This window comes from Amycolatopsis sp. WAC 01416, from assembly GCF_003947485.1.
GTDB lineage: Bacteria > Actinomycetota > Actinomycetes > Mycobacteriales > Pseudonocardiaceae > Amycolatopsis.
Genome location: NZ_QHHX01000001.1, coordinates 619,965 through 677,635 on the forward strand (window position 1 = coordinate 619,965; position 57,671 = coordinate 677,635).

General features: G+C 68.4%; 48 protein-coding genes and 2 tRNA genes (2 of these 50 cut by a window edge). 33 read left to right on the plus strand and 17 right to left on the minus strand.

Annotation, left to right across the window (positions count from 1 at the left end; translation table 11 throughout):
- The 7 genes in view from DL990_RS03060 to DL990_RS03090 are tightly spaced (at most 40 nt apart) and all read left to right on the plus strand, a layout consistent with a single transcriptional unit that may run on beyond the window.
- On the plus strand, positions 1-3,704 hold the 3' portion of the coding sequence (locus DL990_RS03060) for a toxin glutamine deamidase domain-containing protein (RefSeq protein ID WP_125797952.1). It extends 3,448 nt beyond the left edge of the window; 3,704 of the gene's 7,152 nt are visible here — the last part of the coding sequence; the start codon falls outside the window, past its left edge; it ends in the stop codon at positions 3,702-3,704.
- Entirely contained in the window at positions 3,701-4,168 is a 468-nt protein-coding gene (locus tag DL990_RS03065) for a hypothetical protein (protein ID WP_125781499.1), read from the plus strand. Before DL990_RS03060 ends, DL990_RS03065 begins: the two co-directional genes overlap by 4 nt.
- A gap of 37 nt (positions 4,169-4,205) precedes the next feature.
- On the plus strand, positions 4,206-5,675 hold the full coding sequence (locus DL990_RS03070; protein WP_125797818.1) for a TNT domain-containing protein: 1,470 nt from the start codon (positions 4,206-4,208) through the stop codon (positions 5,673-5,675).
- Positions 5,676-7,922, plus strand: coding sequence for an ADP-ribosylglycohydrolase family protein (locus DL990_RS03075; protein ID WP_125797819.1), 2,247 nt, complete (start codon positions 5,676-5,678; stop codon positions 7,920-7,922).
- Positions 7,923-7,927: 5 nt separating this feature from the next.
- Positions 7,928-9,955, plus strand: a complete 2,028-nt coding sequence (locus DL990_RS03080) for a YrhB domain-containing protein (RefSeq protein ID WP_233620369.1) — start codon at positions 7,928-7,930, stop codon at positions 9,953-9,955.
- Between the two features lie 4 nt (positions 9,956-9,959).
- Positions 9,960-11,048: an ADP-ribosylglycohydrolase family protein gene (locus DL990_RS03085; RefSeq protein WP_125781505.1), complete on the plus strand. Its 1,089-nt coding sequence runs from the start codon at positions 9,960-9,962 to the stop codon at positions 11,046-11,048.
- Between the two features lie 40 nt (positions 11,049-11,088).
- Positions 11,089-13,017, plus strand: a complete 1,929-nt coding sequence (locus DL990_RS03090) for a TNT domain-containing protein (RefSeq protein ID WP_125797820.1) — start codon at positions 11,089-11,091, stop codon at positions 13,015-13,017.
- Positions 13,018-13,230: 213 nt separating this feature from the next.
- Here DL990_RS03090 and DL990_RS03095 read toward each other — a convergent pair whose 3' ends face one another.
- The 3 genes from DL990_RS03095 to DL990_RS03105 all read right to left on the minus strand — a co-directional run bounded on the left by DL990_RS03095 (position 13,231) and on the right by DL990_RS03105 (position 16,904).
- On the minus strand, positions 13,231-14,082 hold the full coding sequence (locus DL990_RS03095; RefSeq protein ID WP_125781509.1) for a class I SAM-dependent methyltransferase: 852 nt from the start codon (positions 14,080-14,082) through the stop codon (positions 13,231-13,233).
- 16 nt (positions 14,083-14,098) lie between these two features.
- Positions 14,099-15,406 (minus strand): sensor histidine kinase, encoded by a 1,308-nt coding sequence (locus tag DL990_RS03100; RefSeq protein WP_125781511.1) that lies wholly within the window; start codon positions 15,404-15,406, stop codon positions 14,099-14,101.
- A 79-nt stretch (positions 15,407-15,485) separates the two neighbouring features.
- Positions 15,486-16,904, minus strand: coding sequence for a CCA tRNA nucleotidyltransferase (locus DL990_RS03105; protein WP_125781806.1), 1,419 nt, complete (start codon positions 16,902-16,904; stop codon positions 15,486-15,488).
- 148 nt (positions 16,905-17,052) lie between these two features.
- Between DL990_RS03105 and DL990_RS03110 the strand changes: the two genes are divergently transcribed.
- The 9 genes from DL990_RS03110 to DL990_RS03155 all read left to right on the plus strand — a co-directional run bounded on the left by DL990_RS03110 (position 17,053) and on the right by DL990_RS03155 (position 28,251).
- The gene (locus DL990_RS03110; RefSeq protein WP_125781513.1) at positions 17,053-17,577 is read left to right on the plus strand and encodes an NUDIX hydrolase; all 525 of its coding nucleotides are present in this window, start codon (positions 17,053-17,055) and stop codon (positions 17,575-17,577) included.
- Entirely contained in the window at positions 17,574-19,721 is a 2,148-nt protein-coding gene (locus DL990_RS03115; RefSeq protein WP_125797821.1) for a DUF6049 family protein, read from the plus strand. The genes DL990_RS03110 and DL990_RS03115 overlap by 4 nt, the downstream gene beginning before the upstream one ends.
- A gap of 662 nt (positions 19,722-20,383) precedes the next feature.
- Entirely contained in the window at positions 20,384-22,120 is a 1,737-nt protein-coding gene (gene murJ / locus DL990_RS03125) for a murein biosynthesis integral membrane protein MurJ (RefSeq protein WP_233598685.1), read from the plus strand.
- Between the two features lie 120 nt (positions 22,121-22,240).
- Complete coding sequence (locus tag DL990_RS03130) at positions 22,241-23,800, plus strand: protein kinase family protein (protein ID WP_199746209.1); 1,560 nt, start codon at positions 22,241-22,243, stop codon at positions 23,798-23,800.
- Between the two features lie 31 nt (positions 23,801-23,831).
- Positions 23,832-24,491 carry an RNA polymerase sigma factor SigM gene (sigM, locus tag DL990_RS03135; protein WP_125781523.1) on the plus strand — a complete coding sequence of 220 codons (660 nt, stop codon included), beginning with the start codon at positions 23,832-23,834 and terminating at the stop codon, positions 24,489-24,491.
- Positions 24,488-25,276 carry a hypothetical protein gene (locus DL990_RS03140; protein WP_125797824.1) on the plus strand — a complete coding sequence of 263 codons (789 nt, stop codon included), beginning with the start codon at positions 24,488-24,490 and terminating at the stop codon, positions 25,274-25,276. The genes sigM and DL990_RS03140 overlap by 4 nt, the downstream gene beginning before the upstream one ends.
- 215 nt (positions 25,277-25,491) lie before the next feature.
- Positions 25,492-26,487, plus strand: a complete 996-nt coding sequence (gene trxB, locus DL990_RS03145; RefSeq protein WP_125781527.1) for a thioredoxin-disulfide reductase — start codon at positions 25,492-25,494, stop codon at positions 26,485-26,487.
- A gap of 40 nt (positions 26,488-26,527) precedes the next feature.
- On the plus strand, positions 26,528-26,851 hold the full coding sequence (gene trxA, locus DL990_RS03150) for a thioredoxin (RefSeq protein WP_007032253.1): 324 nt from the start codon (positions 26,528-26,530) through the stop codon (positions 26,849-26,851).
- 251 nt (positions 26,852-27,102) lie between these two features.
- Positions 27,103-28,251, plus strand: coding sequence for an N-acetylmuramoyl-L-alanine amidase (locus DL990_RS03155; RefSeq protein ID WP_125781530.1), 1,149 nt, complete (start codon positions 27,103-27,105; stop codon positions 28,249-28,251).
- A 370-nt stretch (positions 28,252-28,621) separates the two neighbouring features.
- Here DL990_RS03155 and DL990_RS03160 read toward each other — a convergent pair whose 3' ends face one another.
- Positions 28,622-29,266: an N-acetyltransferase gene (locus tag DL990_RS03160; RefSeq protein ID WP_125781532.1), complete on the minus strand. Its 645-nt coding sequence runs from the start codon at positions 29,264-29,266 to the stop codon at positions 28,622-28,624.
- 195 nt (positions 29,267-29,461) lie between these two features.
- On the opposite strand from DL990_RS03160, the gene DL990_RS03165 reads away from it, so the two are divergent.
- Together DL990_RS03165 and DL990_RS03170 are read left to right on the plus strand one after the other, a co-directional pair.
- Positions 29,462-30,781, plus strand: coding sequence for a PLP-dependent aminotransferase family protein (locus DL990_RS03165; protein WP_125790686.1), 1,320 nt, complete (start codon positions 29,462-29,464; stop codon positions 30,779-30,781).
- Positions 30,782-30,816: 35 nt separating this feature from the next.
- A complete protein-coding gene (locus DL990_RS03170; protein WP_125781536.1) occupies positions 30,817-31,767 on the plus strand; it encodes a D-alanine--D-alanine ligase in 951 nt (316 codons plus the stop codon).
- 48 nt (positions 31,768-31,815) lie between these two features.
- On the opposite strand, the gene DL990_RS03175 is transcribed toward DL990_RS03170, so the two are convergent.
- From DL990_RS03175 to rpmH, 9 genes are all read right to left on the minus strand, one after another.
- Positions 31,816-32,235, minus strand: a complete 420-nt coding sequence (locus DL990_RS03175) for a hypothetical protein (RefSeq protein WP_233620370.1) — start codon at positions 32,233-32,235, stop codon at positions 31,816-31,818.
- A gap of 347 nt (positions 32,236-32,582) precedes the next feature.
- Positions 32,583-33,599 carry a ParB/RepB/Spo0J family partition protein gene (locus DL990_RS03180; protein ID WP_125781538.1) on the minus strand — a complete coding sequence of 339 codons (1,017 nt, stop codon included), beginning with the start codon at positions 33,597-33,599 and terminating at the stop codon, positions 32,583-32,585.
- Entirely contained in the window at positions 33,596-34,525 is a 930-nt protein-coding gene (locus DL990_RS03185; RefSeq protein ID WP_125781540.1) for a ParA family protein, read from the minus strand. The genes DL990_RS03180 and DL990_RS03185 overlap by 4 nt, the downstream gene beginning before the upstream one ends.
- 64 nt (positions 34,526-34,589) lie before the next feature.
- On the minus strand, positions 34,590-35,270 hold the full coding sequence (rsmG, locus tag DL990_RS03190; protein WP_125797825.1) for a 16S rRNA (guanine(527)-N(7))-methyltransferase RsmG: 681 nt from the start codon (positions 35,268-35,270) through the stop codon (positions 34,590-34,592).
- A gap of 211 nt (positions 35,271-35,481) precedes the next feature.
- Positions 35,482-36,054: a R3H domain-containing nucleic acid-binding protein gene (locus DL990_RS03195; RefSeq protein ID WP_199746194.1), complete on the minus strand. Its 573-nt coding sequence runs from the start codon at positions 36,052-36,054 to the stop codon at positions 35,482-35,484.
- Between the two features lie 30 nt (positions 36,055-36,084).
- The gene (yidC, locus tag DL990_RS03200) at positions 36,085-37,188 is read right to left on the minus strand and encodes a membrane protein insertase YidC (protein ID WP_125781546.1); all 1,104 of its coding nucleotides are present in this window, start codon (positions 37,186-37,188) and stop codon (positions 36,085-36,087) included.
- A 4-nt stretch (positions 37,189-37,192) separates the two neighbouring features.
- A complete protein-coding gene (gene yidD, locus DL990_RS03205; protein ID WP_034321908.1) occupies positions 37,193-37,498 on the minus strand; it encodes a membrane protein insertion efficiency factor YidD in 306 nt (101 codons plus the stop codon).
- A 4-nt stretch (positions 37,499-37,502) separates the two neighbouring features.
- A complete protein-coding gene (gene rnpA / locus DL990_RS03210; protein ID WP_125797827.1) occupies positions 37,503-37,913 on the minus strand; it encodes a ribonuclease P protein component in 411 nt (136 codons plus the stop codon).
- Positions 37,914-37,936: 23 nt separating this feature from the next.
- Complete coding sequence (gene rpmH / locus DL990_RS03215; RefSeq protein WP_005154511.1) at positions 37,937-38,080, minus strand: 50S ribosomal protein L34; 144 nt, start codon at positions 38,078-38,080, stop codon at positions 37,937-37,939.
- Between the two features lie 603 nt (positions 38,081-38,683).
- On the opposite strand from rpmH, the gene dnaA reads away from it, so the two are divergent.
- From dnaA to DL990_RS03290, 15 genes are all read left to right on the plus strand, one after another.
- On the plus strand, positions 38,684-40,318 hold the full coding sequence (gene dnaA, locus DL990_RS03220) for a chromosomal replication initiator protein DnaA (protein WP_125781550.1): 1,635 nt from the start codon (positions 38,684-38,686) through the stop codon (positions 40,316-40,318).
- Between the two features lie 1,109 nt (positions 40,319-41,427).
- The gene (gene dnaN, locus DL990_RS03225) at positions 41,428-42,561 is read left to right on the plus strand and encodes a DNA polymerase III subunit beta (RefSeq protein WP_125781552.1); all 1,134 of its coding nucleotides are present in this window, start codon (positions 41,428-41,430) and stop codon (positions 42,559-42,561) included.
- 37 nt (positions 42,562-42,598) lie between these two features.
- The gene (gene gnd, locus DL990_RS03230; RefSeq protein ID WP_125781554.1) at positions 42,599-43,489 is read left to right on the plus strand and encodes a phosphogluconate dehydrogenase (NAD(+)-dependent, decarboxylating); all 891 of its coding nucleotides are present in this window, start codon (positions 42,599-42,601) and stop codon (positions 43,487-43,489) included.
- 8 nt (positions 43,490-43,497) lie between these two features.
- Positions 43,498-44,652, plus strand: a complete 1,155-nt coding sequence (gene recF, locus DL990_RS03235; protein WP_125781556.1) for a DNA replication/repair protein RecF — start codon at positions 43,498-43,500, stop codon at positions 44,650-44,652.
- Between the two features lie 175 nt (positions 44,653-44,827).
- Positions 44,828-45,418 carry a DUF721 domain-containing protein gene (locus tag DL990_RS03240; RefSeq protein ID WP_370305635.1) on the plus strand — a complete coding sequence of 197 codons (591 nt, stop codon included), beginning with the start codon at positions 44,828-44,830 and terminating at the stop codon, positions 45,416-45,418.
- Positions 45,419-45,636: 218 nt separating this feature from the next.
- The gene (gyrB, locus tag DL990_RS03245) at positions 45,637-47,604 is read left to right on the plus strand and encodes a DNA topoisomerase (ATP-hydrolyzing) subunit B (protein ID WP_125781558.1); all 1,968 of its coding nucleotides are present in this window, start codon (positions 45,637-45,639) and stop codon (positions 47,602-47,604) included.
- Positions 47,605-47,655: 51 nt separating this feature from the next.
- Entirely contained in the window at positions 47,656-50,181 is a 2,526-nt protein-coding gene (gene gyrA / locus DL990_RS03250) for a DNA gyrase subunit A (RefSeq protein ID WP_125781560.1), read from the plus strand.
- A gap of 36 nt (positions 50,182-50,217) precedes the next feature.
- Entirely contained in the window at positions 50,218-50,904 is a 687-nt protein-coding gene (locus DL990_RS03255; protein WP_125781562.1) for a DUF3566 domain-containing protein, read from the plus strand.
- A gap of 47 nt (positions 50,905-50,951) precedes the next feature.
- Positions 50,952-51,025 (plus strand) — tRNA-Ile (locus DL990_RS03260).
- A gap of 164 nt (positions 51,026-51,189) precedes the next feature.
- Positions 51,190-51,378 (plus strand): DLW-39 family protein, encoded by a 189-nt coding sequence (locus DL990_RS03265; protein ID WP_016330468.1) that lies wholly within the window; start codon positions 51,190-51,192, stop codon positions 51,376-51,378.
- A 37-nt stretch (positions 51,379-51,415) separates the two neighbouring features.
- Positions 51,416-51,488, plus strand: a tRNA-Ala gene (locus DL990_RS03270).
- A 76-nt stretch (positions 51,489-51,564) separates the two neighbouring features.
- A complete protein-coding gene (locus DL990_RS03275) occupies positions 51,565-52,005 on the plus strand; it encodes a hypothetical protein (protein WP_125781564.1) in 441 nt (146 codons plus the stop codon).
- A gap of 66 nt (positions 52,006-52,071) precedes the next feature.
- Entirely contained in the window at positions 52,072-52,473 is a 402-nt protein-coding gene (locus tag DL990_RS03280; RefSeq protein ID WP_125781566.1) for a hypothetical protein, read from the plus strand.
- Between the two features lie 4 nt (positions 52,474-52,477).
- Positions 52,478-53,512: a hypothetical protein gene (locus DL990_RS03285; protein WP_125781568.1), complete on the plus strand. Its 1,035-nt coding sequence runs from the start codon at positions 52,478-52,480 to the stop codon at positions 53,510-53,512.
- Positions 53,513-53,563: 51 nt separating this feature from the next.
- Positions 53,564-54,070 (plus strand): YbaB/EbfC family nucleoid-associated protein, encoded by a 507-nt coding sequence (locus DL990_RS03290; RefSeq protein ID WP_233620371.1) that lies wholly within the window; start codon positions 53,564-53,566, stop codon positions 54,068-54,070.
- Positions 54,071-54,079: 9 nt separating this feature from the next.
- On the opposite strand, the gene DL990_RS03295 is transcribed toward DL990_RS03290, so the two are convergent.
- The 4 genes in view from DL990_RS03295 to DL990_RS03310 are tightly spaced (at most 60 nt apart) and all read right to left on the minus strand, a layout consistent with a single transcriptional unit that may run on beyond the window.
- Positions 54,080-55,054, minus strand: a complete 975-nt coding sequence (locus DL990_RS03295; RefSeq protein ID WP_125781570.1) for an alpha/beta fold hydrolase — start codon at positions 55,052-55,054, stop codon at positions 54,080-54,082.
- 59 nt (positions 55,055-55,113) lie between these two features.
- Positions 55,114-55,785: a response regulator transcription factor gene (locus DL990_RS03300; protein ID WP_125781572.1), complete on the minus strand. Its 672-nt coding sequence runs from the start codon at positions 55,783-55,785 to the stop codon at positions 55,114-55,116.
- The gene (locus tag DL990_RS03305; protein ID WP_125797828.1) at positions 55,776-56,840 is read right to left on the minus strand and encodes a sensor histidine kinase; all 1,065 of its coding nucleotides are present in this window, start codon (positions 56,838-56,840) and stop codon (positions 55,776-55,778) included. Before DL990_RS03305 ends, DL990_RS03300 begins: the two co-directional genes overlap by 10 nt.
- A gap of 60 nt (positions 56,841-56,900) precedes the next feature.
- Positions 56,901-57,671: the 3' portion of an ADP-ribosylglycohydrolase family protein gene (locus DL990_RS03310; protein ID WP_125797829.1), read on the minus strand. It continues 81 nt past the right edge of the window; 771 of the gene's 852 nt are visible here — the last part of the coding sequence; the start codon falls outside the window, past its right edge; the stop codon is at positions 56,901-56,903.

Sequence of the window (57,671 nt, forward strand, 5' to 3'; positions counted from 1 at the left end):
TCGTCGCCGGTGAAGACGGCCACCTGAGCCCGGACGAGGTCCACCAGAAGGTCGCCGAGCGGCGCGAGTACAACAACGCCGTGCAGGAGCGGCTGGCGCAGGAAGCGGCCGAGCAGGAAGCCCAGCTGCGCCGCGACCACCCGGAGCTGTTCCAGGGCCAGGGCCTCGCGGGGCTCGAGACCAAGCTGGCCGACGGCAAGGGCGGCTGGGTCGACGCCACCGACGCCCCGGTCCACGACATCCCCAAGCCGAGGGAGCACGTTCCCGACGGCGGCTGGTCCGAGCTGGCGAAGCCGCTCGACGAGGGTGGGACGCCGGTCATCCACGCGGGTTCGGCCGAGACACCGCACCAGCAGGTGCGGCTGCTCATGGACGAGATTCCGGCGATCGGCGAGGCCAACACCCGCAACTACTACGCGCCCGAATCGTGGAAGGACGGCTACCAGACGAACTCGGCCGAGTCGCTGGTCGCGTTCGAGGACCGGATGAACGGTGGCGACTCGGTCGCCGGGCCGTCGACCGGTGGTTCGCCGTTGCAGCACGTCAGCGACCGGCTCGGCGGGCAGTGGTCGGATCGGAACGGCTTCGCCGACGTCGCCCGTGAGCTGGGTGAACGTCCGGTCGGCGCGCGGACGGCGGTGGCGTTCGAGCACCACGCCGCCGCCGAGCCGAACGCGCCGGAGGGTTCGCCGCGGTCCAAGGACCGGATCGAGACGCGGATCGTCGCCGCGGTGCACACGCCGCACGGCGTGGTCTTCGCCGACCCGATGACCGGACGGCTCGCGACGCTGCCCGACGATCCGACGTCGATCAAGGCGATGCCGATGGGCGGCGGCGATGCCCCGCACACGCCGGAAGCGCCGCACACCGAAAAGGCCCCTGAGGCCGAAACGCCGGTTCAGGAGCAGGCGCCGAAGACCGAAGCCGACATCGCCGACCGGCTCAAGGGCCCGGAAGAAGCACCCAAGCGAATCGACGAGAGCTACCTCGGCGACAAGGACTTCCGTGGCACGCCGGAGGATCACAAGAGCCTCCGTGACCGCTACGACAACGCCGACCACGCCGAGCAAGCCCGCGAAAAGGCGCTCAAGCGGCTCGAAGCCAGCCCGCTGAAAGACCGCGTCTCGCCCGAAGCGGCGGAAGCGATCTACTCGTACTCGCGCGAACACGCGTACGCGATCAACGACGCGAACCGCCGGGGTGAATCGCACCCCGACTTCGAGAACGCCCAGCGCAGCACCCGGGCGATCGTCGGCGCGCTCAACGAGCTGCCGGACTTCCACGGCGAGGCCATCCGCGGCATCGACACCAAGGGCGACATGCAAGCCGCCGCGATCATGGCGGCGCACTACGAACCCGGCCAGACCGTCCCCGAGCCGACGATGACCAGCTCCACCATCAAGACGTCGCCGGACACGAAGTCGAAGTTCGGCGAAGACGTCGAGATCCACATCGTCTCGAAGACGGGCAAGGACGTCTCGTCACTCGCCGAGAACCCGCGCGAGAACGAGGCCATCAACAAGCCGGCCACGCAGCTTTACGTGCACAGCAAGGAGTTCAAGACCCCGCCGCTGGTCGACCGGCCGAAGTGGGTCATCCACGCCGAAGAGGTCGTTCCCGGCGACCCGCGCTACCTCGACCCCGAGACCGCCAAGCAGAAGATGGACGAGCGGCGGGCCCGGCACGCCGCGGAGGCGCCGGAGCTCGCGCGGCTCGCCCAGGCACAGTCGATGGCGCGCCTCGGCGCCTTCGACGAGCCGCAGACCCCGCACCTCACCACGGAGAACCCGGCGCAGCACGGGGTCGCGGACGCGGACAAGGGGCCCGAGTACGGCGACCAGCCCGCTCAGGACCACTCGGCCACCGACGACACGATCGAACTGCCCGCCCCCGACCGGGACTACTCGTCGATGGCGGTCGCGACGAACCCGCCGAGCGAACCGGCGATCCACGCCGGCTCGGCGAGCCCCGCGCAGCAGGCCGCGTACCTCGCGGACCGGCACCCGCGACTGGGCGAAGTCAACCCGCACTTCAACGACCCCGACGCGCTGGCGAACGGCTACCGTTCCAACTGCACCCGCACGCCGGGCGCCTACATGGACCGGCTGAACGGCATCGATTCGACCGCCGATCCGCTGCTGGTGCACGAGATGGACAGCCGAGGCACGCTGGAACACGTCGAGGAACGGTTCGGCGGGCAGTTCTCCGATCGCGCCGACTACGACACCGTCATCCGCGAGATGCGGGGGATGCCGACCGATCACCACGCGGTCGTCGCGGTGAAGTACCTCGACGAGAACGGCGTCGAGCGCGGGCACGTCGCCATGGTGGCCAACACCCGTGACGGCGTCGCGTTCCTCGACCCGCAGTCCGGTGCGCTGATGAACCTGCCGCATCCGCCGCTGAGCATGAAGCTGATGCACGTCGGCGTCCCGGAGGGCCCCGCCGCGCAGCACACCGACGCGCACACCACGCGGACGGAGACCGCGCCGACGCGGCCCGTCGACCCGCGGATCGCGTTCGCCAGGGATGACACGCCCGACGTGCAGCCGTCGCGGATCGGGCCGGACGGCCGTCCGATCGTGACGCCGCCGCACGACGCGGGCTACGGCATGGCGCACGAAGAGCAGCCACCGGGAAACCGGGCCGATGGCGAGCGGTTCCTGAACGATCCCGAGGTCGCGGCCGCGGTGGACGGACTCGACCCGGAGAACAAGCGGGCCGTTCACGAGGACGAAAACGGGGTCAAGCACGACGTCGGGCCGATGCGGGACTTCATCCGCGAACACCTGCCCGCGCATCCGGAACTCGTCCGGCTGATGGAGCATCCGGACAACGCGTACCTGCGGGCTTCGCTGCTCGACAACCCGATGACCATCGGCAGCCTGCTGCTGCACCCGGAAGCCATCCCGATCCTCGAAGACGCCTTGCGCGACGTCGAGGATCGCGGTTTCCAGATGATCGACGACGTCCAGGAGGCGGGCCCCGGCGCGACTCCGCTGACCGACGAGCAGCGGGCAGTCTCCGACGCGGCGGCGCGGATCGCGGCCGAGTCGGACCCGGACCATCGCGTCCACGCGGGTTTCTCTCCGGAACACATCGGCGACGCGGCGAAGATCGACGAGTTCCTCGCCTCCGAGCGAGCGGCCTGGCCGCAGAATCAGGGTGACCTCAACCGGATCGCCGAACGTATCGCGAGCGAGAACGACGGTCAGGCCGGTAGCCGCCAGAGTCCCAAGGACGACGATCGAGCCCGGGCGAAGATCGCCAAGTACGAGGGTGACGCTTCCCTGCTGACGGACCTGGTGGGCGCGAAGATCCAGTTCGACACCCTGGCCGATGTCTACCACGCGCTGGACGCGGTGATCGCCGACCCGGATCTCGAAATCGTCAGCTTCGACGACCGGTTCGCGAAGCCGCAGGACAGCGGGTACCGCGATCTGCAGATGAACGTCCGGCTGCCGAACGGGCACGTCGCCGAACTACGACTGCACCTGACGCATATCGACACCGTCTCGGCCTACGAACACGCCTTGTACGAGGTCCGTCGTGACTTCCCGACGTACAACCTGACACTGGACGAGAACAACAAGAAGAGGTTGTCGCCGGAACAGGCCCTGCTGGACGCCGCCCTGATGGACCGGGTCCGGGAGAAGTTCATGGCAGGTCTGCGCAAGGGCCTGCCGCCTGAGGAGAACACGTGATCCAGACGCCGTCCTTTTACACGTATTTCGGGAAGACCTACCGCATCGAGTCGACGCCTGACGGTGGCTTGACGGGTTACCTCCTCAACCTGCGCTCCGGCGAGTTCGACGAAAAACCTGAGCACGTGCGCGAGGTCATGTGGGCGATGGCGAGTTCGGACATCAGCAAGGTGTCCGAAGAGAAGTTCGTCCAGGAAACCGAGCGCGCCCGCGAGCGGTACCTCAAGGGCAGTGGTCCGGTCTTCGCGCTGTACGAGACCATCGACGGGCTCTACCAGCAGGCCAGGCGCGAAAACCGGCGCGTGGAACCGCAGGAATCGGCGTTGATCCGGTCGCTGCGCAAGCGCACCTTCAAGATGTGGGAGGACGAGCTGGCCCGCCGCGCCGCGGGGGAGCCGCCGACGTTCCGGGCGGAACCACGGTTCCCCGAATACAAACCACCGGAGGAAGGGGACAGCCAGTGATCTCCTTCCACCGGCCGGACCGGGCGCGATGATTCACGTGGAACAACTGACTTCCGAACAACAACGCGGGCTGCTGGTCGAGATCGGCAAGCTCATCCGGGCAGGTGTCACCGACGCGGCGCGGCCGGCGGCCACCGATTTCCGGCAGGCCGGGGAGCACACCGAACTCGAGGGCCACAACGTCGTGCCCGCCCCCGAGCTGAACGACCTCTTCGGCAGGCTTCGCACCGGCATGTACACCACCGGCCGCGGGGCCTGGCTCCAATCGCGGTTCACGCTCAACCCCGACGGCACGTTCGACTTCGACTTCAGCCTCGACGACGAACCGGCGTGGACCAGGACTCCGCCCACTTCGGCGTACCCGGACGAGCTGGCCGCGTTCCCACGCGAGGACGAGCACGTCCCGGACTGGTGGCGGTTGCGCGCGCAGCTGCCGTTGCGCGTCGAGTTCCGGCACGCCCGGATCGTCGACGCGTACACCGAGGGCGAGCCACCGGTGGTGGACAGACCGGAGCTCGACGAATCCGAAGCGCCGCTGGTCGCGCGGTACCTCGAACGTGAACCGGCGATCCTCTCCGGCAGCGGTCTCGGCAAGGACATCTTCGATCCGGAAGCCGACGGCGACGTCCCCGAGAGCTACCACACCGACGGCACCTGGATCTGGCACGCGTCCGTGCCGCACTACCTGCGGAAATACGGGATCCCGCCGGAGCCGGAGCTGGTCGGGCACATTCGCGGCCAGCGGTTCCAGCCGCCGTACGTCGAACACCTCGTGCGGCGGACCGCGGAAGCGGATCTGCTCGGCAAACCGAGGCCGAAACCGGGCCGCTCCGACGTCAAGAAGACCGAAGGCGACATCGCCGCGGAGCTGGAGACGTCGCCGAACCCGGCCCTGACCGACGAAGAGCTCCTGGTCGTGCTGGTCAGCAGGCTCGGCGAGCACGGCGTCTGGCCGGAGGCGTACCGCATCGGCGACCGCGCGGACGGCGCTTGGTGCCTCAACTTCACCGAGAAGGGCTGGGAGGTCGCGGCCTACTCGGGCGACGACCCAGTGTCGCCGAAGTACTTCGACAAGCTCGAAGACGCGGCTCACCAGCTACTCGGCGCCCTCCTGCTGCATCCGGCGAGGATGACCGCCGGGCACGAGACGCCTCTGGAGACTGCGAAGGAACTCGCCGATTGGCCGGTGCAGGCGGCGGCGGGTGAGCCTCCCCTCACCTTGCTCCGTAACAAGCGCGTCAGCCGGATGGTCGCCGGTACGGTCGTACTGCGGTTCGGCGAGGAAACCGGCAATCTGGTTCACCACGGAGGGGTACGGTTCGCCACGACGTCCCTGCCGCTGGAACGGGAGCGTGTCGGTGGGACCTACCGGCTGCGACGCCCGCTCCACGTGATCATCGGTGTCACCGTCCCTTGGGCGAACATGCCCGGCGGGGCGGTGGCCTACGTGCTCCCGAGGACCATCGCCGAGCACGTGTCCGACGGCAGCCTGGAGAGGATCGAGTAGGTGGAATCGGCGGAAGCGGTAGCCAAGGTCGAAGAGTGGCTGCGCGCGGTCCACGGTCCGGACGTGTCCGAACCGGGCGGGGCCGGCCTGCGCGTGAACCACGAGAAGGTCCTGCGCATCCCCGAGGGCTGGTCGGTCCCCTACAACACGATCGCCTTCCTCGACGAGGGTCATGCCGAGAAGGAGATCTTCCCGCCGCCGTCGGTGATCGTCCGCGAACCGGACGGCGAACTGCGTCAGGCGCATCCGCAGCCCGGCGGGCTCAGCGTCCCGGTCGCGTTCCCCGGCCAGGAGGCGTGGCGCGAGGTCGTCGACCCCGAGTACGCCAAGGCCGGACTCGGTGACCTCGGCGTTCCGCTCGCGGTCGTCGCGGGCTGGGTCCAGGTCGGCGCGGACGGCGTCCAGACCGGGCAGGAGCGGGAGAACCCCGAGTACAAGGCCGGTCCGATCCGCCGCGGCTACCCGAAGCCGGAGAACAGGCTCGAAACGCTGCTGTCGTTCGCCAGCGTCGGCTGGCTGACCAGGGAACAGCTGCTCATCGGGCTGCTGCGCTGCGAGGTCTACGTCCCGGTGGACCTGGCGTCGGGCAAAACGGAGCGGTTCTACTTCAACGAAGAACGCGCCGAGCTGCGGGTGTTCAGCTCGACCAGGAACCTCCCGTCCCGCGAACACGGGTATTGGAAGGTCGACATCGCCACGCTCGCCGGGTACGAAAGCCCGCCGAACCTCGTGATCAACGGCGGCCCGGCGACGTTCGAGGACGTCAGCGGCGCCGAACTCGCCGAGACCGCCCAGCGGTTCCCGCGCCGGGGCCCGGGCGTCGACGTCTACGAGCGCTGCCCGGAAGCGGATCCGGAACTGGAGACCTTCGCCGCCGAGACCGCGGCGAAGATGGGCCTGTCCGAACCGGTGAAGCCGCCGCTGGCCGCCGCCGAACGGGCGAGACGCCGCGGGTTCGAACTGAGCGCCGAGGAAGGCCAGAAGACCGTCCTCGGCCAGTCGTGGCTGGCGCGGCTCAAGCAGCCGGAGCCGCCGCGCGCCCGCCCGAACGACCTGCGGGCGAACGGGCTGGCGCCGGGTTACGACAACGAGGGGCAGATCCAGCCGCGTCTGGACACCTTCGGGAAGTACTTCGACCGAGACCGCTCCAGTTCGCGCTACGGCTGGCAGCGCGTCACGGGCGCGTACGTGGGCTTCGCGCTCGGCGAGGCGCTCGGGGCGGCAGTCGACCGGATGCGGCTCGACGAGATCCACAACACCTACGGCCCGGACGGCGTCACCGATCTTCCGGTCGCGTTCGACCTGCCCGGCCGGATCGGGCCGCTCACCCAGCGGCTGCTGTTCTACACCGAGGCCGTCATCCGCAGCCCGCATCGCGAGCAGCCGGAGAACCGCTCCGCCGAACAGGCGCTCGGGACGGTCGCCCGCAACTCGCTGATGCGCTGGCTGCACACCCAGGGCGCGCCGTTGGAAAACGCCGACGGCTGGCTGGTGAAGGTGCCGGAACTGCGCGTCCGCCGCACCCCCGACGACGCCGAACTGAACGCCTACCACGCGCTGGCGACCATTTCCCCGACGGCGATGCCGATGAGCGGGCCGGACGCGCTGGTCGCGGCGCTGCCGGCGGCGATGACCGCGGCAGGACCGGGGACCGCCATGAGCGGCGGCGTCCGCCAGGCGGTGCGCGACCTCGTTTCGGTCACTCATCCGGGTGAGGTCGACGTCGAAGCGGCGACCTACCTGACGTGGCTGTTCGAACCCGCGCTGACCTCGGAGGCGTTCAGCTACCCGGTCTGGAACATCTCCCGCGAGATCTTCAGCGACCAGAACCCGCACCAGCGGGGGCCGGTCTGGACGGATCTGAAGGCGATGGTCGCGGAATCGGTGCCGTTCTTCGGCAAGCACGGTCTGCCCGATCTGCGGATCCCGGAGCTGATCGGCGACGGCAAGGGCACGCTTTCGGTGCTGGGACGCGCGTTCGCGGCGCTGTCCGGCTTCGAGAACTACCCGGAGCAGGCGCTGCTGCGGGCGGTCAACCACTCGGGCCGCAGCGCGATGACCGGCGCCATCGCCGGTGCGCTGCTCGGCGCCCGCACCGGCATCCCCGGTCTGCCGCAGAAGTGGGTCGATCAGCTGGAGCTGCGCTACCTGGTGGAGAACATCGCCACCGACGTGTTCTGGCATTTCGACCGCCATTCGGCGCTGCACGAGGTCGACGGCTGGGCCGAGCGGTATCCCCGCTGGTGAACGAAATGGGGACGATGAACGAAGAGGAAGCCGTCAGCCGGGTCGAGGAATGGCTGGCGGGCCGCGGCGGGGAGGGCACCGGCGCGTTGCGGGTGCGCCGCGACTACGTCGTGCGCGCGACCGACGGCTGGAACGTCACCTACAACACCGTCGGCTGGCTCGACGGCACCGATCCCGGCACGGGCCTCTTTCCCAGCCCGGTCGCGTTCGTGCCGGACGACGGCGGTGAGATCCGGCTCGACCTGGAGCTGATGGCGGTTTCGGCGGCGGGCGGTGACGACAGCGACGCCTTCACCCGGTGGGCCGAGGTCGCCGATCCCGAATTCGACCCGGACGCGGTCCCCGGTCTGCCCGTTCCGAAGGCGGCGATCCTGCGCTGGGAGCAGCACACGCTCTACGGCGAGCCGACCGGCGCGGTCCGCGCGAACCCGGATCACCGGCCGGGGCCGCGGTTCTCCGGCCGCCCGGCACCGGAAAGCCCCGTGGAGACGCTCCTCGGCTATCTGCGCGTCGAGTGGATCACGCCGGAGGAGTTCGTCCACTGGATGCTCGACCTGGACGTACTGGCCCCGGCGAAGGACGGCCACCTGCAGGTCCGCGATTTCGGCGACGCCGGCGTGCGGTTCGTCGTCTACACCTCCGAGGCGCAGGTGCCGTCGGAGTACACGATGTGGCAGCGAGTCCAGCCCCGCGTGCTGCTGCGGCGAGCCAAGGACAACCCCGGCGTCGGACTGCTCGTCAACCCGGGGCGGCCGGAGACGTTCAACGTCTATCCGGAGACGCTGCGGCAGGTCGCCGACCTCGAACTCCCGGCGGGAACCGAGCGCCCCGAGTCGGTCGGGCGCCCCGCCTACTTCAGCGGGGAGTACGACGGCGCCGCCGTCGCGAACCTGCGGAGTCTCGTCGACCAGGCTCGCGACAACGGCTACACCTTGAGCAGCGAAGAGCTCGCCCGCTACACGCGGGCCGCGACGCTGTCGTTCGAGCGCTCCCGGGCGAAGCACGACGGCCGTCCGCTGCCGGAACTGCCCGAAGACCTCTTCGCCAACGGCCTGGTGACGCACTTCTACGACAACGGCGAACCTCGCCCGACCGCCTGGATGTTCGGGAAGTTCTACAACCCGACGCTTCCCGTGGGCAGCTTCGCGTACCCCCGGCTTCTCGGCGCGTACGTCGGCTTCGCGCTCGGAGACGCGCTCGGCTCGGGCGCGGACCCCGCCGACGGCCTGCCACTCGGTGGGCTGACCCGGCAGCTGCTGTTCCACACCGAATCGGTGATCCGCGGCCTGGACCCGACTCCGGACAAGCCCGAGATCCCGGCGTCGCTGCCCGCGGGTGGACGGCCGGACGGCTGGGTCGCCAAAGCCACCGAAGGCGCGGGCCCGCCCCCCGCAGAGTTCTCGGCGATGCTGGCGACCGCGCTCGCCGCGACGGTGACCGGCGGCGTGCAGGGTCCCGCCGACAATGCGTTCTACGCGATGAAGGTGGTCCGTGAGCTGGTCGGTTCCGCGGCGGGCCACGAAGTCGTCCACGGCGCCGAACTGCTGGTCAACCTGTTCCGCGCCCAGCTCGCGGCCCGCGACGGCCAACCGGCGGTCGCGAACTTCCTCGAAGGCTTCGACGAGTACGGCGGCGAGGTCGGCGACCTGGTCAAGACCGTGCTCGACCTCCGGAACGACATCGACGGCGATGACGTCGAGCAGTTCGACAGCATCGGAGACGGCCGGACGCCGCTTTCGGCGCTCGGCAAGGCGTTGTTCGCCGCCGCCAAACGGGGCCACGACCCCGAGACGGCGCTCGCGCTGGCCGCTCGCGGCGGCACGGTGACCGGCGCGCTGACCGGGGCGATGGTGGGCGCCAGGCTCACCGTGCCCGGTCTGCCGGAGGCCTGGCTCGCCGCGTATCCCGGCCTCGGCGTCGTCGACGCCATGGCGGGCGACGCCTATTACTACTTCAACCGCTTCGGCCTGCCCCGCGAACCCGAAGAGCGGCGGCGCTGGGACGCGAACCGGTACCCACGAGGAGATCAGTAGAGACATGCGCGAGTGGCTTCAAGATCCGGCGACCAGGTCGCGGCTGCGCGGCAGCCTGTACGCGGGGGCGCTCGGCGACGCGCTCGGCGCGAAGACCGAGTTCGACTCGATCGACCGTATCCGGGAGATCGCCGGACCGGCCGGCATCACCGGCCTCATCCCCGCGTACGGCGGCCTCGGGCGGATCACCGACGACACCCAGATGACGCTGTTCACCCTGGAAGGCCTGATCAGGGCCCACCACGGCACCGAACCGGTCGAGCAGTCGCTCCAGCTGGCCTACCAGCGCTGGCTGCACACCCAGGGCGTCTCGTGGGAGCGGGCGCGCGGCCCGGAGAACACGAGCCCGGAACCGGACGGCTGGCTGATCACGAACCGCGAGCTGTTCAGCCGTCGCGCGCCCGGCCTCACCTGCTTCAGCGAGCTGGAGGCGTACGGGAAGACCGGAGTGCGCGCCGGTATGGCCAAGCCGGTGAACAACTCGAAGGGCTGCGGCGGCATCATGCGCGCGGCCCCGGTCGCGCTGTGGTCGGACGATCTCGCCGAGGTGTTCCGGCTCGGTGCCGAAAGCGCGGCGCTGACGCACGGTCACCCGAGCGGGTATCTCTCGTCGGGTGCTTTCGCGGTGATCGTGCACGAACTGCTGCGCGGGAAACCGCTGCTCGACGCCCTCGCGACGGCCCGTGCCGAACTGGAGAAGTACCCGGGGCACGAGGAGCAGAGCGTCGCGCTGGACCAGGCTCTCGCCCTTTCCAAGGAAGGGGCCCCGACGCCGGAGAAGCTCGAGACGCTCGGGCAGGGGAACGTCGGCGAAACCGCGCTCTCCATGTCGGTCTACGTCGCGCTGACCACCACGGACCCGAACGTCGCGCTGCTCGCGTCGGTGAACCACAGCGGTGACAGCGACTCGACGGGATCGGTCTGCGGGAACCTCGTCGGCGCGATGTACGGCGAGGAAGAGCTGGAGACGAGCTGGCTCGTGGAGCTGGAGCTGAGCGAAGTGATCGGAGGGCTGGCGGACGACGCGCTCGCGGAGTTCGGCGGGAACGCGCCGGGTGACGACCGGTGGTACGCCCGCTATCCGGCCCACTAGATTTACCTCCGGTTTGGGGAACTTGGGGAGGGGACACATCGTGCGTTACCGGGTACAAGCGGCGGAGCGGCCGGATGGCCTGTACGCCGTCTGGGGGGACACCGTCTTCGCGGCTCAGCGGTCGACCGAAGACGGCACACTGCTGCTCATCGCGCCGCCGGGGGAAGCGGCGCCGGAGGGGTTCGATCGCGACTGGAACGGGCGGCCCGCCCGCGTGGTGCTGAACGGCGAGGCAGGCTCGACCTTCAGTCTCCAGTCGTACGGCCGGTTCGACGACGAGCACTTCCAGATCGCGCCGAACACCGGCGGCGGCGACCTGACCTTGCGCTGGGCGGGCGAGGACGCTGCCCGCGCCGCCGAACTGGGGCTGACGGACTTCTCGACCACGGCCGCGCCGTCGCGGCTGACGGCGTTGTGGCAGACCAGGCACGACTTCGTCGAGACGCCGGAGGCCCGGCCGGAGCCCGGAACGGGTGATCAGGCCGCACTGCTGCGTGCCATCGGCCGGACCCTGCTGCGGGTGCTGCCGCCGGGCTGGCAGCGGGTCGGCGCCCAGTTCCGGCAGGTCGGCGACTACTCCGAACTCGAGGTCCGCTCGGTCGGCGACGAGGGCAACGGCCCGGTGTCGGTGTCGATCGCGGCCCCGCCGGAGCTCGGTTCGCTGTTCGCGCGGTTGCGCGCGGCGATGAACCAGCCCGAGACCGGCACCTGGTTCCAGGGCACCTTCACACTGGACTCGGAATCGCATTTCGACTTCGACTTCGACGCCGATCAGGAACCCACGTGGCGGCTGGCGCCGAACGAGGGCGGCAAGCCGTCGCCGCGCGCGTACGCGACCGAACTCGCGATCTTCCCGCGCGACAAGAACCACGTCCCGGCCTGGCTCTCCGCCAAGGCGGGCCTGCCGCTGGACGTGGTGTTCCGGCACGCGAAGGTCGTCGACGCGCACAACGAGGGCGAACGGCCGGTCGTCAACCGGCCGCCGGTGCCGCCGGAAATGATGCGCGGCGTACTGGACTACCTCTTCCGCTCGCCGGTGGCGCTGACCCGGCCGGGTCCGCAGCCGGACATCTTCACCCCGAACGGCCCGCCGGACGTGCCGAACGCCTTCCACACCGACGGCGTCTGGATCTGGCCCGCGGCCGTGCCGCACTACCTGCGCAAGTACGGCGTGCCGCCCGAGCCGGAGCTGGTCGAGCACATCCGGGCCGCCGGATTCCGGCCGCCGCTGGTCGGCGAGCTGGTGCGGGCGACCGCCGAAGCGGAGATCGTCGGCAAGCCGCGGCCGCCGCAGACCGCCGCGGACCTGCCGGACGAGAGCATCCGAACCCGCGTCGAACGCGACGGCGAACCCGCCCGCGACATCAGGGCCGTCGAGGTGCTGGACGTCCTGTACCAGCGCCTGGCCGAACACGGCGTCACGCCGACGTCGTACCGGATCGGTGCGAACGCGGTCCCGGAGCCGGGCCTGTGGACGTTGCGCCGCACCGAGAGCGGCTGGGAGGTCTCACGTCCGCCGACGGACGAGCCGGTGGCGTTCGCCAAACTCGAAGAGGCGGCGCGGTTCTTCCTCGGCACCCTGCTGCTGTACCCGGCACGGGCAACGGTGGGCGCGAACGAGGAGGCCGACAACCCGGCCGACTGGCCGATCCTGCCGCTGCGCGGCGAACCGCCGCTGAACTTCTTCCGCCGCAAGCGGATCGTCGTCCTGCCGGCGGGCACCACGGTGCAGCGGTTCGGGAACGAGACCGGCAACCTCGTGCACGCCGAAGCGGCGCGGTTCATCGAGACGTCACTGGCCGCGGACCGTGAACGCGAGCGCCGCCTGTACCGCATCCTGCGGCCGCTGCGCGTGGTCACCGGCATCACCGCGCCGTGGAACGGGACGCCGGGCGGAGCCGTGGCCTACGTCCTGCCGCGGCCGCTCGCCCAGCATCTCGAAACCGGCGTGCTCTCCCGCGTCCAGTAGCCGCGCCGAGGTCCCGGACTCGCGCGCCCAGGCACGCGAGTTACGGCTTCGATCACGCGAGTTACGCCTTCGATCACGCGAGTTACGGCTCCGCTCACGCGTGGTGGCGGGGTTCCACGGCGAGCCGTCCGTCTGAACACGTGACTGGAGGCGTAACTCACGTGCTTGGAGGCGTAACTCGCGTGTGTGGAGGCGTAACTCGCGTGATTCGGTTCAGGAAGCGGTGATGAGCACCGCGGGCGACCACCAGTAGTCCGCCAGCGGCTCGATCCGGATGCCGGTGAAGCCCGCTTCCTTCAGCTGCGAAGCCCAGTCGGTGGCGGGCTGCTCCCAGTTCGTGCGGTCCGCCCCCGGTTTGACCAGGCCGAGCAGGATCGGCAGCAGGAACCCCTGCGCCACCAGCGACGCGGCCTTGCCGTACTCCGAGATCCCCCGTTCGTAGCGGACGACCAGGGAGAGCAGGTACTCGGCGGAGTCTTCGTCGTACTCGGGCACGTCGAATTCGGCGAGCACCAGGCAACCGGTGCGCGGCCGGAGCGCGCGGAGGACCTCGGTGCGCTCGGCGGTCGGGATCGACTGGAGTGCGAACGTCGACTGCGTCAGCTGCCAGTGCCTGTCGTCGTCGCGGGCGAGGAACTCCTGCGCGGTGACGTCCCAGGTGTGCAGGCCATGGGTGCCGCCGAGGTGCTTGCGCGTTTCCGCGAGCAACGCGCTCGACGGCTCGACCAGGTCGATGCGGCCCGGCTGCCGGTCCGCCTGTTCGAGGGCGGGGACGACGGCGAGCCCGTCGCCGCAGCCGAGGTCGAGCAGGGAGCCGACGGTGCCGTACCGCCGGGCGAGCATGGCGCTGAGCACGCGGTAGAGCTTGACGTTCCCGCCGCCGCGGATGAACGCCGTGAACGCGGCGGGCTGGTCGTACACATCTCCGCCGCCGCCCTCGGTCAGGTACCGGTGCAGTTCGCGGCCGAGCGTGGATCCGGCGCGCTCGGCGAGGTCCGCTGCCTTGGCCCGGTCACCGTCGCGGTACGCGGTGAGCGCTTCGGCCAGGACGTCCGTTTTCTTCATGTTCTCCTGTTTACCGTCAGAACGGCACCCAAAGGGTGACTCTGGTGCCATTGCCCGGAGCCGACTCCACCCTCGCGGTCCCGCCGACCTCGTTCAGCCGGGCGGTGATGGACTCGCTGATCCCGAATCCGGCGGGCCGGGAGTCGATGCTGAACCCGGCACCGTGATCGCGGGTGATCACCGTGACGCCGCCTTCCCGCTCCTCGACGCGCACGACGACCTTGTCCGTCCCGGCGTGTTTGAGCGTGTTGCGCAGGGACTCGCGGACGGCGTCGCGGATGGCGATCTGCCGGACCTCCGAAAGCGTGTCGTCGTCGAGTTCGGCGATCACGAGCTGGGCGCGCAAGCCGTCGCGCGCCATCTCCGCCGCCAGCGACGCGAGCTTCTCGCCCAGCGGCCGCGACCCGGCCTCCGAACGTTGCGAAGCCTCGTTCTCGATCGTCCGCCGCAGCTCCATCGACTGCGCCCGCGCCAGCCGCTGCACCTCCGCGAGCCGCGCGGCCGCGTCGCCCTTGTTGACCAGCGCGATCGCTTCGAGGGTCTGCAGCACCGAGTCGTGCAGCATCCGGTGCTGGCGGGCGCGTTCGGCGATCCGGCCGTTGCGGATGCCGTACGCGAGAGCGAGCCGGGTGCCGAGCCCGATCAGGACGAGGGCGCCGCTCGCGGTGAAGAGCACGCCGAGGATCGACGGGAAGGTGGCCATCGCGTCGCCTGGCGCGGCGCGGCCGGTGCCGAACAGGGACGCGAGCATCCGCACCGGGAAGCTGACGAGGGCGAGCGCCACGGCGGCGGGCATCCCCAGCGCCAGCGCCAGCAACGCGACCTCACCGAGCAGGTGTTTGCCGGGCACCGCCATCGCCTCGGTGAAGACCGAAGCCGGCACCAGTGCCCCCACCGCGAGCGGCGCGAGCAGCGTGAACACGAGGTCGAGCGCCAGCAGGCGGACGGCGTGCTGCGGGCGGAACGGCGCCGAGCGCAGCATCCACCGGATCCCGTACAGCGACAGCGCTGCCGACCCGAGTGCCACCAGCCCGACCGGGCCGATCCCGATCATGCCGTGCGTGGAGACGTAGACGCCGAACGCGCCGGGCACCGCGAAGAGCCGGTAGACCAGCGGGACGAGGGCGACATACCGGGCGGCTCTGAGCAAGAGGTTGTCGCGATGAGCCGTGTCGATCGGCCCGGACATCTGCTGGATCCGCCGGAGCGCGCGCATCGGTGTCGGGTCGCCGACCTCGTCGGACAGCTCGCTCGTCGCCGTGGCCAGCGCGGGCGCGCCGCGACGCAGCAACGTCACCAGAAAACTGGGCGGCCGCTTCGCCATGGATTTTCCCCCTGCCCGGAGCACCGGCAGGAGTATCTCCGTTTACGCCGGACGGATCCAGAGGCCAACGGGGGTCATCTCAGCCGATGCCGTTCTCGGCGGCCCATTTCTTCAACTCGGCGACCGCTTCGTCGTGCTCCAGCGGGCCGCGGTCGAGCCGCAGTTCCTTCAGGTGCTTCCACGCCTTGCCGACGTCCGGCCCCGGCTTGAGCCCGAGGATCCGCATGATCTCCTCGCCGTTGAGGTCCGGCCGGACCCGGTCGAGGTCTTCCTGCGCCTGGATCGTTTCGATCCGCCGCTCGAGGTCGTCGTAGGTCGCCTGCAACGCGGCCGCCTTCTTGCGGTTGCGCGTGGTGCAGTCGGCGCGCACCAGCTTGTGCAGCCGGGGCAGCAGGTCGCCGGCGTCGGTGACGTAGCGCCGCACCGCCGAATCGGTCCATTCGCCCTTGCCGTAGCCGTGGAACCGCAGGTGCAGGAACACGAGCTGGCTGACGTCCTGGACGATCTCCTTCGAGAACTTCAGGGCACGCAAACGTTTGCGGGCCATCTTCGCGCCGACGACCTCGTGATGGTGGAAGCTCACTCCGCCGCCGGGCTGGAACTCGCGCGTCGCGGGCTTGCCGACGTCGTGCAGGAGCGCCGCGAGCCGCAGGATCAGATCCGGCTCCGACGTCGGCTCGTGGGTCTTCTCCAGGTCGATCGCCTGCGCGAGCACGGTCAGCGAGTGCTGGTAGACGTCCTTGTGCTGGTGGTGCTCGTCGATCGCCAGCCGCATGCCGGGCACCTCGGGCAGCACCCGGTCGGCGAGGCGGGTGTCGACCAGCAGCTCGATTCCGGGCCGGGGGTCGTCCGCCAGCAGCAGCTTCGACAGCTCGGCTTGGACGCGTTCGGCGGTGATCCGGTCGATCTCGTCGGCCATCGACGTCATCGCGTCGATCACGCGCGGCGCCGCGGTGAACCCGAGCTGCGCGGCGAACCGCGCGGCCCGCAGCATGCGCAGCGGGTCGTCGGCGAAGGACTCCTGCGGGGTCGCCGGCGTGTCGAGCACCTGGTCCTGGAGCGCCTGGAGCCCGTCGTACGGGTCGACGAAGGTCTTGCTCGCCAGGTCGATCGCCATCGCGTTGACCGTGAAGTCACGGCGAAGCAAATCTCCCTCGATGCTGTCGCCGAAGGTGACCTCGGGGTTGCGGCCGACGCGGTCGTAGCTGTCGGCGCGGAACGTGGTGATCTCCAGCGTCATGCCCTGTTTGGTCACGCCGACCGTGCCGAACGCGATACCGACGTCCCAGACCGCGTCGCCCCAGGCGCTGACGATCTTGAGCACCTGGTCCGGCCGGGCGTCGGTGGTGAAGTCGAGGTCGTTCGACAGCCTGCGGAGCATCATGTCGCGGACGCTGCCGCCGACGAGGTACAGGCTGTGCCCCGCCTTCGCGAAGAGCTTCGCGAGCTCGTCCGCCAACGGGGAGATGCGCATCAGCTCGGTCACGGCGTTCTGCATCGCAGTGCTCTTCCCCGCAATCGCCTGCCCGGCGACCACCTTGTTCACGACAATCCCACCACGATTTGGATGTACTTACTACGGCCGGGCCCAACACGGGCACGGTGAGCCAGCGTACCCGTACCGCCGTTTGCTCTAGCATCGCAGCATGTCTGGATCAGCCGGCCGCTCCGGCGCTTCGAAGCCGGGCCGCCGGCGGAGGCGCAGGCGGGGAAGGCGGCTGACGACGGTCGACGAAACCTCGGCCGGCGGACTCGTCGTCGACGCCGAACGGGCGAACGCCGCGCTGATCGGGCGGCTCGACCGGCACGGCAGACTGCTGTGGTCGCTGCCGAAGGGCCACATCGAGGACGGTGAGACGGTGGAGCAGACAGCTGTGCGCGAGGTGAAGGAGGAGACCGGCATCTCCGCGCAGGTCCTCCAGCCGCTCGGCACCATCGACTACTGGTTCGTGGCCGAGCGTCGGCGGGTGCACAAGACAGTGCACCATTTCATCCTGGAAGCCACCGGCGGCGAACTTTCGGACGAGGATGTCGAGGTGACCGAAGTCGCCTGGGTGCCGCTCGCCGAGCTGGAAACCAAACTCGCCTACTCCGACGAGCGCAAGCTGGTCCGGAAGGCCAAAGAACTCTTCGCGCAGCAACAGCACACCGCCGAGGGAGCACCTGAGTGAAGCGGCTTGCCGCCACTGTCCTGTCGATCCTGTTCCTGGCCTTCTCCGCGTTGCCCGTCGCGGTCGCGCAGGCCCAGGAACAGCCCCGGCTGCGTGTGGACCTCGACGAGTTGAACCCCCGCGTGGTCTCCACGACCTCGACTTCGCTCACCGTCACCGGCCGCGTCACCAACGTCGGCGACCGGAAGATCAGCAAGCTGGGCGTCCGGCTGCAACTCGGCACCCGGTTGCAGACCGAGCAGCAGATCGGTGACGTCCTCGCGGGCGACAAGTTCAAGGACCTCGCGACGACGGAGTTCGTCGACCTCGTGCCGGACACTCTGGAGCCTGGCCAGAGCGCCGCGCTGAACCTCGCCGTCCCGCTCGGCCAGTCCTCGAAGCTCCAGTTCCCGAAGACCGGCGTGTACCCGCTGCTGGTCAACGTCAACGGCACCCCCGATTTCGGCGGACCGGAACGGCTGGCGGCGGTCACCCTGCTGATGCCGGTGCTCGGCATCCCCGGCAAGGCACCCGCGTCGCGTCCGCTTTCGGCGCCGTCGGCGAGCCTGCTGTGGCCGATCGCGAACAGCACCGTGCACGTCGTCTCGTCCCCGCTCGGCGGCCCGCTGACCGTGGCGGACGAGCGGCTCGCGGACGAACTGGCCCCGGGCGGACGGCTGGACGCACTGGTCGCGGCGGCACGCGCGGCCGAGGCGGACACGAAGGTCTCGTCGTCGCTGTGCCTGGCCATCGACCCCGACCTGGTCGCGACCGTGGACGGGATGACCCGCGGCTACCAGGTCGCCACCGGCGGCGGACCCGTCCCCGGCAAGGGCGTCGACACCGCGAAGAACTGGCTCGGCCAGCTGAAGGCGCTGGTCGCGGGCCGCTGCGTGGTCACCCTCCCGTTCGCCGACGCCGACCTCACCGCGCTGACGAAGGTCCGGGCCGGCGACGCCACCGACACCGCGCTCCTGGCCAGTGCGGTCGGCGGCGCGGCGGCGATCAAGAACCTGCTCGGCATCCAGCCGCAGGACGGCGTGCTCTGGCCAGGCGGCGCACTCGACGCGCAGACCGTCGAAGCGATCGGCAAGGCCGGTGTCAAAACCGTGCTGACCGATTCGGGCAAGCTCCAGTCCGATTCACCCCTTTCGGGCATTGTCGCCCTCGAAGGCACGGACCTGCGCGCGCAGCCGATCGACGCGCTGATCACGTCCGCGCTGAACGGCTCGGAGTCCACCCAGAACGGGCTCGGCGCCATCGCCTTCCGTGCCGGGCTCGGCGGGCAGACCGGGCAGGAGCGATCGCAGCTGCTGATCGCGCCGCCGCGGCACTGGACCGCGACCGGCCCCGAACTCACCACGTTCCTGGAGCGGATGGGCGACTTCTACGCCGCGGGCCTCATCAAGTCGTCGCCACTGCCCGACCTGCTCGGCGAGAGCCCGTCCGGGACGGCGTCGGTCAACTACGACCCGCAGGATCTGACGGCCGCCACCAGCGGCGACGTCACCGCGAAGATGTCCCAGATCGACAACGAGACGCTGGGCCTGTCGTCGGCGATGACGATGGATGCCACCAAACGGGTGAAGCCGGCCGACGTGATCGCCCCGGTCCGGCTCGCCCTCATCCGGGCAGCCTCGACGTCGTGGCGTGGCGCGGACGCCGCGACCGTCACCGGCAACGCCCGCGGTGATCTCGACGCGATCCGCGGCCAGGTCACCGTGGAGCGGCCGAAGCAGACGATCGCGCTGGCTTCCGGCGCGTCGCCGCTGCCCGCGTACATCACCAACGGCCTGCCGGTCGGCGTCAACGTCCGCACCGTGCTGAAGAACAACGTCGGCCTGCGTCCCACCGAGGCTGTCCCGGAGCGGACCGTCCCGGCCAACGGCGCCGTCAACCAGCTGCTCCCGGTCGAGGCGCTCCGGGCAGGCCGGTTCAGCGTCGACGTGTCCCTGACCACGCCCGACGGGACCAGACTCGGCACCGACGCGCGGTTCGAGCTGACCTCCACGGAGTACGGCGCGATCACCATCATCATCACGATCACCGCGGCCGGCGCGTTGCTGCTGCTCTCGTCCCGCCGGATCTACCGGAGGATCAAGGACTCGCGAGCCGATCCGGCCGGAGAAACCACCCCTCGTGTGACCGAGGACGCACAGGTTTAAGTGTTTCAGGGCGTTGCCGATTACCCTGGGTCGAACGATGCCACCGGGCATCAGGTAGTCGAGCACCGAGGATTGGGCACGCGTTGGAAAGAGAGCCGGGTGTACCGCCCGAGCGTGCAGGCCGTCCCCGGCGCGAAGGTACTCCGCCCCCGCCCCGCCGCACCGATGGTCCGGCACGACGTCCCGAACGTCGTCCACCGCCCCCGCAGCAGCTTCCGCCCGAACGCGGTGAGCGCCCGCGGCGGGCGGTGCCGCCGCCTCCCCAGCAGCAGCCGCCCCCTCCCCAGCAGCCACCGCCCGACGGCAGGCGTCAGCGGGTCGCGGGCCGCCCCGACGACGAGACACGGCGGCTGAGGCCACCCCAGAACCCGCCGCCGGCGCAGGTGCCGCCGCGGAAGGTGCCCCCCGCGCAGGGGACACCGCCTCCGCCGACCCGGCGTCAGCCGGTTCCGCCGCCGCAGGGGCCGCCGCTGCCGCAGCCTGCCCCGTCGGCACCGAAGCCGCCGCCGCGCCGTCCGACGACGGCGCCGCAGGCGCTCAACCAGACACCGCCCCCGCCGCATCGCGGGCGCCGCCAGCCGCCACCGGTCCGCCCGTGGCAGGTCGACCGGCGCGACGAGCCCGACGCGACGCGGTTCATCCCGCGCACCCCCGGCGTCCCGATGGGATCGCGCTGGCCGGTCGCCGACCCCGACGTCCTCCGCCCGTACGACCAGCTCGCCACGCAGGTCATGCCTGCGATCAAGGACGCGCCGCTCGTCAAACCGCGGCCGGGGCAGACAGGCGAGCAGGATGTCGCCGCCCCCGCGAAGACGCCGTCGCTCGCGAAATCCAGCGGCCGGATGGCGATCGCCTCGCTGATCAGCCGGATCACCGGTTTCGCGTGGAAGCTGCTGCTGGTCGCGGCCATCGGCGCCCTGGTCGAGAACGACTCGTTCAACGTCGCCAACACGATGCCGAACATCATCTTCGAGCTGCTGATGGGCGGGGTGCTGTCCAGCCTCGTGGTCCCGCTGCTCGTGCGGTCGCAGGACGACAAGGACGGCGGCGAGGCGTACACGCAGCGGCTGGTCACGGTGGCGGGCACGCTGCTCGTCGTCGGGACGGCCATCGCGGTCTTCGCGGCGCCACTGATCACCAAGCTCTACGTCGATGACAACGGTGACGCCAATCCGGCGCTGGTCACCGCGTTCGCGTATCTGCTGCTGCCGCAGATCTTCTTCTACGGCGTGTTCGCCCTGCTCTCGGCGATTCTGAACGCGAAGCACATCTTCGGTCCGACGGCGTGGGCGCCGGTGATCAACAACCTGGTCGTCATCTTCACGATCCTCGTGGTGTGGGTCATGCCGGGGGACATCTCGACCAATCCGGTGTCGATCACCGACCCGAAGGTGCTGACGCTGGGCCTCGGCGTGACCGCGGGCATCGTGGCGCAGTCGGTGCTGCTGATCCCGCCGCTGTTGCGGTCGGGGTTCAAGTTCAAGTGGCGCTGGGGCATCGACAAGCGCATGAAGGAGTTCGGCGGGCTCGCACTGTGGACCGTCGGCTACGTCGCCGTCAGCCAGGTCGGCTACACGATCACGACCCGCGTGCTGACCAGCGGTTCGCAAGGCGGCGTGACCGCGTACGCCAACGCGTGGCTGCTCTTCCAGCTGCCCTACGGCGTCATCGGGGTGTCGCTGCTGACCGCGATCATGCCGAGGATGAGCCGCGCGGCGGCCGACGGCGACCACAAGAAGCTGATCGGCGACCTCTCCTACGCCTCCCGCATCTCGACGGTGACGCTCCTGCCGATTTCCGCCGTGATGACCGTGGTGGGCGGTTCGGTCGGTATCGCCCTGTTCACCTTGGGCAAGGGCAAGGTCGAGGATGCGACGCGACTGGGCGAGGCACTGGCCATCTCCGCGTTCGCGCTGCTGCCGTACGCGCTGGTCATGTTGCAGATGCGGGTGTTCTACGCGATGAAGGACGCGCGGACGCCGGTGCTGATCATGATCGTGATGACCGTGGTGAAGGTGCCGCTGCTCTACCTGTGCCCCGTACTGCTGTCGAAGGACAACATCGTGCTCGGCGTGATGATGGTCAACGGCCTCACGTTCGTCGTCGGCGCGATCCTCGGCCAGGTCTGGCTGTGGGTGACCCTCGGAAATCTCCGGAGCAAGCGGATTCTCGGGGTGATCCTCTTCACGGTCGCCGCGAGTGTGCTCGGGGTCGGCGCGGCGTGGCTCGCCGGGCAGGTCGTCCCTGACTCGTTCGGGCCTACTTTCCATGCCTGGGTGAAACTTCTCCTGCAGACGGTGGTCGGGATCGCGGTGTCGTTCGGCGTGCTCATGGCCCTCAAGGTCGAGGAATTGAAGCCCGCCACGGACAGGATCACCCGGTTGATCAAGCGCGGGTAACGATTCACGTACGGATGGCGCGCGTTCACGGGTCGTATTCTGGGTACCCTCGGGGCGGGAGCTACGCGGGAGAGTGCGGTGGATACGAGACGGAGCGAACAGGCAGGGGAGGCGAGCCAGGTGGGCATCCGGGCCCAAGGCGGGTCGCTGGCCCCTGGCCGGGTCGTCGGAGACGGCCGGTATCGCCTGCTCGCACAGTTCGGGGTGGACGAAAGAGCCGCCGCGCATCTTTGGCGAGCGCGCGACGGGCAGCTGAAGCGTGATGTGGCGCTGACGCTGCTGGTCGGCGATCCGGCGGACGCGGAGGCCGCGAGGCTCGCGCGCCGGACGCTGGAGCGTGCCGCGCACGCGTCGAAGTTCGGCCACGGCGGGGTCGCGCGCGTCCTCGACGTGCTGAGCCTCGGCAGCGGCGTCACTTCGAGCGAAGGTCTGCTCGGTGTCGTCGTGGCGGAATGGACCAAGGGCAGCGACCTGGTCGACCTAGTGGCGCAGCGCCCGGTGGCGCCCGCCGCGGCGGCCAGGATGGTGCAGGCGCTGGCGGAAGCCGTCGACCACGCCCACCAGAACGGTCTCGTCCTCGGCCTCGACCATCCGCAGCGCCTGCGGCTCACCCCGGACGGCGCGCTGAAGCTCGCCTTCCCGGGCCCCCTGCCCGAAGCGACCCTTCGCGACGACGTCAAGGCGCTCGGCGCGGTCCTGTACCTGCTGCTGACCGGCCGCTGGGCCCTTCCCGGCGGACCGGCCGCGATCCCGGCGGCGCCGCACGCGCCGACCGGCCGCGTCATCCCGCCGCGTTCGCTGGTCCCAACGGTCCCGGTCGAGCTGTCCTCGCTCGCCGTCCGCACCATCGAGGACGGCGGCCACGGCGGCATCCGCACCAGCGCGGCCATCCTGCGCGTGCTGGACCAGGTCGCCGAAGCCGAAGAGCGCACCCAGCTGATCAAGGCCGTCGGCGAGGAAGAGGCCGTGGCCGAACCGGACGGCACGGTCTGGACGACGAAGAAGCCGGTCAAGGACGTCGCGCGGCGCAAGAAGCTGGCGTTCGGCGTGACCGTGCTGGTCGTCGCGACCGTGGTCATCCTCGCCTGGGGCGGGATGATGCTGATCAACCTGTTCCAGGGCGAATCGAAGTCCAGCGGTCCGCAGATCAACGTCGCCGCGCCCTCGTCCTCACAGGTCGCACCGCCATCGGGCGAGCAGCCGCCGCCGGCTCAGCAGAAGCCGTCCCCGGCCGTGGGTGACGCGGTGAAGCCGTCGGCCGTCACCGTGTTCAACCCGGGCAGCAAGGGCGACAGCCCCAGCCGCGCCAAGAACACCACCGACGGCGACGCCGGCACTTCGTGGAAGACCGACCAGTACGACAAGCAGTTCCCGGTGCTCAAGGACGGTGTCGGACTGGTCGTGACCTTCAAGGACCCGATCACCCTCAGCCAGCTCAAGATCGACTCGGCGAGCCCCGGCTCGAAGGTCGAGATCCGCTCCGCCGAGAAGAAGAACCCGAAGCTCGACGAGACCAAGGTCGTCGGAACGGGGGACCTCGCGGCGGGCGAGTCGACCATCGCTTTGCAGCAGCCTCAGCAGGGTCAGTACTTCATCATCTGGATCACTCAGCTGGGTGAAGACGACCGCGGAAAGTTCGTCACCGAACTCAAAGAGCTGACCTTCCTGCCTGCGGGGTGACCACGGACACCGGGTCAGTAGGCTCTCCCGGGTGACAGCTGCAGCTCCAACGGACGCGGATCTCATCGCGGCGCATGCCGCCGGCGACCCGCGCGCGTTCAGTGAACTGGTCCAGCGACATCGAGACCGCATGTGGGCGGTAGCCCTGCGCACCTTGCGGGATCCGGAAGAAGCCGCGGACGCCCTGCAGGACGCGTTCATCTCCGCGTTCCGAGCAGCGGGCAATTTCAGAGCGGAATCGCAGGTGACGACGTGGTTGCACCGCATCGTCGTCAACGCCTGCCTCGACCGCATCCGGCGGGGCAAGGCCAGACCGACCGTTCCGCTGCCCGAGACCGGGCAGTTCAACGAGCCCGCCTCCCCGCGTGACTCGATGTCCGAACGCGAGACGAGCCTCGTCGTCAAGGAAGCCCTCGACCTGCTCCCCGAAGAGCAACGTGCCCCGATCGTGTTGGTCGACGTGGAGGGATACTCCGTAGCCGAGACGGCGAAGATGCTCGGCATCGCGGAAGGCACGGTCAAGAGCCGATGTGCCCGAGGTCGCGGAAAGCTCGCGAAGGTTCTCGGACATCTACGGAACCCCGATGCGATTGCGAACGTCCCAACTCACGAAAGCAAACGAGAGCGCGCTACCCCGAAACGGGGTGCCAGGCGTCCTCAGGGCACGCCGGGTGACGGGGAGGGACGATGACAGACGAGAGCAGGGGGATCGGTGGGACCGTCGGTCCGCCGTGGTCTGTCGATGTGCTCGCCGACCTGCACGCAGGTGTGCTGGACGAGCGGGAGGCGGCCGAACTGTGGCCGCTGGTGAACGCCGACCCCGAAGCACTGGCGATCATCGAAGCACTCGAAGCGACCACGGCCGACCTCGCGGAACTCGCGAACGAGCCGGTCGCTCCGATGCCCGCGGAGTTCGCGGCACGGATCGACGCCGCGCTGGCCGCCGAGATGCGGGCGTCGCCTGCGTTTCAAGGCGCATCTGAAGGGCAGCAGGACCAGGTCGCCCCGGTGGTGGACCTCGCGGCCGCACGGCGGCGGCGGAACAAGCGGATCGGCTGGGGCGCCGGGATAGCGACCGTGGCCGCGGCGGCCATCGCCGCCGTCGCGATCGTCGTGCCCACCACGCAGCAGTCGACGCCGGGCGGCGGCGTCGCGCAGCCTCCTCCCGCCCCCATCGGCCCTTCGGTCGGCGGAGACGGCGGAGGAGCCGAAGCCCTGGTCGGCAAGGCGATCGGCGTCCGCGACTTCGGCTCGCTGAAGACCGAAGAGCGGCTCGACGCCTGTGTCGCCGCGGCCGGAATGGACGCCGACGTGCGGCCGGAGGGAATCCGGCCGGTGAACGTCGCGGGCAAGGACGGCGTGATGGTGATCTACACCACAGGCAAACTCGCCCAGTTCCGCATCGTCGCCTTCGGTGCCGACTGCGGCCCGGGCAACCCGGCGATCCTCTTCGACAAAATCATCGGACAGAAGTAGCCGGCCGAAACCTCACTGGTCCCTCGCTCCCCACCAGCCCCATTTCGGGGGGAGCGAGGGACCTTTGCTATCGCGCTAGCTTTCCTAGCAGCGCTAGAGGTCGGATCTCCGCTGTGGCGCAAGGCGGGAGAAAGTAGCGCCGGTCACCACGGGAACACCGGCCCCTACGATCGTGTTGAGCCTGGTGAACAGGTCACTACGAGCGGAGGTCACGGGTGGCTGCCGAGGAGATCAGGAACCTGATCGTCATTGGATCTGGTCCTGCGGGTTACACCGCCGCTGTCTACGCGGCACGAGCGCAGCTCGAACCGCTGGTGTTCGAGGGCACTCAGTTCGGCGGTGCGCTGATGACGACGACGGAGGTCGAGAACTTCCCCGGCTTCCGCGAAGGCATCCAGGGCCCCGACCTCATGGAAGAGATGCGCGAGCAGGCCAAGCGTTTCGGCGCCGACCTGCGCCAGGAGGACGTCGAGTCCGTCGAGCTGACCGGTGACGTCAAGTACGTCTTCGCGAACGGCAAGCGCTACGCGGCCCGCGCGGTCGTGCTCTCGATGGGCGCCGCGGCCCGCTACCTGAACGTACCCGGCGAGCAGGAGCTGCTCGGCCGCGGTGTTTCGGCCTGCGCCACCTGCGACGGCTTCTTCTTCCGCGACCATGACATCGTGGTCGCCGGCGGCGGCGACTCCGCGATGGAGGAGGCGACCTTCCTGACGAAGTTCGCCAAGTCCGTCACGATCGTCCACCGTCGCGAGGAGTTCCGCGCCTCGAAGATCATGCTGGAGCGTGCCCGCGAGAACGAGAAGATCAAGTGGGCGCTCAACAAGCAGATCACCGGGGTCGAGGGCGAGGGCAAGGTCGAAGGCCTGAAGCTCAAAGACACGGTGACCGGCGAAGAGTCGAAGCTGGACGTGACCGGGTTCTTCGTCGCGATCGGTCACGATCCGCGCAGCGAACTGGTGCGTGGTCAGGTCGACCTCGACGAGGACGGTTACGTGCTCACCCAGGGCCGGACCTCGTACACGAACCTTCCGGGTGTTTTCGCGGCGGGCGACCTGGTCGACCGCACGTACCGGCAGGCGATCACCGCCGCGGGTTCGGGCTGCGCGGCGGCGATCGACGCGGAACGATGGCTGGCGGAGCACGCCGGTGTCGAGACCGCCCAGGAAACCCCTGAGCTGGTCGGCGGCGGCTACGGCGCCACCACCAACTGACTTTCCCACACCGGAGTTTCATCACCCAGAAGGAGACACCATGGCCAACACCGTGACGGTGACCGACAAGACGTTCGTCGACGACGTGCTGACGAGCGAGAAGCCCGTGCTGGTCGACTTCTGGGCCACCTGGTGCGGTCCGTGCAAGATGGTCGCCCCGGTGCTCGAGGAGATCGCGGCGGAGAACGGCGAGAAGCTGACCATCGCGAAGCTCGACATCGACGCCAACCCGAACACTGCGCGTGACTACCAGGTGATGTCGATCCCGACGCTGATCCTGTTCCAGGGCGGCAAGCCGGTGAAGCAGATCGTCGGCGCCAAGCCGAAGGCCGCGCTGCTGTCGGACCTCGCCGACGTCCTCTGATCTCGCGTTTCACCTGCCGAAACCCGGGGCCTGCCCAGGCTCCGGGTTTCGTCGTTCGGCAGACTGGGTAAATCTCATCGTTACGGGAACGCCTGGACGAGTTCCACGAACGGGCGCTTGACGCACCGACCGGGCCTCCGCGCTCACCGAGAGTTCACAGGGCACAATAGAGCACCGGGGTTCGCCCCGCAGGGTTTTCAGAGTCGTGCATCGAGCTCGATCGGTGCCCCAAAGGGAAGAGCGAGGAGTGCATGCGGGTACTCCGCCGCGGTGACGCCGGACCGGACGTCGCCGAGATCAGGTCCACGCTGGCGGCGATGGAGCTGCTCCCGCCGGTGACCGAATCCGGGGAGTACGAGGTCTTCGACACGGCGATGGAACATGCCGTGCGGGCGTTCCAGCAGCGCCGTGGGCTCATCACCGACGGTCTGGTGGGTCCCGCGACCTACCAGGCGCTTCGCGGCGCAGGCTTCCACCTGGGCAGCCGCCCGCTGACCTACATGTTCTCCGCCCCCATGCAGGGCGACGACGTCTTCGCGCTTCAGGAGCGGCTGACCGAACTCGGTTTCGACGCCGGCCGCCCGGACGGGCACTTCGGCCCCCAGACCGAACGCGCGCTCAAGACCTTCCAGCGCGACATGCGCCTGGTTTCCGACGGCATGTGCGGCCCGGCCACGATCCGCGAACTGCACCGGCTCTCCTCGCCGCGTGCGCGCGGCGGCCGTCCCGTTTTCCTGCGCGAGCAGGAGCAGGTGCGACAGGCGGGTCCGCGGCTGCGCGGCAAGCGCATCGTGATCGATCCCGGCCACGGCGGCGACGACCTCGGTGTCGTCGCCAGCGGTCTGCGTGAAGCGGACATCGCCTGGGACCTCGCGCGGCGGCTCGAAGGCCGGATGCAGGCCACGGGTATGGAGGCGCTGATCTCGCGCGGCCCGAACCAGAGTCCGACCGAGGGTGAGCGGGCGAAGTTCGCGAACGAGGCGGGCGCCGACCTGTTCCTTTCGCTGCACAACGACAAGAACCCCTCGCCCAAGGCGCAAGGGGTCGCGAGCTTCCACTTCGGTACCGGCAACGGCGCCACGTCGACCGTCGGTGAGCTGCTGGCGGGCTTCATCCAGCGCGAGCTGGCCGCCCGCACCGGCATGCTCGACTGCCGCACGCACTACAAGACCTGGGAGATCTTCACTCGCACCCGCTGCCCGGCGGTGCGGATCGAGATCGGCTACCTGACCAATCCGGAAGACAGCCGCAAACTGGCGGACCCTGCTTTCCGCGACGTCGTCGCCGAAGGCATCCTGGTCGCTGTGAAGCGTCTGTATCTCCTCGGCGAAGGGGACCAGCCGACAGGCACGTTCACCTTCGCGGACGTCCTGGCCCACGAACTCGCCAAAGCGGAGTAGCCACTCCTCCACACCCGCACGCGAGCGCACATCCCCCTGCCGACACTCTCGGCACAACCGGTTGTGTCACCCCTCGCCGGACCACGCCACCCCTAGCCCCACCCGGCGCGCAGCCCCCGCCCTTCCCGGGGGCGTCCCCAGGTCCAGCCTACCCATCCACAGATTTTCCACCGCTCCTATCAGCGATCTGTGGATAACTCGGCGGGTTACCCACAGCCATCCCCAAGGCAGGGGATGGCTGCTGCGCGTACCCGGAAACTCTGCTAGGGCGGCTCGGCGGCCGTGAGATGAAGGGGCCTTTCATTGCAAATTTCGCAATGAAGGACGCTTTCATCTCAACCGGCTCAAGCCTCCGAAAAGGCGAAGAAGGTCAGGCGCGGCCCATGCTCGGCTCGGCCGTCGTGATGGAGACCTGGCCGAGCAGCCGTTCGAGGGCCGCCTCCACGTCTTCCTTCCACGAGATCGCCGACCGCAGTTCCAGTCGCAGCCGCGGCCACCGCGGATGCGGCCGCACGGTCTTGAAGCCGACACTCTGCAGGAACGCGGCGGGCAGCACGCAGCTGTGCCCGCCGTCCGGATCGGTCTCGTCGGGCTTGGCGTCACCGAAGGCTTCGATCGCGCGGACTCCGCGTTTGGTCAGATCCTTCGCGACGGCCTGCACCAGCATCCGGCCGAGTCCGCCACCTTGGAATTCGGGGAGGATCTGGAAGGCGGTCAGCAGAACCGCGTCCGGACCGGGCGGTGAAGTCGGGAAGGCCAGTGAACGCGGCACGGCGTTCGGCGGCGCGTACAGCACGAAACCGACCGGCAGAGTGTCGCTGTAGACGATCCGGCCGCAGGAGCCCCACTCCAGCAGCACGCTGGAGACCCAGGCTTCCTTTTCGACCTCCGTCGCGCCGTACTCCTCGGCCTGCGCCTTCAAATGCGGCGCCAGCTCCCAGTACACGCAGCGGCGGCAGCTCTTGGGCAGATGCTCGAGGTTGTCCAGGGTTACGCCCACGACGCGACGCGACACCGACAAACCTCCCTGAACGACGACACCCGACGCAGCCCTGTCCCGAGCAGGACTCACTGAAGGGGACCTGACCGAGGATAGGCCGATGTGATGAACACCGGAAGGCCAGGGCCCCTCAAGGGAGGGTGGTTACACTCGATGGAACTACCAGTCGGTAGCGACTATGTCCACTTCGAAGCACGGGTGAAGCGCCTGATGACCGAGAATCGCCCTGTCCGGCCGGAGCCCGGCCGACACAACCTCGACCCTCATCTCGACCGCTACGCCGCGCGTACGGCCGGGATGACTGCCTCCGAGATCAGGGCCTTGTTCGCGGTCGCCAGTCGCCCCGAGGTGGTGTCGCTCGCCGGTGGGATGCCGAACCTCGCTGCACTCCCGCTGGACACGTTGTCCGGGCAGGTCGGCGAACTGATCGCCGAAGAGGGCCTGGTCGCGCTCCAGTACGGGTCCGCGCACGGCGTCCCGTCGCTGCGCGAGCAGATCTGCGAGATCATGGCCCTCGAAGGCATCAAGGCCCATCCGGACGACGTCGTCGTGACGGTCGGCTCCCAGATGGGGCTCGACATGGTCACCCGGCTGTTCTGCGACCCGGGTGACGTCATCATCGCCGAGGGCCCCTCATACGTCGGCGCGCTCGGCTCTTTCGCCGCCTACCAGGCGAACGTCGTCCACGTCGCCATGGACGACCACGGCCTGGTCCCCGAGGGGCTGCGTGCCGCGCTCGCGGAGACCCGGAAAGCGGGCCGCCGGGTCAAGTTCCTCTACACGATCCCCAACTTCCACAACCCCGGCGGCGTCACGCTGGCCGTCGAGCGACGTGCGGAAATCGTGGAGATCTGCCGTGAGAACGATATCCTCATCGTCGAAGACAACCCGTACGGTCTGCTCGGCTTCAGCGGGCAGACGTATCCGGCGCTCCGCTCGATCGACCCCGACAACGTCGTGTACCTGGGCTCGTTCTCGAAGACCTTCGCCTCCGGTCTGCGGGTCGGCTGGGTGCTCGCACCGCACGCCGTCCGGGAGAAACTCGTGCTCGCGGCCGAGTCCGCGACCCTTTGCCCGCCCACGCTTAACCAGTTGATCGTGTCGCGATACCTCTCGACTCATGACTGGATGGGTCAGATCAAGACCTTCCGCGAGAACTACCGGGAGCGCCGGGACGCGATCCTGTCCGCGCTCGATCAGCACATGCCCGCCGGGTGCAGCTGGACCAAACCCGACGGCGGTTTCTATGTCTGGATGACCGTCCCGGAAGGCGTGGACACGAAGGCGATGCTGCCGCGAGCCGTCACGGCCCGGGTCGCGTACGCCTCCGGAACCGGTTTCTACGCCGACGGATTCGGCAGCAGACAACTTCGTCTTTCCTACTGCTACCCGACACCCGAGCGGATCCGCGAAGGCGTCCGGCGGCTCGCGGCGGTGCTCGAGTCCGAAATGGACTTGGCGCGTACCTTCGGTAACGCGAGCCCCCGTTCGATCTCGGGGCCGCAGAACCCCTCTCCGGACACGGTCTGATCGGCCGGACGTCCCCAAGCACAAAGGAGTCCTCGGTGGTCGACCGCACCGTTGCCGTACTCGCAGGCGGACTTTCCCACGAACGCGATGTCTCTCTCCGCTCCGGGCGCCGGCTCTCGGTCGCGCTGCGGTCGGAAGGTCTCATCGTCGAAGAGTGGGACACCGACGCGGGCCTGCTCGAACGTCTCCGCACCCAGCGCCCCGATGCGGCCATCGTCGCCCTTCACGGAGGTGAAGGGGAGAACGGCGCGGTGCAGACGGTGCTGGAGATGCTCGACGTGCCTTATGTCGGCACCAGTTCGCAGGGCTGCCGCCGCGCGTGGGACAAGCCGACGGCCAAGGCGCTCGTCGCCGACGCGGGCTTCACCACGCCGGACTGGGTCGTGTTGCCGCACAGCACCTTCCGCGAACTCGGCGCGCAAGCCGTACTGGACGCGATGGTCGAAACCTTGGGCTTGCCCCTGATCCTCAAGCCCGACCAGGGCGGCTCGGCGCTGGGCGCCCAGGTCGTCAAGGACGCCGCGGAAATGCCAGGGGCGATGGTCGGCTGCTTCGCGTACGGCGACACCGTCCTCGCCGAGAAGTTCGTATCCGGCGTCGAGGTCGCCGTGACGGTCATCGAAGGCGAAGAGGGTCCCGAGGCACTGCCCGCGGTCGAGATCGTCCCGGAGAGCGGCGTGTACGACTACACCGCCCGCTATACCGCAGGGCTGACCGATTTCTTCACTCCCGCACGGATACCCGACGACGCCGCCAAGGCGGTCGGCGAACTGGCCGTCGCCGTGCACCGGCAACTCGGGCTTCGCGACATCTCACGCACCGACGCCGTGGTCGCCGAAGACGGCACGGTCTATTTCCTCGCGGTGAACCTGTCGCCGGGCCTGACCGAGACTTCGATCGTTCCGGTCGCGATCGAGGCGGCCGGTGCCACCCTCGGATCGGTCTTCGCCGGCCTCGTCGGACGAGCGATCGCGCGCAAGAGCTGAGTCTGGTTCGACGAAGGGGACTTGCCCGGTGCGGGCGAGTCCCCTTTTTCATTTCCAGGCTACGGCGACGACCTGGTGCTCATCTTCGTAGACGACCCGACCAGGGTTCGCCGACCAGACGGCCTCGCATGGCACCTCGTGCGTCTCCAGGATCGACAGGTAGCCGTCGACCCGCTCGATGAAGACACGAGCGGTCGCTTTGAACCACGCCGCGGCCCCGGGGTTCACGTCCACGTCGTAGACGCTCGGGTCGACGTGCGCCGGGTTGGTGAAGTTCGTGTCGAACCAATCGTTGCTCGCCCGGCGAAAGGCTTCCTGCTCGACCGTGAGGCGCCCGGCCCGGGCGAGACCGTTGACGAGACCGAAGACCCCGGTGAAGGTTCCTCGCTCATTGCGGACCGGACTCTGGAAGCGGACGAAGGGCAAGCCGGTCATCGAGTCCTCGAACGCCAGCGTCCCGGCGGGCACGCGGTCAAGTACATCTCCGGATCGGGCTTTGGCGCGGCCGCCTCATCGGCGGCCAGTTTCACGGGAAACATCGCCGAAAGTCCGCCGCGAAGGAGAGCGGCGTCCAACAGGGCTCGGGGCGAGTTGCTCGCGGTGACGACCTCGGTCACCGACCTCAGCAACTCGTCCGCGATCACGGCGCCGCCGCCGGGGTCGAACGGCAGACCTCGCCGTGCGAACAGTTCGGTCTCGGCGACCGACGACCGTCGAAGAGCGCCTTCATACTTGCCCCCAGTTCAAGCACTCAGCGTCACCGAATCGTCAGCACACAGCTATCGTCACCGTGACAAAACGACCCGGGGTGATCCCTAATCGGTTTCGGATGTCTGATTTGCCTGATTTTGATCCATGAGCGCCACGATGCGTTCAAGATCGTCAACCGAGCCGAATTCGAGCGTGATCCGCCCCTTGCGGCGTCCCAAGTCGACCTTCACGCGAGTGTCGAACCGGTCCGAAAGCCGGTTCGCCAGTTCCTGGAGTCCGGGCGCCTGGATCGGCTTGCGAGGAGCGGGCTTCGGCTTGGCCGGCTTCTCGCTCTTTTTGAGCGTGACGGCTTCCTCGGTCGCACGGACCGACATGCCCTCCGCGATGATCCGCGCGGCCAGCTCTTCCTGACTCTCCGCGTCCTCGAGGGAGAGCAGCGCCCGCGCGTGACCCGCCGAAAGCACCCCGGCGGCGACCCGTCGCTGGACCGCGAGGGGGAGTTTGAGCAAGCGGATCGTGTTCGTGATGACCGGGCGGCTGCGCCCGATCCGGCTTGCCAGCTCCTCGTGCGTGACCGCGAACTCGTCGAGCAGCTGCTGATACGCGGCCGCCTCTTCGAGCGGGTTGAGCTGAACGCGGTGGATGTTCTCAAGCAGCGCGTCACGCAGCATCGCCTCGTCGGCGGTCTGGCGGACGATCGCCGGGATCGCCTCCAGCTCCGCCAGCTGAGACGCGCGGAGCCGCCGCTCGCCCATGACGAGTTCGTACTCGTCGGTGCCGAGCTCCCGGACCACGATGGGCTGCATGAGCCCGAACGCGCGGATCGAGTGCTCCAGCTCGCTGAGCGCGTCTTCGTCGAAGACCTGCCGCGGCTGCTTCGGGTTCGGCTTGATCTGGCTGACCGGGACCTCGCGGTAGACCGCGCCGGCGACGGTGCCGCCGTGCGAACCGGCCTCACCGTTGGCCGCGAACCAGCCCTTGTCGTCCGGCCCCGCGGGCTTGACCGCGGGAACGGGAACCGTGGCGGAGCCGTTCTCGACGGGGGCCGCAGAGCCCGGTGGCGGACCGGTGGGGATCAGGGCGGCGAGCCCGCGCCCGAGCCCTCCTCTGCGCTCGCTCATGCCGTACCGCTCCTTTCCTTCATCTCCGCACCCCGTTGTGCGATCTCCTTCGCCGCGTCCACGTAGCTCATGGCGCCACGGGAACCCGGGTCGTACGCGAGGACGGTCTGCCCGTAGCCGGGCGCCTCGGACACCTTCACGCTGCGGGGGATGACCGTCTTCAGAACAGTGTCCCCGAAGTGGTTCCGGACCTCGTTCGTCACCTGATCGGCCAGCTTCGTCCGGCCGTCGTACATGGTGAGCAAGATCGTGGAGACGCTGAGTTCGCGGTTCAGGTGTGCTTGGACGAGCTCGATGTTGCTCAGCAGCTGCCCCAGACCTTCGAGCGCGTAGTACTCGCACTGGATCGGGATCAGCACCTCCTGCGCGGCGACCATCGCGTTGACGGTCAGCAGACCGAGCGACGGCGGGCAGTCGATGAAGACGTAGTCGACGCCGATCTCGTCGAGGATCTCGGACGAGAGCGCCTCCTTGAGCCGCATCTCGCGGGACGCCATGGAGACGAGTTCGATCTCGGCACCGGCGAGGTCGATGGTCGCGGGCACGCAGTAGAGATTCGACGACTGCTCGCTCTGCGCCGCCGCCTCGGCGAGCGACACCTCGCCGATCAGCACCTCATAGATCGAGGGGGTGCCGGACCGGTGGTCGATGTCGAGCGCGGTGCTCGCGTTGCCCTGGGGGTCGAGGTCGATCACGAGCGTCTTGAGCCCGTGGACGGCGAGGGCGGCGGCGAGGTTCACCGTGCTGGTCGTCTTGCCGACGCCGCCCTTCTGGTTGGCGACCGTCAGCACTCGCCGACGAGTCGGCCGGGGGAGCGCACCCTCCTTAGGGTGCAGCACGCTGGCGGCGCGGACGGCTTCTTCGGCGATGGGCGTCCAGCCGAGTTCCTGGCCGGCGCTCGCAGGGTCGGACGGCGGGGGAGTCACCGGTCTCGAGCCTCCTCTGTATTAGACGTGGGAGTCGTTCCGCGTTGTTTCACGTGGAACCGGGTTAGCTGCGCCTGCCGCGCGATCGGGACTGCTTCGGAGGCAGACGGTGAATCACGACGACCGTGCTCGGAACCTCGAGCACCTTGGTACCGCACTCGAAGACTTCCGGCTCGCCGCCGCCGGCCTTCCGGACGGCGACGCGATCGCGTTCGATTTCTTCTCCAGCGCTCGCTCCTTTGAGGGCGACCAGAGCACCTTCGGAACGCACGAGCGGGAGGCACCAGTTCGCGAGCCGGGCCAACGGAGCGACCGCCCGGGCGGTGACGACATCGGCGCCACCGAGCTCCTCACGTACCTGCCGCTCCTCCGCGCGCCCGCGGACAACGGTGATGGGGAGTTCCAGCTTCTCGGCAACCTCGGCCAGCCAGTCGACCCGGCGGGCCATCGGTTCGAGCAGAACGATATCGAGGTCCGGTCGACTGATCGCGAGCGGTACACCCGGAAGCCCCGCGCCCGAGCCGACGTCGACCACGCGGGCGCCGTCGGGGATGCGTTCGCCGATGACGGCGGAGTTGAGGACGTGGCGCTCCCACAGCCGGTCGACCTCGCGAGGCCCGATCAGTCCGCGCTCCACGCCATGCCGCTCCAAGAGTTCGACGTAGCCGACGGCTTGCTCGAGGCGGTCTCCGAATACTTCCGACGCCGCACTCCGAACCGCTGCGGCGACCCCGTCCAAGCCCACTCTTGCTCCTCAACCCTCGACGCCGTTTCACGTGAAACGCGCTCCACTGATTGTCCATGACGCCGACCGCAAAACGGGGAGACAGTCCGAAGTTGTGGACAACTCCACCCGTCTCGCCCGTTTCACGTGAAACGCCACGGCTGTAATTCACCCCGGACACAAAGAAAGCGGCCCGCCGGATGACCGGCGAGCCGCTTCGTTCGAGTAACCGTCAGGCGGGGAAGATGACGACCCGGCGCTTCGGGTCCTCTCCTTCGCTCTCGCTCTTGACCCCGTCGACCGCGGCGACCGCGTCGTGCACGACCTTCCGCTCGAACGGGCTCATCGGCTGCAACCGGACACGCTCGCCGGAGGAGACCACGGTCTCGGCGGTCGAGCGACCGAGCTCGCGGAGCTCCTCGCGACGGTCCGCGCGCCAGCCCGCGATGTCCAGCATCAGTCGGCTCCGCGAACCGGTCTCCTGCTGCACCGCCAGCCGCGTCAGCTCCTGCAGCGACTCCAGCACGGTGCCGCGCGGCCCGACGAGCTTCTCCAGATCCTCGCCGCCGTCGATGCTGACGATCGCGCGGCCCGCTTCGACATCGAGGTCGATGTCGCCGTCGTAGTCCAAAAGATCGAGCAGCCGCTCGAGGTAGTCGCCGGCGATGTCGCCCTCCTTCACGAGGACGTCGTCGTCGACACCTCCCTTGCGAGCGGTCTCTGCAGCCGTGTCTTCGACCTCACCAGTCTCGACCTCGGCCGCGCTGTTCTCCTCGGCGTCGATCGTGTCGATCGTCTCCGCCATTATTGGTCTCCTCTCCGGCCCGGATCGGCGTCAGCGACGCTTCCGGCCCGATTTCTTAGTCGAGTCAGAGATGAGCTCGGTCGCGTCCGCGCCGTTCTCCTTCGAGCCGTTGGTGGACGGCTCGGCTGATGCGTTCTTGGCGTCCTTCTTCTCCGTGGTGGAGGGATCGGTCTGGGCGAAGCCGTGGGGCGAGCCCGCCTTCTTCACCTGACCACCGGAGGACTGCTTGTTCCTCTTCTGCTGGACCGGCTTCTGGCCGGGGCGCGGCGCGGTCGGCTTCTGGCCGGGCTTCGGGCCGAGGTTCGCGCGCTTCTCCTTCTCGGCTTCCTTGCGGGCCTCTTCTTCCTTGTCGATCTTCGTGTAGACGAGGCGCTGCTGCATCAGGGTCCAGCCGTTGTTGGCGAGCCAGTAGATGAGCAGACCGATCGGGAACAGCGCACCGAAGACGAGGACACCGATCGGGAAGACGTACATCGTCAGCTTGTTCATCATCGCGGTCTGCGGGGTGGCCGACTCCGGGTTCTGGCGCTGGACCGAGTGACGCGCGGTGAGGTGCGTCGCGATACTCGCGATGATCATCAGCGGGATCGCGACCGGCGCGACGCCCCAGTGGAACCCGGCGGCCGTGTTGCCCCCGCTGACCATGTCGACGCCGGTGTAGATGGCGTCGCCGAGGTTCACGCCGAACAGCTTCGCGTGGACGTAGGACTCGACGCCGGCCTGGTCGAAGAAGTAGTTCTCGGTCTTCGGCCCGCCGTACGGGTTGATGGTGAACATCCGCAGGACGTGGTTCAGACCGATGAAGACCGGGATCTGAAGCAGCATCGGCAGGCAGCTGCCCAGCGGGTTGACGCCGTGCTCCTTCTGGAGCTTCTGCATCTCCATCGCCTGGCGCTGCCGGTCGTTGGAGTACTTCTTCTGGATCTTCTTCATTTCCGGCGCGAAGTCCTGCATCTTCTTCATCGACCGGACCTGGTTCACGAACGGCTTGAACATGATGCCGCGGACGGTGACCGTCAAGAAGATGATCGCGAGGACCCAGGAAATCGCGTTCGCCTCACCGAACACGAGCCCGAAGACCTTGTGCCAACACCACAAGATGAAGGACACGGGGTAGTAGATGAAGTCGAGCACTGAGCTACTCCTCGATCGGTGTTTCAGGTCGGCGGTGGCGCCACGAGAACGTCTCGGGTACCGGGTCGCGGCCGGGCATGGTCCACGGGCCACAGCGCAGCAGACGCCGGACCGCGAGATAGCTGCCGCGGCCGGCGCCGTGCCGGGTCAGTGCCTCGACGGCGTACGCGCTACAGCTCGGGTAGAACCGGCACGCCGGAGGAAAGAAGGGGGAGATCGCCTTGCGGTACAGCTTGATGGGCAGGAGCAGCACCCATGCCACCGGGCCGGGCCGGGCGTCTTCGGTGGTCTCGTTCTCGGTGGCTCGCATGCCGTTACACCGCTGATCCGTTGTCGGGGGGTCGCGCCTGATCGGACTTCCCGGTGACGGCGGAATGACCGGAGAGCCCGAGGCGCCTCAACGACGCGTCGAGGTCCGAGCCGAGTTCCGCGCTGGACGCGTCCGCGGCCGGAGGTAGTGCCCGTATCACCAACGAGCTGCCCGGCGGCAGTGTTCCGAGCCTGGCGGAAACAAGATGCCTCAATCGGCGGGTGACCCGGTGGCGGACCACCGAATTCCCCACGGCCTTGCTCACCACAAAACCCGCCCGCGCCGCTTCGGCGACATCGGGCGGGTCCGTGGTCAACGCATGGACGACGAGGCGGCGCCTGCCTGCCTTGGCCCCACGCCGCATCACGGCACGGAAATCCTCACTGCGCCGCAACCTCGCGGCGGCCGGCAGCACGACGTCCCTCGACGGCGGCCGGATCAGGCGGACAGCGCGCCGCGGCCCTTGCGACGGCGAGCCGCCAGGATGGCCCGGCCGGCGCGGGTCCGCATCCGCAGCCGGAATCCGTGGACCCGGGCGCGTCGGCGGTTGTTCGGCTGGAAGGTGCGCTTACCCTTGCTCACGACTAACTTCTCCTGTTTCTCGGCCGCCGGGAACGGTTCGACCCGTTCCTGGCGTGTCGTGCTGACGCACGGCAGTCTCTGGTGTCTCCTACCAACGTGTGGCCTCGTCACGTCGAGCGACGACAACGTGGGCACGCGAAACGCCCCCGCTGTATACGGGAGACCTTACGAGGGTACGCACCCACCGCCGGGGCCCGGCAGGCACCCCCTCGACCACGGACCGCGACAGTACGTGGAGAGTGATCACCGACGACGCGAGGGCATCGAATGGCAACACGCCGTACACCGTGAAATGCTTGCGCGCGAGGATGCCTTGTGGCAACGAGCGGGGCTTGTTAGCGTGCCCCTCCCGGGTTTTCGCCGAGGTGGAACGGTGCAGGCGCCCGGGTGTCCTTGGGGATGTGGAGGCATCCCGTCGGCATACGTCGAGCCCGCAGGTGACGTCACCGCGGGCCGCCGTACATTAGTGCACAGCTGTGGACAACCATGTGGATATTTGCTGTGCGCATGAGCCGATCGGGCCAGGATGACGCTCGACCCGGCGTTTCGGGCCGCTGAGCGATCTCGCCGCAGCGCACCGATGAGGGGAGGGGAGTCAGGCAGGTGTCCGATCACCAGCACAATCTTGGCGTCATCTGGGAACAGGTCGTACGCGAACTGTCGGACGGCACCCTCTCCCCGCAGCAGCGCGCCTGGATGCGGGTGACCAGGCCGATCGGCCTGCTCGACGGCACCGCGCTCCTCGCCGCTCCCAGCGACTTCGCCAAAGAAGCGATCGAACGCGCCCTTCGCGGCGCGATCACCGAAGCCCTTTCGCGCCGGCTCGGCCGCGCGGTCTCCCTCGCGGTGAAGGTCGACAGCACCGAGCCCTCGATGCCTCCGCCGCCGCCCTCGCCCGGCCCCCGCTATGAACCGACGTCACCCGGCCGGGTGGAAAACGGTTCCGGACCGGTGCCGGGTACTCCTCCGCTGCCCGACGGTGACGGCATGCTGTCCCCGAACAGGCCACGGCCCGAGCCTCCGAAACCGAGGCCCCCGAGGCAGCAGCCCGTGGACAACAGCCTCAACGATGGCGACGACAGCGATGAAGAAGTCGACGAAGAGGGCGAGGCCCTCGCCGCCGTGACCGAGATCTGGCCGACGTTCTCCGGACAGCCGATCGCGGGCCAGCCCTACACCGCGCCGGCGCAGCCACAGACGTCGAAGACGAAGCTCAACGAGAAGTACACGTTCGACACGTTCGTCATCGGCGCGTCGAACCGCTTCGCGCACGCGGCCGCGGTCGCCGTCGCCGAAGCACCGGCCCGCGCGTACAACCCGCTGTTCATCTGGGGAGAATCCGGACTCGGGAAGACCCACCTGCTGCACGCCGTCGGGCACTACGCGCAGCGGCTGTTCCCCGGCATGCGCGTGCGGTACGTGTCGACCGAAGAGTTCACCAACGACTTCATCAACTCGCTGCGCGACGACCGCAAGGTCGCCTTCCAGCGCCGCTACCGCGACATAGACATCCTGCTCGTCGACGACATCCAGTTCCTGGAAGGCAAAGAAGGTACGCAGGAAGAGTTCTTCCACACCTTCAACACCCTCCACAACGCGAACAAGCAGATCGTCGTCTCCTCCGACCGCCCGCCGAAGCGCCTCGAAACGCTGGAAGACCGGCTGCGCACGCGGTTCGAGTGGGGCCTCATCACCGACATCCAGCCGCCGGAACTCGAAACGCGGATCGCGATCCTCCGCAAGAAGGCGGCACAGGACCGGCTCGCCGTCCCCGGCGAAGTCCTGGAGTTCATCGCTTCACGCGTCGAGGCGAACATCCGGGAACTCGAAGGCGCGCTCATCCGCGTCACCGCCTTCGCGTCGCTGAACCAACAGCCCGTCGACGTGGCGCTCGCCGAGATCGTGCTCCGCGACCTCATCCCGGATTCGCACGCGCCCGAGATCACCGCGCCCACCATCATGGGCGTCACGTCCGAGTTCTTCGACGTGACCCTCGACGACCTGTGCGGCCCCGGCAAGACGAAGGCACTCGCGACCGCACGCCAGATCGCCATGTACCTCTGCCGCGAACTCACCGACATGTCCCTGCCGAAGATCGGACAGACCTTCGGCGGCCGCGACCACACGACCGTCATGCACGCGGACAAGAAGATCCGCAAGGAAATGGCCGAACGACGGCGCATCTACGACCAGGTCCAGGAACTGACTTCGAGGATCAAACAACGAGCGCGGCAGTAGTTTCTGTCGAGCGCTGACTGTGTTCTCTGTCGAGCGCTGACGTAAACGTGCCGAAGGGGCGTCGTTCCGCTTCCAACTCAGGTTGGGCGGAGAGGCGCCCCTTCATCACGTTTACGTGGGCCTTCGGCCCAAGGGAGGGCGCCCGACGGTGAAGTCTCCGTCGGGCGCTGGGCGCCCTTGGGGAGACACTGGAGTCGCCAAGCAGGCGTCACCGGGACTTCGCTGCTCGTAAGTCCTTAGCACACAAGGGGTTTGGGGCTCTCACCGTCTGGTGGGAGCCCTTTTTCGTGTCCACATAGGCCCGAAGCGCGGGTGGAGGAGAAGAAGGAGCGAAGGGCGCGAAGGCGGCGAAGGGGGCTTGAGCGTGCTTCGCGTTTTCCTTGTGTACAAAGGGAATCCACAGGGTGTGGGTAGCTTGTGCACAACTCCGGTGGGTCGGAGAGCTGCGGCGATCGGGTTTCCGTCCACATCGCACTCACAGGGAATCCACAGCATTTCCACACCATGATCCACACGCTGTCCCCAGGTTGCCCACATCTTGTGCACAAGGGTGAACGGTGCTGCCCGAGTCACTCTCCCGAGCGATTCCGGTCACGAACCAGGTCCACAAGCCTGGGTACAAACCGGCTCACAACTGGGGATAACTATGGGGAAAACTGTGGATGACTGTGGACAGATCGAGCGCCGCTCGAAACCATCCACCGACGGCCCGAGCTGTCCACCGTCCGTACACACCCGGAGTCCACAGCCCTGCAGGCATCCGGACCTGCGCGAACGAGGCTTGTCCACACAATCCACAACGCCTATTACTACTGCTGTTCTTAGTTCTTCTCTAGAAGAGAACAAAACAAAAACAGGCGAAGGACGAATCTGGGGACAGCTGCTCAGCAGTGTCGTCTTGTCGACAAAAGCAAGGGGAGGCCGAGGTGACGTGGACCCCGGGGACGGCCTAACGTGGGTCCCTGCACCTGGTCTGCGTGTCGACGTGCGTTCGCGTCCTCGCTCGGACCGAACGAACCTGCGAGGCACCTGGCCATCGCGCTCTCCGGCCGCGGTGACCCGTTGAGCTTTCGAGCCGTCAGGGGCTCGGCTGTCGAAAGGAAGCGCGCATGAAGATCCGCGTCGAGCGTGACGGGCTGGCCGACGCCGTCGCGTGGGTGGCGAGAAGCCTCCCGTCGCGGCCTCCGGTCCCGGTTCTGGGCGGTGTCCTGCTCGATGCGGGATCCGACGGGACGAGTGACGCACTCACCGTCTCCGGATTCGACTACGAGGTCTCCGCCACGGTCGGCGTCCCGGCCACGATCGCCGACGGCGGCCGTCTGCTGGTCTCCGGCCGTCTGCTGGCCGACATCACCAAGTCGCTGCCCGCGCAGCCGGTCGAGATCTCCGTCGACGGCGCCCGCGCGACCATCACCTGCGGCTCCGCGCGCTTCTCCCTGCCGACCATGCCGGTCGAGGACTACCCGCAACTCCCGTCCCAGCCCGCTTTCGCCGGCGAGCTCACCGGCGACGCCTTCGGCCAGGCCGTCACCCAGGTCGTCGTCGCGGCGGGCAAGGACGACACCCTCCCGATGCTGACCGGTATGCGGCTGGAGATTTCGGGCTCCTCGCTGACCCTGGTCGCCACCGACCGCTTCCGGCTCGCGATGCGCGAGTTCACCTGGGAGCCCGCCGAGGGCCTGTCCGACGCCGCCGTGCTCGTCCCGGCGCGCACGCTCGCCGAAGCCGCGAAGACGCTCGGCGCCAGCGGTGCCAAGATCCGGCTCGCGCTCGCCAGCGGCGAGGGTCTCCTCGGCCTCTCCGGCTCCGGCCGCTACACCACGACCCGCCTCCTCGACGCGGAGTTCCCGCCGTACCGGCAGCTGCTGCCGGCGCAGCACACGTCGCGCGCGGTCCTCGAGGTCTCGGCGCTCGCCGAGTCGATCAAGCGTGTTTCGCTGGTCGCCGAACGTGGCACCCAGGTGCGGCTGGAGTTCAAGGACGGCTCGCTGCGGCTCTCCGCCGGCGGCGACGACGAGGGTTCGGCCGAAGAAGAGCTTCAGGTCGACTACGAGGGTGAGCCGGTGACCATCGCGTTCAACCCGGGTTACCTCGTCGACGGGCTCGGTGCGCTGAACGCGAACCGGGCGGAACTGACGTTCACCACCCCGAACCGGCCGGCGCTGATCAAGCCCGCCGACGAGGAGGGCAACGTCGTCCCCGGCTACCTGTACCTCCTGATGCCGGTTCGCCTTCCGGGCTGACCGGCCGCCACTTCTGTTCGCACCAAAGGGGATCTTCATGGCTCAGCTGGGACTCATCGGCCTCGGCAAGATGGGGTTCAACATGCGTGAGCGGCTGCGCGCGGCCGGTCACGAGGTGGTCGGCTACGACCGCAACCCCGACGTCACCGACTCCACCTCACTCGAGGACATGGTGTCCAAATTGGACGGTCCTCGGATCGTCTGGATCATGGTGCCCGCCGGTGAACCCACCCGGCAGACCGTCGCGGAGCTCGGCAACCTGCTGTCCGAGGGCGACCTCGTGATCGACGGCGGCAACTCGAAGTACACCGACGACAGGATCAACGCGGACCTGCTCGCGACGAAGAAGATCGGCTACCTCGACTGCGGGGTTTCCGGTGGCGTGTGGGGCAAGGACAACGGCTACGGCCTGATGGTCGGCGGCGTGGCTTCGGACGTCGAGAAGGCCATGCCGATCTTCGACGCGCTTCGCCCCGAAGGCCCGCGTGACGAGGGCTTCTCGCACGCCGGCGCCGTCGGCTCGGGTCACTACGCGAAGATGATCCACAACGGCATCGAGTACGGCATGATGCAGGCCTTCGCCGAAGGCTTCGAGTTGCTCGAAGCCGCGAAGGTCGTCGAGAACGTGCCCGCGGTGATCAAGGGCTGGCAGCGGGGGACCGTCGTCCGCTCGTGGCTGCTCGACCTGCTCGTCCGCGCACTCGACGAGGACCCGGAGCTGGACGACCTCGAGGGCTACGTCGAGGACTCCGGCGAAGGACGGTGGACCCTCGAAGAGGCGATCAACAACGCTGTCCCGGCGCCGGTCATCTCGGCCGCGCTGTTCGCCCGGTTCGCCTCGCGCCAGGAGGACTCCGCCGCCATGCGGGCCGTCGCCGCGCTGCGCAACCAGTTCGGCGGGCACTCGGTCAAGAAGGCCGGCGACTAGGTAGTGGGTTGTACCTAAGACATCTCCAGGTCACCGACTTCCGGTCCTGGCCACAAGCCGATCTCGCGCTCGAACCCGGCCCGACCGTCCTCGTCGGACAGAACGGCCGCGGCAAGACGAACCTCCTCGAGGCGATCGGCTACATCGCGACCCTGGGCTCGCATCGCGTCGCGACCGACGCGCCGCTGGTGCGGCACGGGTGCGAACGCGCGCTGATCAGGGTCGCGGTGGTCAACGAGGACCGCGAACTGACGGTCGAGCTGGAGATCACGCCAGGCAAGGCGAACCGCGCGCGGGTCAACCGCGGTGCGGTCGGCAAGCCCCGTGACGTGCTCGGGATCCTGCGCACGGTGCTGTTCTCGCCGGAGGACCTGGCACTCGTGCGCGGGGATCCCGGAGAGCGCAGACGTTTCATGGACGAACTCCTCGTGCTGCGCGCGCCGCGGTACGCCGGGGTCCGCGCCGACTACGAGAAGGTGCTGAAGCAGCGGAACGCCCTTCTCAAGACGGCGGGCAAGCGTCGGACCGGGCGCGAAGACCCGTACGCGTTGTCGACGCTCGACGTCTGGGACGACCACCTGGCGGTGGCGGGGGCCGCGTTGCTGGCCGCCCGGCTCAACCTGATCGCGGATCTCGCGCCGTACACGGCCGCCGCGTACATGGGGGTCGCGCCCGACTCGAGACCGGCGAAGATCGCGTACAAGTCGAGCGTCGGCGAAGCGATGCCAGCGGGCTACGGCGTTCCGGACGGTGCTCGCGCCGACGAGGCGGTCCTCAAGGATGTGCTGGTCGAGGCGTTGAAACGGTCCCGGAACCTGGAGCTGGAGCGCGGGGTGAGCATGGTCGGCCCGCATCGGGACGAGCTCGATCTCATCCTCGGCGAAGCGCCGGCGAAGGGCTACGCGAGCCATGGGGAGTCCTGGTCGTTCGCCCTCGCCTTGCGTCTGGGAAGCTACGAGCTTCTGCGTGGCGAGGCCGGGGAACCGGTACTTCTCCTGGATGATGTGTTCGCCGAGCTGGACCGGCGTCGCCGGGCCCGGCTGGCGGAGGTGGCGGCAGGCGCCGAGCAGGTGCTGGTGACCGCCGCCGTGGACGAGGACGTGCCCGCCGAACTGGCCGGACATCGGTTCCTCGTGGCGGATGGTGAGATCAACCGAGGGTGATCCGGTGGAGCGGACACCCCGAGTGATCGGCGCCACAGCAGTTGCCCACCGATCTGGGGACAAACCTGTGGACAGTGTGGATAACACCGTGAACGCGTTATCGCCCCGCGTGACCAAGGGGCCTGATAAGCGGCTTGACACCCCTCACTCGGGTGGTAACCCGAGTGAGGGAGCTTTGTTCGACACGAAGAGTGAGCGGCCTTCGGTATCGAACGGCGCAACCGATACCGAAGGCAAGGAGCCGACTACCGGTCGTGACCTCGCTCTCGCCGCCCTGGACGCCGCGAAGGCCAAGGCGAAGGCCCGCGGAGTTGAACCAGGCGTGCGCCGCGGCCGTATCACCGGTGGGGGAGCCGGTTCGTCCGGCCAGAGCTCGCGACGTCGTCGCTGGTCAGGGCCGGGTGCCGACGCCCGCGACCCGCAACCGCTCGGCAGGCTCGCCTCCCGGATCGCGGTCGACCGCGGCTGGAACACGCGGCTCGCCAACGGTCAGGTCTTCGGCAGCTGGGCACGCCTTGTGGGTGAAGAGGTCGCCGAACACGCCCAGCCGGTCGCCTTGAAGGACGGCGAGCTGACCGTCCGCGCGAGTTCGACGGCGTGGGCGACGCAGCTGCGCCTGTTGCAGGGGCAGCTGCTGGCGAAGATCGCGAAAGGCGTCGGGCACGGTGTGGTGAAGAGGATGCGGATCCAAGGGCCGACGGCGCCGAGCTGGCGGAAAGGGCCGCGGCACGTCCCGGGACGTGGTCCGCGTGACACGTACGGCTGATCCGAGTTGCGCTTCGCCGCGTCTATGCCATCGACAGCGCCCATTAAAGCGCCGAGAACGCGCTCAGGGTGCTTCGCGAACGTCAAGACTCTGTTTCGAACGAATTAGCGCGCCTGTGAGCAAATCAGGGGTGTCCTTGCCGCATGCCAGCGGGCACGGCCAAGTACACTGGAGATGAGCGAGCGTCCGCTCGGGCGAGACGAGGAGAATCAACACCTGTGACCGAGAACAAGAGCGAGTACAACGCGTCGTCGATCACGGTGCTCGAAGGCCTCGAAGCCGTCCGCAAGCGTCCCGGTATGTACATCGGTTCCACCGGTGAACGCGGCCTCCACCACCTCGTTCAAGAGGTGGTCGACAACTCCGTCGACGAGGCGATGGCAGGTCACGCGACCAAGGTCGAGGTTACCCTGCTTGCCGACGGCGGGGTGCGGGTCGTCGACGACGGCCGCGGTATCCCGGTCGACATGCACCCCAAGGAGATGAAGCCGACCCTCGAGGTCGTGCTCACCGTGCTCCACGCGGGCGGCAAGTTCGACAGCGACTCCTACGCGGTCTCCGGTGGCTTGCACGGCGTCGGCGTCTCCGTGGTGAACGCGCTGTCGAAGACACTGCTCGCCGAGGTCAAGTACGGCGGCCGCAGCTGGCGCCAGGAGTACACGAACCAGCTTCCCGGTGAGCTGCAGGATCTCGGTCCGGCCGACGAGACCGGAACGACGATCACCTTCTGGGCCGACGACGACATCTTCGAGACCACGACGTACAACTTCGAGACGATCTCCCGGCGTCTTCAGGAGATGGCGTTCCTCAACAAGGGCCTGACCCTTTCGCTGCGCGACGAGCGCGTCGCCGACGAAGAGACCGAAGAGGACGCCTCCGGCCAAGCGGCGCGGGTCAAGGAAAAGACCTACTGCTACCCGGGCGGTCTCGAGGACTTCGTCAAGCACATCAACGGCAGCAAGGACCCGATCCACGCCAGCGTGATCTCCTTCGAGGCCAAGGGCGTCGGCCTCGAGGTCGAGGTCGCCATGCAGTGGAACAACGGCTTCACGCCGTCGGTGTACACGTTCGCCAACACGATCAACACGCACGAGGGCGGGACGCACGAAGAGGGCTTCCGCGCCGCGCTCACCCGCGTCGTCAACGCGTACGCGCGCGAAAAGAAGCTGCTCAAGGAGAAGGACGCCAACCTGACCGGTGACGACGTGCGCGAGGGTCTCGCCGCGATCGTCTCGATCAAGCTGTCCGAACCGCAGTTCGAGGGCCAGACCAAGACCAAGCTGGGCAACAGCGAGGCGAAGACGTTCGTGCAGCAGACGTCGAACGAGTGGCTGGCCGACTGGTTCGAGCGCAATCCCACCGAGGCGAAGACGATCATCAACAAGTCGATCTCTTCGTCGCAGGCGCGGATGGCCGCCCGCAAGGCGCGCGACCTGGTCCGCCGCAAGGGCGCGCTGGAGATCGGCGGGCTGCCCGGCAAGCTCAAGGACTGCCGGTCGACCAACCCGTCGGAATGCGAGCTCTACATCGTCGAGGGTGACTCGGCCGGTGGCTCGGCCAAGGAAGGCCGCGACTCGATGTACCAGGCGATCCTGCCGATCCGGGGCAAGATCATCAACGTCGAGAAGGCCCGCATCGACCGCGTCCTCAAGAACACCGAGGTCCAGTCGCTGATCACCGCGCTCGGCACAGGTATCCACGAAGAGTTCGATCTCGAGAAGCTGCGCTACCACAAGGTCGTGCTGATGGCCGACGCCGACGTCGACGGCCAGCACATCACCACGCTGCTGCTCACCTTCCTGTTCCGGTTCATGCCCCCGCTGATCGAGCACGGGCACGTGTTCCTCTCGCGCCCGCCGCTGTACAAGATCAAGTGGCCGCGTGCCGATCCGGAGTACGCGTACTCCGACCGGGAACGCGACGCCGTCATCCAGGCCGGTGTCGAGGCGGGCAAGCGCCTCCCCAAGGACGACGCGATCCAGCGCTACAAGGGTCTCGGCGAGATGAACGCCGAAGAGCTGTGGGAGACCACGATGGACCCGGCGCACCGGCTGCTCGGCCAGGTCACCCTGGACGACGCCGCGCAGGCCGACGACCTGTTCTCCGTACTGATGGGCGAAGACGTCGAAGCGCGCCGCTCCTTCATCACGCGTAACGCCAAGGACGTGCGTTTCCTCGACGTGTAGTCACGTCCCGATTCTTTGTCCCCTTAGGACTGCTCTCACGAGAAGGACCTCATGACGGAAACCTTGCCGCCTGCTCCGGACCACGACCGGATCGAACCGGTCGACATCCAGCAGGAGATGCAGCGCTCCTACATCGACTACGCGATGAGCGTCATCGTGTCGCGGGCGCTGCCGGACGTGCGGGACGGCCTCAAGCCGGTGCACCGCCGCGTGCTGTACTCGATGTTCGACTCCGGCTTCCGCCCCGACCGCGGGTACAACAAATGCTCCCGCGTCGTCGGCGACGTGATGGGCAACTACCACCCGCACGGTGACTCCGCGATCTACGACGCGCTGGTGCGGCTCGCCCAGCCGTGGGCGCTGCGGTACCCGCTGATCGACGGCCAGGGCAACTTCGGTTCCCCTGGCAACGACCCCGCCGCCGCCATGCGGTACACCGAGTCCCGGCTGGCGCATCTCGCGATGCACATGCTGCAGGACATCGAAGAAGACACCGTCGACTTCTCCGACAACTACGACGGCCGCACCCAGGAGCCCGACGTCCTGCCGTCGCGGTTCCCGAACCTGCTGGTCAACGGCGGTTCCGGGATCGCGGTCGGGATGGCGACGAACATCCCGCCGCACAACCTGCGCGAGGTCGCCGACGGCGTCAAATGGGCGCTGGAGAACTTCGAGGCGAGCGACGACGAACTGCTCGCCGCGCTGCTGGTCCGGATCAAGGGCCCGGACTTCCCGACCAAGGCGATGATCCTCGGCAACTCCGGCATCGAGGACGCGTACCGCACCGGCCGCGGCTCCGTGCGCATGCGCGCGGTCGTCGAGGTCGAAGAGGACGCCAAGGGCCGCACGATCCTGGTCGTGTCCGAGCTGCCGTACCAGGTCAACCCGGACAACCTGGTGGAGAACATCGCGAACCTGGTCCGCGACGGCAAGCTCACCGGCATCTCCGACATCGCCGACGAGTCCAACAGCCGCAGCGGGATGCGGATCGTCGTCACGATCAAACGCGACGCGGTCGCGAAGGTCGTGCTGAACAACCTGTACAAGCACACCCAGCTGCAGCAGAACTTCGGTGTCAACATGCTGGCACTGGTCGACGGCGTGCCCCGCACGCTGCGTCTCGACCAGATGATCCGGCACTACGTGAAGCACCAGATCGAGGTCATCGTCCGCCGGACCCGCTTCCGGCTGCGGAAGGCCGAAGAGCGCGCCCACATCCTGCGCGGTCTGGTCAAGGCGCTGGACATGCTCGACGAGGTCATCGCCCTCATCCGGCGGTCGCCCTCGGCCGAAGAGGCCAGGCCAGCGCTGATGAGCCTGCTCGACGTCGACGAGATCCAAGCGACCGCGATCCTCGACATGCAGCTCCGCCGCCTCGCCGCACTGGAGCGGCAGCGGATCATCGACACCCTCGCCGAGATCGAACTCGAGATCGCCGACCTCAAGGACATCCTCGAGAAGCCCGAGCGGCAGCGCGCGATCATCGCCGAGGAACTGCAGGAGATCGTCGACAAGTACGGCGACGACCGGCGCACCAAGATCATCCCGTTCGACGGCGAGGTCTCGGTCGAAGACCTCATCGCGGTCGAGGACGTCGTCGTCACGATCACCCGCACGGGTTACGCCAAGCGAACGAAAACCGATCTGTACCGATCGCAGAAACGCGGCGGCAAGGGCGTCCAGGGCGCGACCCTCAAACAGGACGACATCGTCCAGCACTTCTTCGTCTGCTCGACGCACGACTGGATCCTGTTCTTCACGAACAAGGGCCGCGTCTACCGCGCCAAGGCCTACGACCTGCCGGAGGCCAACCGCAACGCGCGCGGCCAGCACGTCGCGAACCTGCTCGCGTTCCAGCCGGACGAGAAGATCGCCCAGGTCATCGAGATCCCGAACTACGAGGTCGCCCCGTACCTGGTGCTCGCGACCCGTCGCGGCCTGGTGAAGAAGACCAAGCTCACCGACTTCGACTCCAACCGCGCCGGCGGCCTCATCGCCGTCAACCTGCGCGAAGGCGACGAACTGGTCGGCGCGGTCCTCGCGGCCGCCGAGGACGACCTGCTCCTCGTGTCCGCGGAAGGCCAGTCGATCCGCTTCCACGCCACCGACGAAGCCCTGCGCCCGATGGGCCGCGCGACGTCCGGTGTGCTGGGCATGCGGTTCAACGACGGCGACGAACTGCTCGGCATCAACGTCGTCCAGCCCGACCGGTTCCTCCTCGTCGCCACCGCGGGCGGCTATGCCAAGCGCACGCCGACCGAGGACTACCCGGTCCAGGGCCGCGGCGGCAAGGGTGTGCTCACCATTCAGTACGACCAGAAACGTGGCAGGCTGGTGGGCGCGGTCATCGTCGACGCCGAAGACGAGCTCTACGCGATCACCTCCAGCGGCGGGGTGATCCGGACTTCGGCCGGACAGGTGCGCAAGGCAGGCAGGCAGACGAAGGGAGTGCGGCTGATGAATCTCGACGAAGGAACCACTCTTCTCGCGGTCGCACGCAACGCGGACGAGCCCTCGGACGTCGCCACTGCAGGTAGTACTGAAGGAGAAGAAACCCCGGCGTCGGAGCAGGAGTAGACGACGCCCCACGTACTGGGTAAGGACTGACACCTCGTGACACCATCCGAGAAGCCCGAAGCAGGCGGCGCGCAGGCGGGGTCGTCGAGCCCGCCTTGGCAGCGCGACAGCGGTGCCGGGGAGGCCGAAGGCGCCAGTGAGCAGACGGTCTCGGTGTCTTCGGTCGCCACCGACGACGTGGCCCACTCGGACCCGAAGCGGGACGCGACAACCGTGACCGACTATCACGGGGTAAGCGGCACAGCAGCGAAGAGGCTCTTCGGCGACAGCGGAGAGGGCGAACCCGCCCCCTCCGCCATCCCGTCGGCCTCCCGCACCCGTGCCGCGCCCACCGCGCTCCGCCGCCCCGGCCGCGGACCGCGTCGCGCCAGCCTGCAGATCAAACGCTTCGACCCCTGGTCGGTGCTGAAACTGTCCCTCGTCCTCGGCGTCGCGCTGTTCTTCGTGTGGCTCGTCGCCGTCGGCGTCCTGTACACCGTGCTCGACGGCATGGGTGTCTGGGACAAACTCAACGGGACCTACTCGTCGCTCGTCGGCGGCGAAGGGGCCGACGCGCCGGCCGACCCGTTGATCAGCGCCGGCCGCGTTTTCGGGATCGCGGCCATCCTCGGCGCCATCAACATCGTGCTGATCTCGGCGCTCGCCACCGTCAGCGCGTTCATCTACAACGTCTCCGCAGACCTTGCCGGAGGCCTGGAAGTGACCCTTTCCGAACGAGAGTGACCCGGTTGCAGGACGCCGAAAGGCGTCCTGTAATCTTCTCCTCGTTCGGGCCCATAGCTCAGGCGGTTAGAGCGCTTCGCTGATAACGAAGAGGTCCCAGGTTCAAGTCCTGGTGGGCCCACTCCGAAAGCCGGTTCGCGATCATCGCGAGTCGGCTTTTTTGCTGCGGATTTCCGGCAGGCTCGGTGGTTCCACGTGGAACGTCGGGCACCAGGCGTCCGGAGAACCGCGTGCAGTAGCATCGGTGGGGAAGCGGAGCAACTCGGCGGAAAGAGGGGGCTTCTGATGAAGAAGCTGTTGGCACTCGCGGTCATCGCGGGCGGCGTGCTGTTCGTGATCAAGCGCAACAAGGCAGCCAAGGCCGAGGCCGACCTCTGGCGTGAGGCGACCGCGCCCACCGAGCGTCCGCTGGGCACCGCTTCCACGAACGGAAGCGCCCCGGCCAAGGCGGCGGACGCGTCCCGCAACAACTGATTTCGGCGCAGGCGGTTATCATGATCGCCTGCGACCCGGGGCTGTAGCTCAATTGGTAGAGCACTGCCTTTGCAAGGCAGGGGTCAGGGGTTCGATTCCCCTCAGCTCCACTCTGGTCCACGAAGCCACCCGCACCGCGGGTGGCCTTTTCGTTTCCGGGCCGTAGCTCCCTGTAAGAATGCGCGCATGGGTGTGCTCTTCCACTACTTCGCCGCGTCGGACAACGAAACCGCGGCCACCACGATCGACCTCGTCGGCGGCCCGGCCGAGGCTTCCTTCCCGACCGTCGCGCTCAAAGGTGTGGATCCGTTCGTGCAGCTGGGCACGCTGGAGTCCCTCCTCACCGGTGTCGGCTACGAGACCATCATCGAACGCGATCTCGGCCCCGTCGCCATGGCCGACGGCGGCGCGCTTCTGGTCGTCGCGCTGACCGACGAGCTGGCCGCCGCGCTGTCCGACGCCGACGAGGCGCGCCTGCGCGAGGTCGCCGAGCCCTGGTCACGAACCGACGAGTTCGGTGGCCAGGCCGACCCTGCCGAGCTGGCCGACGTGCTGACCGGCCTCGCGGAACTCGCCCGCACCGCCACCACCAGGGGCGATCGCCTCTACTGCCACGTCTGCGTCTGAGCGGTGACGTTCGTCACCGCACGCGGATGACAAAGTCTCGCGCTCAGCCAAGTCAACGCTGCTTACATGGGGTGGAATCCGGACAGCGAGGTGAACATGGTCAGTTTCGAAACCGACCTCGACGATCTCAGGTTGTCGAGCAAGGAACTGCAGAAGGCCGCCGACATAGTCAGTACCGCCCATACCGGTGTGGGCGGGCAGGACGTGCCCGCTCCCGACCCCGTCACGGGTGGCCTTCTCCCCGGCCTTTTCGCGCCGGACACCGCGTTCGGGAAATCCCTGGGCATGCGTGGGGTTTCGGCGGCGTACGAGGAACACCGTCAGGCCGTCGAGAAGATGCTCGCGCGGTTGCACGGCAGCACGCAGGACGCCTCCCGGGCACTGGCGAAGGTCGCCGAACTGTACGAATCCGTCGATGAGGACAACAAGCAGCGAGTGAACCGCGCGGCGTACGGGGAACAGGGGTAGCGGCGTGGACGGGTACTTCAACGCACTGGACGCGGAGACCACCGCCGAAGGTGATGACAAGAACACCGAGCTTCTCGAGGGAATCTCCCACGACCTCACAGCGGGCGCCGAAAAGGCATTCGCGGCGGTGGACCTCCTTTTCTTTGACTGGACGTTCGGCAGCGACGTGGACATGAGCGGCGGGCGAAAGGAACAGGTCCGCGACTTCTTCCTCGAGTTCTCCGAGGCGGAGCTTGTCGGCGAGAACAGCCTGCAGACCATGATCGAGGCCTACGAAGGTCTCTGGAACGCTTTCCAGGACACGAAAGCGCCGCTCGACCGGTCTTTGGTCCTGCTTCTCAAGTGGCGTGGTGAAGGCGCCGAGACCGCCAAGAGCTACATCCAGGGTCTCGTGAACACCTATGCCCGCGTGGGCACCAAACTCACCGTGCTGGAAGCCGACATCGTGGCCGCGCGGGACGCCATCGCGACCGCCCGGGCCGACCTGAGCAATCTCGCCGCTTCCTTCCTGACCGCCGCGGAAAAGTACCGGGACGACCAGGAACGGCAGGACGAATCGGCCTTGCAGAAGGCGCTGGCCGCGACCTTCGCCGCCGCTGTCACCGCTCTGCTCGTGGCGGCCGTGCCACCGGCCGGTGGCCTCACCGCGGCGGCGTTCTTCACCACCGCGAACGGGGTGCAGGTCGCCGGCGCCGCGGCCGGGGCCGGGCTCGCCACGGCGGCCACCGTGCAGGCCGACATCGTCGGGGACAGCCCCGAAATGATCTACAACAGCTTCCACGACGGTGTGGTCAACATCAGGGAAAGCATGTTCCGCGCGGCCGAGTCGCTGGTCTCGAAGATCCACACCGAGATCAACAACCTGCCGATCATTCCCGAGCCGCCGGACGTCAGTCCTGGCGAGACCTTCGATCCCGGCAACTTCGAAACGGAGAACACCGACAAGGGAACGGAAAAGCGGGTCCGGGACCAGAACGTCGACATCTCGAACGACGGCAAGATCCAGGAACCGCCACGGGAACTGTCCCCACTCGAATAGCGGACGGGTGGGGTCTCCGGCTCGGGAGACCCCACCGCCCAAGGAGCGAACGTGGCCGAAAAACCGGCGCCCAAGAAACCGGCCAACGACCGGCAAGCGATGCTCGAGGCCCTGGCCGCCCTGTCGGTGGACGCGTCCTCACCGGACGGCGCCGTCTCCGTTTCGGTCAACACCGACGGCGTGATGACACGGCTCAGGGTGACCGAAGCCGTGTCGCGCATGTCGCCCGCTGAGATCGCGGACGCCGTCATGCGGACTTATCAAGAAGCGCAGCAAGAATCCGCGAAGCGCAGTGCGAAGCTGATGGCGCCGATCGGCAACGCCGGATACATCACGGACAGGCTCCGGTGGCGGGTCGGGTTCACCCCTTCGTTCCAGGAGGCAGGGGAGACCGTCACGCCGCCGGTGCCGCGCCGGACCCCGGCGGTCACCGAGAACGTGGTGCTCAAGGACCGTTCGGAAGAACCGGCCGGGCCAGCAGAGGACGAACAGCCCGAACCGGCGGAATCCGACGACCAGTACTACGAGCAAGGGCTGCGGTACCGGCCTTCCTGGTGATCCGGTGCTTTACCGGCCGTGAATCCCCTGACGTGCCAGCCAGGCGAACGTCCATCGATAGAAACCCTGTGCGGCCAGGCCGGTGTTGAGGGAATGACCACTGCCGCGCACGACGTGGTCGGCGTCTTGGCCCGTGCAGGCATTTGTTCCGCAGATCAGGGTGTCGTGCTCGCCCAGCACGTACGCCGTCGGCGTCTTCGCGGCTCGGGTGCGCATCGAGCCGGGGCCGACAGCGCGGAGTTCCGCGGAGGCGAGCGTGTCCTTCAGCGCCTCTTCCACCGGGATGATCGCCGGGTCGTAGGCCCCTTCGTAGTGGAAGGTTTCGGCGCGTGTGCCGGGCCGGGTCGTGAGGTAGCCGGGAGCCCAAGGCTTTCCGGCGAACTTCGGGTCCTGTTCCGCCGGGTAGAACGGTGAAGCCGAGGACGCGGACCGCTCGCCGGGCCGATCGCGGGGGATCCCGCTGACGATCACGGCGTCGATCCCGCCCCGCGCCGCCGCCCGTTCGGCGACGAGGCCTCCCATCGAGTGTCCGTTGAGGACGATGGTCCGGAAGCGAGGTCCCACCGCGCCACGGCGTAACCGCTGGACGACCTGATGGACGGCCTCTCCGCCGGCGGCGAAGTCGAGGGTCTCCGGATTCGGGCGGCTGCTGCGGCCGTACCCGAGCCTGTCGATGTTGAGCGTCGCGAAGCCCGCTCGCGTCGCACTGTCCACATAGGAGTATCGACGCGGCTGGTACGGCCAGTCCCAGTAGGAGCGGTCGTAGGTCCCGCCGTGCAGCAGGACCTGGACCGGAGTGCGCGAGGTGAGTTTCCCGCGGGCACAGAGTTCGCCCGCGATCGTGTGGTCTTCGGTGCCGACCCGGACCTGGAAACGGTGTTCCTGGCACCTGGCCGTCGATGGTCGTTCGGTGGCGACCGCCGTCGTCGTCCCGAAAAGGGTGAGCAGCGCGGCGAGAACGGCCGCTCTTGCGGTGAAGGTCATGGCTCCAGCGTCGGGGCCGCGGCCGGGTCGCGTCGTCCGTCGAGTGTGGAGATCGCGGGCTACGCCTGATGTTCGGCGCGGACGAGGCCGGTCTGGTACGCGAACACCACGAGCTGCGCCCGGTCGCGGGCATGGACCTTGGTCATCGCCCGGCTGACGTGGGTCCGTACCGTCGCCGCGCTGATGACGAACTCGGCGGCGATCTCCTCGTTCGACATTCCTTGCGCGACGCGAAGGACGACCTCGTGCTCCCGTTCGGTGAACGCGGAGCCGCCGAGACGGGGCATCGGCCTCGACGGACGCGCGGTGAATTCCGCGATCAGCCGCTTGGTCACACTCGGGGAAAGGAGCGCGTCTCCCGCCGCCACGACGCGGACCGCCTGGATCAGGTCGACGGGCCTGGTGTGTTTGAGCAGGAAACCGCTCGCTCCGGCGCGTAGCGCGTCGAAGACGTATTCGTCGAGGTCGAACGTCGTCAGCATGAGGACACGGACGCCGGAAAGCCGTTCGTCCGCCATGATCCGGCGGGTGGCCTCCAGGCCGTCCATCCCCGGCATCCGGATATCCATCAGCACCACGTCCGGCACGGTTTCCGCGACGACGGCCACCGCCGCCTCGCCGTCGTCCGCTTCCCCCACCACGGTGATCCCGGTTTCCGCCCGGAGCAACGCCGCGAACCCGGACCGCACCAAAAGCTGGTCGTCGGCGAGCACCACCCTGATCACGGCCATCGCGCGCTCACCCGGAACCTCCCGCCCTCACGGCACGTGCTCAGTGTGCCGCCGGTCGCCCTGGCACGTTCACCCATTCCCCTGATCCCGGCCCCGGGGACATCCGGACCAGGAGTGCGGGCCTCGTTGACCACGTCGAGCCGCAGGCCACTCCGGTCGGCTCGCACCGTCACCTCGGCGGCCGACGTGCCGTGTTTCGCGGCGTTCGTGAGCGATTCCTGGACGATCCGGTACACCGCGCCGCCGACCGGCTGCCCGATGCCGGGAGCGTCGAGGTCCAGCGTGACCGCCAGGCCCGCCTGGTTCGTCGACGCGACCAACGCCGGTATGTCCGCTACCCCCGGTGCCGGCCGAAGCGGGGTGGAGTCGTCACGCAGCAGCCGCACCATCGCGTTCAGTTCGTCCAGGATCGTGCCGCTGACCGCGCGGACGACTTCGAGCGCTTCCTTCGCCACTTCCGGGTGATCGTCGAGCACGTGCGCGGCCATGCCCGACTGGACGTTGATCACCGCCATCGCGTGGCCGACACTGTCGTGCAGATCCCGCGCGATGTCCAGCCGCTCGCCGAGGACGCGATCGCGTTCCGCCCGCTCGGCGGCCGCGGTCCGCTCACGACGTCCTCGAAGCGCGTCGGCCGCGAAGACCGCTACGCCTGCCCAGCCGACGAAGACCAGATCGAGGACGCCCGCCCCGCCGGTGGCCACATTCGCGCCAACGACAACCGCCGCCATACCGCCCGCGAAGGCGTACGCGAGCCGTCGCGGGCGAAGGGTTCCGAGCGCGAACAACGGTACGAGACCCACGAACAACACCGGACCGTCGGGATAGCCGAACCCCAGGTAGAGCAGGAGCGCAAACGCTTCCGTGCCCGCCGCCGCCACCGGCAGCCGCCAAGCGACGACGAGTGCGAGACAAGCGAGCGCGACGACGGCGAACCCGAACGTGTCGACCGGGCGTTCTCCGTGATCCGGCTCGAGGTTCGCGGTGCCGACGACGAGCAACGCGCTCACCGCGAGCCAAGCAACGACGATTCCGCTTCTGAACAGCCACTTCACCGGCCCAGTCTGCCGAAATCGGGCCAGGGGCACGTCCGCGTTCCGTGGATCCCGCCTACGTCAGATGTGCAGCAACCGTTCGTCGAGCCTCGCCAGGTAGTCGCGGCCGTACTCGCCGTTCTCCAGATCGCGCCACAGCACCGGCGGCAGATCCCGCGCCACCTCGGGCGAACGCGACGCGGCTGCCAGCGCGATCGTCGCGACGGTGTCGACGTCGCCGGTGAACGCGACCGAGCGCTGGAGCATTTCGCTCAGGCTCCGGCCGGTCGCGAGCACGGTCAGCGCGGCACGGACGCTCATCCAGCCCCGCGGCCCGACCTTGCCCGGCCACGGTCGCGCCCAGCCGCCATGGCCGACGTCGGCGGGCAGGACGCTCTCGATCCACCGTGCGACCTCGGCCAGTGGGCCCAGCCGGTGATGGCAGTAGTGCACCGCCAGCGCGGCGGCCTGCGCCGCGGCGATCCCGGCCGGGGTGTCGTGCGTGATCCTGGCCTGCAGTTTCGCGTGGTAGAGGACGTCGTCGACGGTCGGCAGGAGCCCGATCGGCCCGGCGCGCATGGCCGCCCCGCTCTTGTCGCTTTGCGGGTGGAGCCGTCGTAGCAGCTCTTCGCCGTCCCGGACCTCGCTGAGCAGCTGATGGAAACGCGGCGCGTAGCCGTCGTGCGGATCGCGGTGATACACCCGCACGAAGTGCTCGGCGAGCAGCAGCGGCGTCCATCGCCGTCCCGACACGAGCACTTCGGCGATCGCGATCGTCATCTGCGTGTCGTCGGTGTAGCGGCCCGCGGGGACCCCGAGTTGGCCGGGATGCGGCACGTAACCGGCCAGCGT

Bases quoted from the DNA above. Each gene is read 5' to 3' on its own strand.
- DL990_RS03080 (WP_233620369.1), top strand. From the start codon at position 7,928: ATGGGGACGATGAACGAAGAGGAAGCCGTCAGCCGGGTCGAGGAATGG.
- DL990_RS03085 (WP_125781505.1), top strand. From the start codon at position 9,960: ATGCGCGAGTGGCTTCAAGATCCGGCGACCAGGTCGCGGCTGCGCGGC.
- DL990_RS03095 (WP_125781509.1), bottom strand. From the start codon at position 14,082: ATGAAGAAAACGGACGTCCTGGCCGAAGCGCTCACCGCGTACCGCGAC.
- DL990_RS03100 (WP_125781511.1), bottom strand. From the start codon at position 15,406: ATGGCGAAGCGGCCGCCCAGTTTTCTGGTGACGTTGCTGCGTCGCGGC.
- DL990_RS03105 (WP_125781806.1), bottom strand. From the start codon at position 16,904: ATGCAGAACGCCGTGACCGAGCTGATGCGCATCTCCCCGTTGGCGGAC.
- DL990_RS03110 (WP_125781513.1), top strand. From the start codon at position 17,053: ATGTCTGGATCAGCCGGCCGCTCCGGCGCTTCGAAGCCGGGCCGCCGG.
- murJ (WP_233598685.1), top strand. From the start codon at position 20,384: ATGGGATCGCGCTGGCCGGTCGCCGACCCCGACGTCCTCCGCCCGTAC.
- DL990_RS03140 (WP_125797824.1), top strand. From the start codon at position 24,488: ATGACAGACGAGAGCAGGGGGATCGGTGGGACCGTCGGTCCGCCGTGG.
- trxA (WP_007032253.1), top strand. From the start codon at position 26,528: ATGGCCAACACCGTGACGGTGACCGACAAGACGTTCGTCGACGACGTG.
- DL990_RS03155 (WP_125781530.1), top strand. From the start codon at position 27,103: ATGCGGGTACTCCGCCGCGGTGACGCCGGACCGGACGTCGCCGAGATC.
- DL990_RS03165 (WP_125790686.1), top strand. From the start codon at position 29,462: ATGACCGAGAATCGCCCTGTCCGGCCGGAGCCCGGCCGACACAACCTC.
- DL990_RS03180 (WP_125781538.1), bottom strand. From the start codon at position 33,599: ATGAGCGAGCGCAGAGGAGGGCTCGGGCGCGGGCTCGCCGCCCTGATC.
- DL990_RS03195 (WP_199746194.1), bottom strand. From the start codon at position 36,054: ATGGCGGAGACGATCGACACGATCGACGCCGAGGAGAACAGCGCGGCC.
- yidD (WP_034321908.1), bottom strand. From the start codon at position 37,498: ATGCGAGCCACCGAGAACGAGACCACCGAAGACGCCCGGCCCGGCCCG.
- dnaN (WP_125781552.1), top strand. From the start codon at position 41,428: ATGAAGATCCGCGTCGAGCGTGACGGGCTGGCCGACGCCGTCGCGTGG.
- gnd (WP_125781554.1), top strand. From the start codon at position 42,599: ATGGCTCAGCTGGGACTCATCGGCCTCGGCAAGATGGGGTTCAACATG.
- gyrA (WP_125781560.1), top strand. From the start codon at position 47,656: ATGACGGAAACCTTGCCGCCTGCTCCGGACCACGACCGGATCGAACCG.
- DL990_RS03265 (WP_016330468.1), top strand. From the start codon at position 51,190: ATGAAGAAGCTGTTGGCACTCGCGGTCATCGCGGGCGGCGTGCTGTTC.
- DL990_RS03275 (WP_125781564.1), top strand. From the start codon at position 51,565: ATGGGTGTGCTCTTCCACTACTTCGCCGCGTCGGACAACGAAACCGCG.
- DL990_RS03280 (WP_125781566.1), top strand. From the start codon at position 52,072: ATGGGGTGGAATCCGGACAGCGAGGTGAACATGGTCAGTTTCGAAACC.
- DL990_RS03295 (WP_125781570.1), bottom strand. From the start codon at position 55,054: ATGACCTTCACCGCAAGAGCGGCCGTTCTCGCCGCGCTGCTCACCCTT.
- DL990_RS03300 (WP_125781572.1), bottom strand. From the start codon at position 55,785: ATGGCCGTGATCAGGGTGGTGCTCGCCGACGACCAGCTTTTGGTGCGG.